The 56,357-nt window shown below is 55.9% G+C and carries 54 protein-coding genes and 1 pseudogene (2 of these 55 running past the window's edge); 20 read left to right on the top strand and 35 right to left on the bottom strand.

All coding sequences use genetic code 11. The features are described 5' to 3' along the window. Window positions 1-482, bottom strand: partial view of a B3/B4 domain-containing protein gene (locus BFV67_RS09925; protein ID WP_069598232.1) — the 5' portion only. 214 nt of this gene lie to the left of the window's left edge; only the first 482 of its 696 coding nucleotides appear in the window; the start codon lies at window positions 480-482; its stop codon lies beyond the left edge, outside the window. 43 nt (window positions 483-525) lie between these two features. On the opposite strand from BFV67_RS09925, the gene BFV67_RS09920 reads away from it, so the two are divergent. Together BFV67_RS09920 and BFV67_RS09915 are read left to right on the top strand one after the other, a co-directional pair. Further along, the gene (locus BFV67_RS09920) at window positions 526-1,128 is read left to right on the top strand and encodes a helix-turn-helix domain-containing protein (protein WP_023292519.1); all 603 of its coding nucleotides are present in this window, start codon (window positions 526-528) and stop codon (window positions 1,126-1,128) included. Between the two features lie 63 nt (window positions 1,129-1,191). Continuing rightward, a complete protein-coding gene (locus BFV67_RS09915; protein ID WP_008502363.1) occupies window positions 1,192-1,653 on the top strand; it encodes a GNAT family N-acetyltransferase in 462 nt (153 codons plus the stop codon). A gap of 240 nt (window positions 1,654-1,893) precedes the next feature. Here the strand turns inward: BFV67_RS09915 and BFV67_RS09910 are convergent, their stop codons facing one another. Continuing rightward, the gene (locus BFV67_RS09910) at window positions 1,894-2,466 is read right to left on the bottom strand and encodes a flavin reductase family protein (RefSeq protein ID WP_021241342.1); all 573 of its coding nucleotides are present in this window, start codon (window positions 2,464-2,466) and stop codon (window positions 1,894-1,896) included. 128 nt (window positions 2,467-2,594) lie between these two features. On the opposite strand from BFV67_RS09910, the gene BFV67_RS09905 reads away from it, so the two are divergent. Then, window positions 2,595-3,494: a LysR family transcriptional regulator gene (locus BFV67_RS09905; RefSeq protein WP_045910623.1), complete on the top strand. Its 900-nt coding sequence runs from the start codon at window positions 2,595-2,597 to the stop codon at window positions 3,492-3,494. A gap of 89 nt (window positions 3,495-3,583) precedes the next feature. Here BFV67_RS09905 and BFV67_RS09900 read toward each other — a convergent pair whose 3' ends face one another. Together BFV67_RS09900 and BFV67_RS09895 are read right to left on the bottom strand one after the other, a co-directional pair. Then, window positions 3,584-4,066 (bottom strand): glutathione peroxidase, encoded by a 483-nt coding sequence (locus tag BFV67_RS09900; protein ID WP_069598231.1) that lies wholly within the window; start codon window positions 4,064-4,066, stop codon window positions 3,584-3,586. Between the two features lies 1 nt (window position 4,067). After that, the gene (locus tag BFV67_RS09895; protein WP_039025629.1) at window positions 4,068-4,556 is read right to left on the bottom strand and encodes a DinB family protein; all 489 of its coding nucleotides are present in this window, start codon (window positions 4,554-4,556) and stop codon (window positions 4,068-4,070) included. Between the two features lie 172 nt (window positions 4,557-4,728). Here BFV67_RS09895 and BFV67_RS09890 point away from each other — a divergent pair, with 172 nt between their 5' ends. Beyond that, window positions 4,729-6,000, top strand: a complete 1,272-nt coding sequence (locus BFV67_RS09890; protein WP_069598230.1) for a serine hydrolase domain-containing protein — start codon at window positions 4,729-4,731, stop codon at window positions 5,998-6,000. On the opposite strand, the gene paaY is transcribed toward BFV67_RS09890, so the two are convergent. The 14 genes from paaY to BFV67_RS24395 all read right to left on the bottom strand — a co-directional run bounded on the left by paaY (window position 5,903) and on the right by BFV67_RS24395 (window position 17,246). Further along, on the bottom strand, window positions 5,903-6,505 hold the full coding sequence (gene paaY / locus BFV67_RS09885; protein ID WP_021241338.1) for a phenylacetic acid degradation protein PaaY: 603 nt from the start codon (window positions 6,503-6,505) through the stop codon (window positions 5,903-5,905). The two genes, BFV67_RS09890 and paaY, sit on opposite strands and share 98 nt — an antisense overlap. Before the next feature lie 9 nt (window positions 6,506-6,514). Further along, window positions 6,515-7,450 (bottom strand): phenylacetic acid degradation operon negative regulatory protein PaaX, encoded by a 936-nt coding sequence (paaX, locus tag BFV67_RS09880; protein ID WP_021241337.1) that lies wholly within the window; start codon window positions 7,448-7,450, stop codon window positions 6,515-6,517. A 102-nt stretch (window positions 7,451-7,552) separates the two neighbouring features. Beyond that, window positions 7,553-8,869, bottom strand: a complete 1,317-nt coding sequence (gene paaK, locus BFV67_RS09875; protein WP_045335932.1) for a phenylacetate--CoA ligase PaaK — start codon at window positions 8,867-8,869, stop codon at window positions 7,553-7,555. 27 nt (window positions 8,870-8,896) lie between these two features. Further along, a complete protein-coding gene (gene pcaF, locus BFV67_RS09870; RefSeq protein ID WP_069598229.1) occupies window positions 8,897-10,102 on the bottom strand; it encodes a 3-oxoadipyl-CoA thiolase in 1,206 nt (401 codons plus the stop codon). Beyond that, on the bottom strand, window positions 10,102-10,524 hold the full coding sequence (paaI, locus tag BFV67_RS09865) for a hydroxyphenylacetyl-CoA thioesterase PaaI (protein ID WP_008502373.1): 423 nt from the start codon (window positions 10,522-10,524) through the stop codon (window positions 10,102-10,104). Before paaI ends, pcaF begins: the two co-directional genes overlap by 1 nt. Continuing rightward, window positions 10,514-11,938, bottom strand: coding sequence for a 3-hydroxyacyl-CoA dehydrogenase PaaH (gene paaH / locus BFV67_RS09860; protein WP_069598228.1), 1,425 nt, complete (start codon window positions 11,936-11,938; stop codon window positions 10,514-10,516). Before paaH ends, paaI begins: the two co-directional genes overlap by 11 nt. Window position 11,939: 1 nt before the next feature. Next, on the bottom strand, window positions 11,940-12,728 hold the full coding sequence (paaG, locus tag BFV67_RS09855; RefSeq protein WP_110973552.1) for a 2-(1,2-epoxy-1,2-dihydrophenyl)acetyl-CoA isomerase PaaG: 789 nt from the start codon (window positions 12,726-12,728) through the stop codon (window positions 11,940-11,942). Next, complete coding sequence (paaF, locus tag BFV67_RS09850) at window positions 12,728-13,495, bottom strand: 2,3-dehydroadipyl-CoA hydratase PaaF (RefSeq protein ID WP_069598227.1); 768 nt, start codon at window positions 13,493-13,495, stop codon at window positions 12,728-12,730. Before paaF ends, paaG begins: the two co-directional genes overlap by 1 nt. After that, entirely contained in the window at window positions 13,492-14,562 is a 1,071-nt protein-coding gene (gene paaE, locus BFV67_RS09845) for a 1,2-phenylacetyl-CoA epoxidase subunit PaaE (RefSeq protein WP_069598226.1), read from the bottom strand. Before paaE ends, paaF begins: the two co-directional genes overlap by 4 nt. A gap of 7 nt (window positions 14,563-14,569) precedes the next feature. Further along, on the bottom strand, window positions 14,570-15,067 hold the full coding sequence (paaD, locus tag BFV67_RS09840) for a 1,2-phenylacetyl-CoA epoxidase subunit PaaD (protein ID WP_008502378.1): 498 nt from the start codon (window positions 15,065-15,067) through the stop codon (window positions 14,570-14,572). Between the two features lie 11 nt (window positions 15,068-15,078). Beyond that, window positions 15,079-15,825 (bottom strand): 1,2-phenylacetyl-CoA epoxidase subunit PaaC, encoded by a 747-nt coding sequence (paaC, locus tag BFV67_RS09835; protein ID WP_069598225.1) that lies wholly within the window; start codon window positions 15,823-15,825, stop codon window positions 15,079-15,081. 8 nt (window positions 15,826-15,833) lie between these two features. Then, window positions 15,834-16,121 (bottom strand): 1,2-phenylacetyl-CoA epoxidase subunit PaaB, encoded by a 288-nt coding sequence (gene paaB, locus BFV67_RS09830; RefSeq protein WP_008502380.1) that lies wholly within the window; start codon window positions 16,119-16,121, stop codon window positions 15,834-15,836. 11 nt (window positions 16,122-16,132) lie between these two features. Then, a complete protein-coding gene (gene paaA / locus BFV67_RS09825) occupies window positions 16,133-17,062 on the bottom strand; it encodes a 1,2-phenylacetyl-CoA epoxidase subunit PaaA (RefSeq protein WP_069598224.1) in 930 nt (309 codons plus the stop codon). A gap of 10 nt (window positions 17,063-17,072) precedes the next feature. Then, window positions 17,073-17,246, bottom strand: coding sequence for a hypothetical protein (locus tag BFV67_RS24395; protein ID WP_162274153.1), 174 nt, complete (start codon window positions 17,244-17,246; stop codon window positions 17,073-17,075). A 101-nt stretch (window positions 17,247-17,347) separates the two neighbouring features. On the opposite strand from BFV67_RS24395, the gene paaZ reads away from it, so the two are divergent. The 3 genes from paaZ (at window position 17,348) to BFV67_RS09810 (ending at window position 23,091) form a co-directional block, all read left to right on the top strand. Next, on the top strand, window positions 17,348-19,387 hold the full coding sequence (paaZ, locus tag BFV67_RS09820; RefSeq protein ID WP_069598223.1) for a phenylacetic acid degradation bifunctional protein PaaZ: 2,040 nt from the start codon (window positions 17,348-17,350) through the stop codon (window positions 19,385-19,387). A gap of 205 nt (window positions 19,388-19,592) precedes the next feature. Further along, window positions 19,593-21,866 carry a primary-amine oxidase gene (tynA, locus tag BFV67_RS09815; RefSeq protein ID WP_069598222.1) on the top strand — a complete coding sequence of 758 codons (2,274 nt, stop codon included), beginning with the start codon at window positions 19,593-19,595 and terminating at the stop codon, window positions 21,864-21,866. 118 nt (window positions 21,867-21,984) lie between these two features. Beyond that, the gene (locus BFV67_RS09810) at window positions 21,985-23,091 is read left to right on the top strand and encodes a GGDEF domain-containing protein (protein ID WP_023344047.1); all 1,107 of its coding nucleotides are present in this window, start codon (window positions 21,985-21,987) and stop codon (window positions 23,089-23,091) included. Between the two features lie 88 nt (window positions 23,092-23,179). Here BFV67_RS09810 and BFV67_RS09805 read toward each other — a convergent pair. After that, window positions 23,180-24,678 (bottom strand): annotated as a pseudogene (locus tag BFV67_RS09805) (aldehyde dehydrogenase family protein). A 241-nt stretch (window positions 24,679-24,919) separates the two neighbouring features. On the opposite strand from BFV67_RS09805, the gene feaR reads away from it, so the two are divergent. Continuing rightward, window positions 24,920-25,828 (top strand): transcriptional regulator FeaR, encoded by a 909-nt coding sequence (feaR, locus tag BFV67_RS09800; RefSeq protein ID WP_021241324.1) that lies wholly within the window; start codon window positions 24,920-24,922, stop codon window positions 25,826-25,828. On the opposite strand, the gene BFV67_RS09795 is transcribed toward feaR, so the two are convergent. The 5 genes from BFV67_RS09795 to BFV67_RS09775 form a co-directional block, all read right to left on the bottom strand. Then, a complete protein-coding gene (locus BFV67_RS09795; protein WP_008502387.1) occupies window positions 25,829-26,146 on the bottom strand; it encodes a YdbL family probable chaperone protein in 318 nt (105 codons plus the stop codon). A 7-nt stretch (window positions 26,147-26,153) separates the two neighbouring features. Continuing rightward, window positions 26,154-26,345, bottom strand: a complete 192-nt coding sequence (locus BFV67_RS09790; RefSeq protein ID WP_008502388.1) for a YnbE family lipoprotein — start codon at window positions 26,343-26,345, stop codon at window positions 26,154-26,156. Window positions 26,346-26,347: 2 nt separating this feature from the next. After that, window positions 26,348-28,981, bottom strand: a complete 2,634-nt coding sequence (locus BFV67_RS09785; RefSeq protein ID WP_069598221.1) for a YdbH family protein — start codon at window positions 28,979-28,981, stop codon at window positions 26,348-26,350. Window positions 28,982-29,195: 214 nt separating this feature from the next. Next, window positions 29,196-29,519 (bottom strand): hypothetical protein, encoded by a 324-nt coding sequence (locus BFV67_RS09780; protein WP_008502390.1) that lies wholly within the window; start codon window positions 29,517-29,519, stop codon window positions 29,196-29,198. Window positions 29,520-29,521: 2 nt separating this feature from the next. Further along, window positions 29,522-30,277 (bottom strand): DUF4225 domain-containing protein, encoded by a 756-nt coding sequence (locus tag BFV67_RS09775; protein ID WP_023327356.1) that lies wholly within the window; start codon window positions 30,275-30,277, stop codon window positions 29,522-29,524. A 364-nt stretch (window positions 30,278-30,641) separates the two neighbouring features. Here BFV67_RS09775 and BFV67_RS09770 point away from each other — a divergent pair, with 364 nt between their 5' ends. After that, a complete protein-coding gene (locus BFV67_RS09770) occupies window positions 30,642-31,631 on the top strand; it encodes a 2-hydroxyacid dehydrogenase (protein WP_008502392.1) in 990 nt (329 codons plus the stop codon). Window positions 31,632-31,651: 20 nt separating this feature from the next. On the opposite strand, the gene BFV67_RS09765 is transcribed toward BFV67_RS09770, so the two are convergent. After that, the gene (locus BFV67_RS09765; RefSeq protein WP_069598220.1) at window positions 31,652-32,857 is read right to left on the bottom strand and encodes an MFS transporter; all 1,206 of its coding nucleotides are present in this window, start codon (window positions 32,855-32,857) and stop codon (window positions 31,652-31,654) included. A gap of 457 nt (window positions 32,858-33,314) precedes the next feature. Here BFV67_RS09765 and BFV67_RS09760 point away from each other — a divergent pair, with 457 nt between their 5' ends. Together BFV67_RS09760 and uspF are read left to right on the top strand one after the other, a co-directional pair. Then, entirely contained in the window at window positions 33,315-33,986 is a 672-nt protein-coding gene (locus BFV67_RS09760) for an MgtC family protein (RefSeq protein ID WP_025911395.1), read from the top strand. Between the two features lie 245 nt (window positions 33,987-34,231). Continuing rightward, window positions 34,232-34,666 (top strand): universal stress protein UspF, encoded by a 435-nt coding sequence (gene uspF / locus BFV67_RS09755; RefSeq protein WP_069598219.1) that lies wholly within the window; start codon window positions 34,232-34,234, stop codon window positions 34,664-34,666. A gap of 117 nt (window positions 34,667-34,783) precedes the next feature. Here the strand turns inward: uspF and BFV67_RS09750 are convergent, their stop codons facing one another. Both BFV67_RS09750 and dcp read right to left on the bottom strand, forming a co-directional pair. Beyond that, window positions 34,784-37,366, bottom strand: a complete 2,583-nt coding sequence (locus tag BFV67_RS09750; RefSeq protein WP_069598949.1) for a bifunctional diguanylate cyclase/phosphodiesterase — start codon at window positions 37,364-37,366, stop codon at window positions 34,784-34,786. Between the two features lie 300 nt (window positions 37,367-37,666). Then, window positions 37,667-39,700, bottom strand: coding sequence for a peptidyl-dipeptidase Dcp (gene dcp / locus BFV67_RS09745; RefSeq protein WP_045353886.1), 2,034 nt, complete (start codon window positions 39,698-39,700; stop codon window positions 37,667-37,669). A 142-nt stretch (window positions 39,701-39,842) separates the two neighbouring features. Between dcp and ydfG the strand changes: the two genes are divergently transcribed. After that, on the top strand, window positions 39,843-40,589 hold the full coding sequence (gene ydfG, locus BFV67_RS09740; RefSeq protein WP_023292548.1) for a bifunctional NADP-dependent 3-hydroxy acid dehydrogenase/3-hydroxypropionate dehydrogenase YdfG: 747 nt from the start codon (window positions 39,843-39,845) through the stop codon (window positions 40,587-40,589). A gap of 91 nt (window positions 40,590-40,680) precedes the next feature. Continuing rightward, the gene (locus tag BFV67_RS09735; protein ID WP_008502405.1) at window positions 40,681-41,367 is read left to right on the top strand and encodes a GntR family transcriptional regulator; all 687 of its coding nucleotides are present in this window, start codon (window positions 40,681-40,683) and stop codon (window positions 41,365-41,367) included. A 35-nt stretch (window positions 41,368-41,402) separates the two neighbouring features. On the opposite strand, the gene BFV67_RS09730 is transcribed toward BFV67_RS09735, so the two are convergent. Further along, the gene (locus tag BFV67_RS09730; protein WP_044596338.1) at window positions 41,403-41,834 is read right to left on the bottom strand and encodes a universal stress protein; all 432 of its coding nucleotides are present in this window, start codon (window positions 41,832-41,834) and stop codon (window positions 41,403-41,405) included. Between the two features lie 287 nt (window positions 41,835-42,121). On the opposite strand from BFV67_RS09730, the gene ydfZ reads away from it, so the two are divergent. Continuing rightward, entirely contained in the window at window positions 42,122-42,325 is a 204-nt protein-coding gene (ydfZ, locus tag BFV67_RS09725) for a putative selenium delivery protein YdfZ (protein ID WP_014883679.1), read from the top strand. A gap of 43 nt (window positions 42,326-42,368) precedes the next feature. Here the strand turns inward: ydfZ and BFV67_RS09720 are convergent, their stop codons facing one another. From BFV67_RS09720 to BFV67_RS09700, 5 genes are all read right to left on the bottom strand, one after another. Then, on the bottom strand, window positions 42,369-43,832 hold the full coding sequence (locus tag BFV67_RS09720) for a mannitol dehydrogenase family protein (RefSeq protein ID WP_069598218.1): 1,464 nt from the start codon (window positions 43,830-43,832) through the stop codon (window positions 42,369-42,371). A 221-nt stretch (window positions 43,833-44,053) separates the two neighbouring features. Beyond that, window positions 44,054-45,421: an MFS transporter gene (locus BFV67_RS09715; protein WP_069598217.1), complete on the bottom strand. Its 1,368-nt coding sequence runs from the start codon at window positions 45,419-45,421 to the stop codon at window positions 44,054-44,056. A gap of 73 nt (window positions 45,422-45,494) precedes the next feature. Further along, a complete protein-coding gene (locus BFV67_RS09710) occupies window positions 45,495-46,514 on the bottom strand; it encodes a Zn-dependent oxidoreductase (protein ID WP_025911408.1) in 1,020 nt (339 codons plus the stop codon). Window positions 46,515-46,528: 14 nt separating this feature from the next. Next, complete coding sequence (gene rspA, locus BFV67_RS09705) at window positions 46,529-47,743, bottom strand: starvation-sensing protein RspA (protein ID WP_069598216.1); 1,215 nt, start codon at window positions 47,741-47,743, stop codon at window positions 46,529-46,531. A 110-nt stretch (window positions 47,744-47,853) separates the two neighbouring features. After that, a complete protein-coding gene (locus BFV67_RS09700) occupies window positions 47,854-48,180 on the bottom strand; it encodes a YnfA family protein (protein WP_059361347.1) in 327 nt (108 codons plus the stop codon). A 152-nt stretch (window positions 48,181-48,332) separates the two neighbouring features. Here BFV67_RS09700 and BFV67_RS09695 point away from each other — a divergent pair, with 152 nt between their 5' ends. Continuing rightward, window positions 48,333-48,671, top strand: coding sequence for a DUF1283 family protein (locus tag BFV67_RS09695; RefSeq protein ID WP_008502414.1), 339 nt, complete (start codon window positions 48,333-48,335; stop codon window positions 48,669-48,671). Next, complete coding sequence (gene speG / locus BFV67_RS09690) at window positions 48,671-49,231, top strand: spermidine N1-acetyltransferase (RefSeq protein ID WP_008502415.1); 561 nt, start codon at window positions 48,671-48,673, stop codon at window positions 49,229-49,231. Before BFV67_RS09695 ends, speG begins: the two co-directional genes overlap by 1 nt. A 143-nt stretch (window positions 49,232-49,374) precedes the next feature. Here speG and BFV67_RS09685 read toward each other — a convergent pair whose 3' ends face one another. Further along, the gene (locus BFV67_RS09685; RefSeq protein ID WP_045353873.1) at window positions 49,375-50,091 is read right to left on the bottom strand and encodes a YnfC family lipoprotein; all 717 of its coding nucleotides are present in this window, start codon (window positions 50,089-50,091) and stop codon (window positions 49,375-49,377) included. A gap of 98 nt (window positions 50,092-50,189) precedes the next feature. Between BFV67_RS09685 and BFV67_RS09680 the strand changes: the two genes are divergently transcribed. From BFV67_RS09680 to BFV67_RS09665, 4 genes are all read left to right on the top strand, one after another. Next, window positions 50,190-50,459, top strand: a complete 270-nt coding sequence (locus BFV67_RS09680) for a DUF1161 domain-containing protein (RefSeq protein ID WP_069598215.1) — start codon at window positions 50,190-50,192, stop codon at window positions 50,457-50,459. Window positions 50,460-50,590: 131 nt separating this feature from the next. Next, a complete protein-coding gene (ynfE, locus tag BFV67_RS09675; RefSeq protein WP_069598214.1) occupies window positions 50,591-53,032 on the top strand; it encodes a selenate/tellurate reductase subunit YnfE in 2,442 nt (813 codons plus the stop codon). Between the two features lie 93 nt (window positions 53,033-53,125). Continuing rightward, a complete protein-coding gene (gene dmsD, locus BFV67_RS09670; protein ID WP_032651687.1) occupies window positions 53,126-53,740 on the top strand; it encodes a Tat proofreading chaperone DmsD in 615 nt (204 codons plus the stop codon). Window positions 53,741-53,896: 156 nt separating this feature from the next. Further along, window positions 53,897-54,466, top strand: coding sequence for a hypothetical protein (locus BFV67_RS09665; RefSeq protein WP_069598213.1), 570 nt, complete (start codon window positions 53,897-53,899; stop codon window positions 54,464-54,466). Between the two features lie 364 nt (window positions 54,467-54,830). Here BFV67_RS09665 and BFV67_RS09660 read toward each other — a convergent pair whose 3' ends face one another. After that, on the bottom strand, window positions 54,831-56,357 hold the 3' portion of the coding sequence (locus tag BFV67_RS09660) for a SulP family inorganic anion transporter (protein ID WP_069598212.1). The gene runs 195 nt beyond the window's last position; only the last 1,527 of its 1,722 coding nucleotides appear in the window; the start codon falls outside the window, past its right edge; it ends in the stop codon at window positions 54,831-54,833.

Genomic DNA, 56,357 nt, shown 5'->3' with positions numbered 1-56,357 from the left:
TCATCACACCAAATAACCTCGCCTTGTGAAGGAGACTCAACGGTGGCCTCTCCCTCTTTGACGGTATCAAAAGGCTCTGTTCCTTTTGCCACAGTCAGACGCGGCGCCCCCTGATAGGCAGAGAGATTCTCTCCGCCAACCGGAACGGCATAGCGGAGACTAACGGCATTATAAAGATCAACGATAGGATCGAGCGCTGGCATCGTCCCGTCACGTAACACGCGCTTGCGTAACGCATCTGCTGAGCAAGGGGTGCGTTTAGGTTTAGCACCAAACTTTTGAAAAACGTCGGCCCATGCCGCCAGATGAGAGTCCGCCCAATCTGGTTCACCGGCCAGAACGGCTTCACAGGCTTCATGCAGCGCCGTTTCCCCAATGTCGGGATTAAGCACTGGCGCAGCTCTTACGCAAATGCTCAGTGCACGAAAACCGGGAGCAATACGATAAATTTCAGGGGTAATTGACGGAGATACTGTTAGCACGTGATAATCCTGTAATGACCAATTTATTCCATGATAATGACCAATGACCAAAAAAGTCAATTTAATGACCGATGCGAACGCTATCGTCAATACTGTGAATGAAGCCGTATCTCAGCGAATTAAACTCTATCGTAAGCATAAGAAGATATCCCTCGATGAACTCTCCCGTCGGGCAGGCGTCAGCAAGGGAGCGCTGGTTGAGATAGAGGGATGCCGGGCGAATCCCAGCATTGCCCTGTTATGCCGCCTGGCTGCCGCAATGGGGGTTTCGGTGGCTGATTTTGTGGATGTCAGTTCAAAACCGACCGTGCATCTCATTGCTGAAGATGAGATCCCAGAATTGTGGGAAGGTGAAAAAGGCGGGAGAGCAAGATTGCTCGCAGGGTCAGGTGGCCCTGATATGACCGAGCTCTGGATGTGGGAAATGCAGCCGGGGGAAAAGTTTGCGTCCCCCGGCCACACGGAAGGTACGCTTGAACTGTTTTATGTGCAGTCGGGCACGCTCACACTCGGCGTACAGGAACACGTGTATCGGGTAAATACTGGCTGTTCGGCAACCGCCAGAACGGACGTTCCTCATTTCTATGAAAACCAGGGGGAGAACCCGCTGGTATTTATCATGACAGTACATGAAAAAGCATCCTGAGCATTCCCCGGCATAGAGGACAGCCCTGTGCCTCATCACAAGTAGCCCAAAAGGAGGAGTTCGGTGAATAATCAGCATCTGCGTTTTACCAAAGACAAATTTATTGTCACAACCGATCCCAGCTTTTTTCAGCTGGAAGCCATTCACGATTACCTCTCGCAATCGTCCTGGGCTCCTGGTATTGATGCTGAAACGGTCAGGATATCAATCCAGAACAGCCTTTGTTTCGCGCTCCTGGATGGAACAAGACAAATCGGCTTCGCCCGTCTGGTCACAGACTATGCCACTTTTGGTTATTTGTGCGACGTCTACGTGCTGAACGATTATCAGAAAAGTGGTCTTGGCCGTTGGCTGATTGAATGCTGTCATGCCCATCCATTGTTGTCACGTCTGCGACGGATAATGCTGGTAACCGACAGCGCGCCATGGTTATACCAGAAGCTGGGGTATAACCCATTGAACCGACCAGATTTTGTCTGGCAAATCAATCGACCCGATATTTATCGTAACCCCGGGCAAAAATAAAAGTACTTTGCAGAGAGTAATGATAAATGTGAATCCGCAGGGCCTGTCACTCTGATGCAGAAGAATTTGCTCTTTTAGCCGAACGAATCTTACGACATCCGCTTCTGGCACTGAGCGGATATGCTAACTGAGCTAAAGGTCCGCTGTGAGTGAGAAGCAAACATCTTAAGTAGGTTGTTCTTTTATGCTACTACCTCTATGTAGCCATGTTATATGGCTACATTTATACAGAAGTAAGGATTAGTCTTTTCCCGGACCATAATTAAATTTTGTCCCTTTGCCAATGGCGTAAAACTGTCCGCCAGCAACGTAATGGACAGTACGTAATTCATCTGGTGCATCATCAAAAATCCAGTGCCCATTTTTGAAAACGCGATCATCACTCCATGCTCCGACAATTTCACCCATGAACAAGTTGTGCTGCTTTTCATTTTCTTCATTGGGTATGACCTTACATACTAACCAGCCAGCGCAACCTTCCACTAAAGGCAGATCAAACTCTTTCTGATAAAATAGTGGGATTTTACTATTTTTATCGGGTGTGTCGGAATAACTGTGACCTCCAGCATATAAAACCATTTCCATCTGATTCACTACTGGGATCTGTACAACGTAATATCCGCTTTTTTCTACAAGCCCGCGAGTAAATGCCTGTGGACCTATAAAAGCCATCACTTTGTTATTGCCTACTAATCCCACCCAGGCCGCTGCCATGACATTTTCAATGCCATCATTTTTAGCCGATATCATCGTCGTTGGCCCGACCTGTAATAAACGATAGGCTTTGTTTAACTCTACTGGTTGAATTGACATAATTTACTCTTTTGAGTTCTGATAAAAAGTAAGACAGGTTACTTATTTGATTGTTCGATTATATGGCTGGAATAGTTGCAAATTAATTGCTATTATCAAAATACATTATTGCAGATTTCACAATAATCATGGACAAACTTGACGCTCTAAAATTTTTTATCATCGCCTCTGAGACCTTGAACTTCCGCGAAGCAGCCATCAAGCTGTCGGTTTCACCATCAGTAGTAACCCGAACAGTCGCTGAGCTGGAGAAACAACTTGGTGAACCTTTATTCAAACGCAATACGCGTTCGATCTTTCTCACCAGTTTCGGCGAACTATTTTTACCCCAAGCGAAGCGACTGCTTGAAGATTCTGAAAAACTATTTCAGACAGGGAAAGATGATAATGACATGAAGGGTATTGTTCGTATCACATTACTTCGATTTCCAAATCATGAACAAATCTTGTATGAACTATTGACTGCACTACGTCCCTATCCTGAGTTATTTATCGACTGGCGTTTAGATATGATGAAACTTGATACTATTGAGCATCGTATCGATATAGGTATACGCGTAGGGCGAGAACCTAATCCAAACTTTATCATTAAAAATATCGGACAAGTTGAACATATTTTGGTTACATCCCCTGAACTTATTGAGCGCCTGGGAGCACCTACTGATTTAGAAGATCTTCGACAGCGTTATCCATTTAGTGGTTTAATTAATCCTGAAACGGGAAAATCATTTGAGTTTATGAGTGACGCAGTAAATACTTTTGTCCCTCGTCATATTGAGTTTTATACTACAGATCCATATGCCGAAATTCAGGCTGCATTGGCCGGGAGAACGGTTGTACAGTCCAGCGACTTTATCTGTAGGGAGTACTTAGCAAGCGGCCAACTTGTTCCCCCATTGCCAGAACTGCGACAGGAGAAATGGCAATTTTATTTATATCGGCCTTACCAGCTGATTACTCCCAAAAGGGTGACGGTCGTTTTCTCGTTATTAGAAAAAATATTACGCAAATATTTCGCATCAAAATAACATTCTCCTCGACGTCCGCATCTGGCACAGAGCGGACATCAGAATATCGTCTATCCCCAACAAACGGATGGCTCTGGCGACAAAAACACTCACCTTCCCAGTGCCGCAACAATTGCCCCCTCCATTTTCTCGGGCGTTGTCATCGGTGCAAAGCGCTTGAGGGGTTTACCGTCACGCCCGACCAGGAACTTGGTAAAGTTCCACTTGATCCGCCCACCCAGCACGCCGGGCAATTCGTCTTTCAGATAACGAAAAATCGCATGTGCTGCGGCACCGTTGACCTCGACTTTCTCGAACATGGGAAAGCTGACGCCGTAGTTAATGTAACAGGTCTTTGAGATGTCGTCGGCACCGCCAGGTTCCTGCTTACCGAACTGGTTGCAGGGGAAGCCAAGCACCACCAGCCCTTGATCGGCGTATTTTTTGTACAGTGCTTCAAGCCCCTCATACTGTGGCGTAAAGCCGCACTGGCTGGCCGTATTAACAACCAGAACCACCTTACCCGCATAGTCGGCCATAGAGATAAGTTGCCCATCCAGACGGGTGGCGCTAAGTTCATGAAAATGGGTCATATTAGTGATTATGATCTCTTAGAAAAACGGTTAGCACATCCTTTGGAGGGGTTACACCCGTTTCTGAAAGCATCCATCCCACAGCGCCGCGATGATAGGTACCGTGAAACAGTACATGGTTGAGCATATCCGCCGCTTTCATTTCGCCATATCCGCCATCGACAAAACGGAATTTGATGATTTCAGAAAGTCCGGGCACGTCCATTGAGCCTGCGTGCGTAATATACCAGTCAGTGCATTCAGTCATCTTTTTCAGAAGCTCGTCTGCAGACGGCGTTTCCGGCGTATTCAACGCGGTGTATTGATGCGTTTGACCAGTAATATTTGCCCTGAAAATCATATCCACGACATAAACATGGTTCATAAGTCTGAGCATCAGATGGTGCTTTTCAGCATTTGCGGTAGTATCGACCCTCTGTATTGCTTGTAAGGTTTCCGTATCTGCCCAGCGTTTGAATTTGAATAACGTGACAATCGTGCCTGTGTCCATCGCCCCTCCGGATTAACAAAAAATTATCATATCAACAACTTTGTCAGGCCGGTATCACTTCCACTTCCGGCAACACACAGACGGTAATTCTGCTACCCGAAAAATTCCCTCACGGCAGGCTATTTGTGATACATTCCTGGCGCGTTAATGACCACCACACTCGCTATCAGGTATGCAGAACATAACAACAAAAATTCACTGGCTTCTGCTTACTCTGCCACTCCTCAGCGGTTGTGGCACGCTCTCGCAAATGTCCTCCCCGGAAGGTACTCAGGAACTTCTCACTCATGATTCGCTGGATGGCGACGTTGACAGCGTGGTGCGTCACTACATGGCGCAAAAATCCGTTCCCGGGATGACGGTCGCGGTGATCCATAATCACGGCTCACCGCAGTTTTACACCTGGGGCGTAACCGATGCGGTCAATCGCTATCCGGTCAGGCCCGACACCCTGTTTGCGCTCGGCTCGATCAGCAAAGGGATCACGGCAGAAGTAGTGGCTTGTCTGGTGAATGAAGGGCAACTGAACTGGAACGATAGCCTGGCGACATTGCTTCCGCCGGGGACGGTGCTTAGCGCGGATGCACAAAAAATCACCCTGCTTGAACTGGTCACCCACACCTCCGGCCTGCCGCGTCAGAATATGGATGTTCCGATGCTTGGGAAATTCATCAGCTACTTAAGCACCGGCGATAATTTCTACGGTGAGCTGGATAGCGATAACGTGCTGCTCTACCTCGCCGACTGGCGAGCGCCAAAGAATAAAGTGCCGCAATACTCCAATACCGGCTACGCCCTGATCGGCTATATCCTGAAGCACAAAACCGGCGAAGATATCCAGAGTTTAGCCTCGCGCTATATTTTCCATCCGCTGCAAATGGCTAACAGCAGCTTTACGCCCCGGCAGCTAAAAGGGTACCCCCAGCGTGCGCTTGGCCACGCGGGCGATCAGCCGAAATTTATCCCGCGCGGGCAAATCACTCCGGACTGGCAATTTTCCAACAACATGGTGGCGGCAGCGAGCCTATACAGTAACGCCGAAGATCTGGCGACCTACGCCCGCTATCACGTCTCAACGACCCACAATCCCCTGCTGGACAGCGTCTTTGCCGAAGTGAGAAATACCGATATTCAACGTCCCGACGGGGTACAGGGTATTGCCTGGACCACCGACTTTATCGGTCTGGAAAAAATCACCTATCAGGTCGGCTATATCGGCGGCTACTCCAGCTTTATCGGCTATGACAAAGAAAAAGGCAATGCGGTGGTGGTGCTGCAAAATACCTTTAACTGGAGTAATTACATCGGCATTGCGCTATTGATGGATATGGCGAAAAAAGACGGCCTTACCCCTGGTTCGCCGACTTCGGCCTCAAATTCTCGTCAAACGTCAGCCGTTTCCGTTCAGGCTCAACCTCGCGCAGCGGCTCGACCTGGTGCATAGTGAGCTTGCAGCGCTCCACCAGCACCTGATACTCCCGCGTGCCCTGCTGCTTCCAGGCCAGCTCCTGCTCGCTTAGCTCACGAATCGCCCTGGCCGGGCTGCCGATGATCAAATGGTTGGCAGGCATCTCCGCTTTGGCCTTCACGAACGCCGCCGCGCCGACGATGCTGTTTTCACCAATGACCGCCCCGTCCATCACCACCGCGTTCATGCCCACCAGCGCATTGCGGCGGATCACGCAGCCGTGAAGAATGGCGCTGTGGCCGATATGTCCGTCCTCTTCCACCACCGTGTCCTGCTCCGGGAAGCCGTGCATCACGCAGTTATCCTGAATGTTCGCCCCGTCTTTCACCACGATACGGCCAAAATCACCGCGCAGGCTGGCATTGGGACCGACATAAACGCCTTTGCCCAGAATCACGTCGCCAATGAGCACCGCCGTTGGGTGAACATAGCTCTCGTCAGGCACGACCGGCGTCAGGCCGTCAATTTGATAAACAGGCATCTTCCCTCCTTATGCGCTTGTAAGACCACCAAAGCGTTGATAGTAGAGCGTGCCGGGCACGGGCAGTTCACCGACGGAGGTTTCGCCCTTCTCGCTGACAAACGCCAGCGCTCCCGGCGCGACACGCTGATAGATATTTATGCAGAGCTGTCGGGCGCTTTGCCCCGCCCAGTGCGCAGGCAGTAACTCTTCCGGCAGCAGCGGGTCCTTCAGCACCACGCGACGATAAAAGTGAATCAGCAGCAGCTGGATCTGGAAACAGCGTTCCGGCGTCAGCTCCTCCGGCGCGGCCTCTTTTAGCAGCGGCAGCAGCGGCCGGAACGAGTTGATAAACGACTCGTACATCGCGTTTTGCTCGGTTAACTGCCAGCACTCTTCTACGCGTGAACGCAGCGCGGCGCGCGAGAGCGCCAGCGGCGAGTGGGCTTCAAAGAAAATCACGTTTTCGGCCACGCCGGCATCGTGAAGCAGGGACTGCACGTCCGCCAGATGCTGCGACGGCGAGGCCATCAGGCTCGGCGCCAACGTGCCAAACCCCTGCCAGATCAGCTGCTTTTTAACGTCGGCCAGGGTGGTTTTATCCAGCCCCTCGGAGAGCAGCAGTAACCATTTGCCGTCCCAGGCGGGCAGTTCCGCACGATAGATCTTATTCTCCGCGCGACGCGTCAGGCGCAGCCCCTTATCGCTCAGGCGGTAAAAGCTGCGTCGCCCGATGCGCGAGACGTCCAGCCAGCCCTCTTTGTTGAGGCGAAACAGCGCGGTACGCACGAACCGTTCGCCAAACCCCATGCCTTCCAGTAAGGCTGCCAGGCTGCCGAGCCAAATCTCACCGCCGCGATGGGAAAGCGCGTCACCGTATAACGAGGAGATAAGCGAGGTCCCGCTGACGGGAACGGAGCTGACCGCGTGCTGGATAAAGGCGTCGAGTTTATTCATGTGATTCATTCTGTTGTTATTTTTGTCCTGGATGAATCATAGCATAGGATTCTGGGATAGCCCGTCACCCTAACCCCCTCCCTTTGGAAGAGGGCCGGGGTGAGAGGAAACTCAGCCGTTGGCCGCAACTTTACGCAGGTCAAACACCCGGCAGGCTTTCCCCTCCGAGCGCGGGATGCTGCCGCAGTTCACGATCGTCACGTCGGTGGAAATCCCCACCATCGATTTAATGCGGTGGCGCAGCTGGTGGCACACCTGGCAACGCTGCTCGTGCGTCAGCGTGAGGCTACTCTCTTTTAGCTCCACCTTCACGGAAAGTGAATCAAGATGCCCGCGACGGTTCACCTCCAGCTGGTAGTGTGGAGAAAGGTGCTCGAACTTCACAATCTCCTCCTCCAGCTGCGACGGGAAGACGTTAACGCCGCGAATGATCAGCATATCGTCACTGCGGCCGCTGATGCGGTCCATACGGCGCATGCTGCGCGCGGTTGCCGGGAGCAGGCGCGTCAGGTCGCGGGTGCGGTAGCGGATCACCGGCAGCGCCTCTTTGGTCAGCGTGGTGAACAGCAGTTCGCCCTGCTGGCCGTCATCCAGCGGCGTGCCGTCGTTCGGGTTAACGATCTCCGGGTAGAAATGATCTTCCCAGATGGTCGGACCGTCGACGGTTTCGATACACTCCATCGCTACGCCCGGCCCCATCACTTCGGAGAGGCCATAGATGTCCAGGGCCGTAATGCCTAAGCGTTTTTCAATTTCACGGCGCATGGCCTGCGTCCACGGCTCGGCGCCGAAGACGCCCACGCGCAGGGAACAGCCGCTGGCATCGCCGCCCATCTGGCGCTCCAGCTCCTCTATCAGGTTGAGACAGTAGGATGGCGTCACCATGATCATGTCCGGCTGGAAATCGCGGATCAGCTGCGCCTGTTTCTCCGTCTGGCCGCCGGACATCGGGATCACCGTCGCGCCTAAGCGCTCGGCCCCGTAGTGCGCCCCCAGCCCGCCGGTAAACAGGCCGTAGCCATACGCCACGTGAATTTTGTCCTTCGCGCTGCCGCCCGCCGCGCGCAGGGAACGCGCCACAAGGTTGGCCCAGTTGTCGATGTCGCCCTGAGTGTAGCCGACAACGGTCGGTTTGCCGGTGGTGCCGGATGACGCGTGAATGCGCACCACCTGCTCCATCGGCACGGCGAAGGTATCGAACGGGTAGTTATCCCGCAGGTCCTGCTTGGTGGTGCACGGGAACTTACGGATATCCGCCAGCTCGTTGAAATCGTCAGGATGAACGCCCGCGGCATCAAACTTGCGTTTGTACATCGGCACGTTGTTATAGGCGTGATGCAGCGTCCATTTCAGACGCGCGGTCTGCAGCGCCTGTAACTCGTCAAGGGAGGCCGTTTCAATCGGATCAAGCTTTGTTGTATTTATCATTGTAGGGTACTCACATTGTTTTTATGCTCAAACACGCTCAAGGATCATGGCAATGCCCTGACCCACACCGATGCACATCGTACACAGCGCGTAGCGCCCGCCGCGTCGGTGCAGTTCGTTACTCGCGGCCAGCGCCAGCCTGGCGCCGCTCATGCCCAGCGGGTGGCCCAGCGCAATCGCGCCACCGTTCGGGTTGACGTGCGCGGCATCATCCGGCAGGCCCAGCTGACGCAGCACGCCCAGCGCCTGCGCGGCGAAAGCTTCGTTAAGCTCGATGACGTCCATATCGTGAATACTGAGTCCGGCGCGCTCCAGCACCCTGCGGGTGGCCGGCACCGGGCCGAGCCCCATCAGACGTGGCTCCACGCCCGCCGTCGCCATCGCCACGATCCGCGTGCGCGGGACTACCCCCTGCGCCAGCGCCATCTTCTCGCTGGCGACGATCAGCGCCGCCGCGCCGTCGTTGACGCCGGAGGCATTGCCCGCCGTGACCACCCCGTTCCTGCGGAACGGCGTTTTTAGCCCGGCAAGCTGTTCGAGCGTGGTATCCGCGCGCGGATGTTCATCCACGCTGAACTCCGTGATCGCCCCTTTTTTGCCCGGCACCGGCACCGGGACGATCTCCTGCGCCAGAACGCCGTTCTGCTGCGCCTGCGCGGTACGCTGCTGGCTGCGCAGCGCGAAGGCGTCCTGATCGGCACGGCTGATATTTAACAATTCAGCTACATTCTCTGCCGTTTCCGGCATACTGTCAGTTCCGAATTGCTGATGCATGAGCGGATTCACAAATCGCCAGCCGATGGTGGTATCGAAGATCTCCGCCTGTCGCTGAAACGCCGCGGTGGCTTTGCCCATCACAAACGGCGCGCGGGACATCGACTCCACCCCGCCCGCAATCAGCAGGTCGCCGTCGCCCGCCTTAATGGCGCGCGCGGCAAAACCAATCGCGTCCAGCCCGGATCCGCACAGGCGGTTGATCGTCGTGCCGGAGACCGTCTGCGGCAGACCGGCCAGCAGCAACGACATGCGCGCCACGTTGCGGTTATCTTCCCCCGCCTGGTTGGCACAGCCGAAAATCACGTCGTCAATCCGCTCCAGATCGAGCTGCGGGTAGCGGGCCAGCAGCGCGCGCAGCGGCACGGCGCCGAGATCGTCAGTTCGAACAGCGGAAAGCGCGCCACCGTAGCGGCCCACCGGGGTTCGAACGCCATCACAAATAAATGCGTCACGCATCAGGCCTCTCCTGTCACGCTGCCGCCGATGCGGTGAGATTTTCCGCGAAAAAGGGCGACGGTTTTCTGTTGTTGGTTCTGAATTTCAATGTCATACACGCCGGTCAGTTTGCCCTGATGCTTCACCCGCGCTGTGGCGGTGAGCGTGTCCCCGGCGAAGCCCGGACGCAGAAAGTCAATCGAGCAGCCGGAGGCTACCGCCGCCAGCCCCTGGCTGTTGCAGGCGTAGGCAAAGGCGGTGTCCGCCAGCGAAAACAGCTGGCCGCCGTGGCAGGTTTTATGGCCGTTCAGCATCTGCGGGGTGATGGTCATGGTCACCACCGCGTAGCCCTCGTCCATCTCGACAATGTCCATCCCCATCGCCTGCGCGCAGGCGTCCCGTTCGTACATAGTGCGGGCGTTATGCCAGGCGTTATGACTCATAGCTACTCTCCAGAAGCGCGCGCTGGCGCAGCAGTGAACAGGGGCGATAGCGCTCTTCGCCGTAATGGCGCTGCAGGTTCTCCAGCAGCGTCAGCAGGCGCTGCCAGCCCAGGCGCTCGCCCCAGGCGATCGGCCCGCTCGGGTAGTTCACGCCCAGGCGCATGGCGGTATCGATGTCCTTCTCGCTGGCGACCCCTTTTTGCAGGGCATCCAGCGCCTCGTTGGCAATCATCGCCAGCGTCCGCCAGATCAGCAGGCCGGGATAATCGGCAATTTGCACCACCCGGAGCCCCTGCTGCTGCAGGTAGCGGATGGCTTTTTGCGTCGCGGTATGCGGGTTGCTGGCCGCGGCGGCAATGACCGCCACGTCGCGCTCAATGCGATCGACCACCACCACCGGGCCGTTGAGCCGCAGCGCCAGCGCCTGCGCGGTCTCCCCCTGCGTTTCAATCAGGTACACATCATCAATTTCCGTGACACCGTCACGTCTTTTTTCCACGCGCATCGGGCTATAGCTGTCGTTCACCGCCTTGACCCACTGCACGTCGGGTTTGTCACCCTGCCAGTCGTAAACGCCCTTCCCGCTCTTTTTGCCCAGCCTGCCTGCCAGCACCAGCTCCTGCTGAACCAGCGAAGGCAGAAAACGACGCTCCTGCCAGAAGGCGTTAAAGACCGAGCAGGTCACCGCAAAGTTCACGTCCTGACCAATCATGTCGGTCAGCTCCAGCGGCCCCATCGGGAAGCCGCCGCCTTCGCGCAGGGCGGCGTCAATCACCTCCGGCGGCGCGACCTGCTCTTCCAGCGCGCGCCAGGCCTCGGAATAGAAAGGACGCGCAACGCGGTTGACGATGAACCCCGGCGTGGACTGGCAGCGAACGGGCTGTTTGCCCCAGTTCAGCGCCAGCTCACACAGCGCGTCGGCCACTTCCGGGGAGGTCGCCAGCCCGCTGACCACCTCCACCAGCTTCATCACCGGCGCCGGGTTAAAGAAGTGCAGCCCTGCGACCCGCTCCGGGTGGTGGACGTCCGCCGCAATCGCCGTGACGGAGATGGAGGAAGTATTGCTGGTCAGTACCGTCTGCGGCGGGCAGATCTCAGCCAGCTGCGCAAACAGCGCCTTTTTCACCTCCAGCCGCTCTGAGGCCGCTTCAATCACCAGATCGGCCGCGGAGAGCGCCTCGATATCCGTGACGGGAACCAGCCGGGCAAGGATCTGGCTCCCGGCATCGGCGGAGAGTTTTCCGCGCGTTACCCGGGAGGCCAGACGATGGCGGATCCCGTCGATGGCCCGCGATATCGCGTCGCTGGAGATGTCGTAGATCAGCACCTGATGACCATGGCTGGCGGCGACTTCGGCAATCCCTGCGCCCATCGTGCCGCTGCCGATCACGGCGACAGTCCGTATATTCAGCATCTTATTTCCCCGTAAAGTTCGGCGCGCGCTTCGCCAGGAAGGCGCTGACGCCCTCGCGGTAGTCGTCGCTGCGCCCGGCCAGGCGCTGATAGTCGCGCTCGAGATCGAGCTGAGCGTCCAGGGTATTGGTTTCCGCGGCATTGATCGCCTGCTTGATCAGCCCCAGCCCGAAGGTCGGCTGCGACGCAAAATGCAAGGCCATCTGCTGTGCCGTGGTGGAAAGCTGCTCGTCATCCACCACCTGCCAGATCATCCCCCACGCCTGCGCCTGTTCAGCGCTGAGTTTGTCACCGAGCAAAGCCAGCCCCATGGCGCGGGCGCGTCCGGCCACGCGCGGCAGCAGCCAGGTGCCGCCGCAGTCCGGCACCAGGCCGAGCTTGCTGAAGGCCATCACGAAGCTGGCGGAACGGGCCGCAATCACCATGTCGCACCCGAGCGCCAGCGTGGCGCCCGCGCCCGCCGCTACGCCGTTAACGGCACAGATGACCGGTTTCGGCAGCTTTGCCAGGCGGCGCACCAGCGGGTTGTAGAAGGTTTCCACGGACATGCCCAGATCCGGCGCAGGGCCGTTGGGGTCGACGTTGCGGTCGTTCAGGTCCTGACCGGCACAGAAGCCGCGTCCAGCCCCGGTGATCAGCAGGCAGCGGATAGTGTCATCGCGCTCGGCCTGTTTCAGGCATTCGGCCAATTGCTGGTGCATCACGTCGTTAAAGCTGTTCAGACGCTCCGGACGGTTCAGCGTAAGGGTCATCACGCCCTGTTCTACATGACTGAGAATAAATTCCACAATTAGCGTCCTTTAAAGTCGGGAGTGCGTTTTTGTAAGAAGGCGTCGATGCCTTCCCGGCGGTCTTCGGTGGCAGAAAGCAGCGTAAACAGCTGGCGCTCCTGGGCCAGACCGGCCTGGAGCGGCACCTCCTGGGACTGGCGCAGCGCCTGTTTGGCCGCCTGCAGCGCCAGCGGCGAGTGGCGCGCCATCAGGGCCGCCTGCTTCAGGGCATACTCCAGCGTCAGCGCCGCCGGGAAAACGTCGCTCACCAGCCCGGCGCTCAGCGCCTGCTCTGCGGTAATGCTCTCGCCGGTCAGCACCATTTTGCTGGCCAGGGATTTACCGACGCAGCGGATAAGACGCTGGGTGCCGCCCGCGCCGGGCATGATGCCGAGCGTGATTTCCGGCAGGCCGAAACGGGCGTTGTCACCGGCAATCACCACGTCGCACAGCAGCGCCAGCTCGCAGCCCGCCCCCAGCGCGAAGCCATTTACGGCGGCGATCAGCGGTTTAGGAAACGCGTTGATTCGCGCCCACAGCTGCGGGCGAATATCGTTCAGAGTGGCAGGCAGGTCTTTCTCCGCCATTTCGTTGAGATCGGCCCCGGCGGCAAAGCAGCGCTCGCTGCCGTAAATCACGCAGACGGCGATGTCGGCATCCACAGCGGCGGCCTCAAGCTGTTCCGCAAGCTGGGTCAACAGCGCGTTGTTGAGGGCGTTGCGCGCCGCCGGACGGTTCAGCGTCAGCTGCAGCACGCGGCCATGACGGGTAGCAATCAGTTCGCTCATGCCATCCCCTTCGCGTCAAAGTCGACGATCACATCGGCGGTTAACGGCAGCGACTGACAGCTCAGTACGTACCCGGCGGCCAGCTCGTCCGGCTCCAGGCTGTAGTTGGTCGCCATGTCCACCTTCCCGCGCAGCACTTTGCATTTACAGGTGGCGCAAACGCCGCCCTTGCAGGCATACGGCAGATCCGCTCCCTGACGCAGGGCGGCATCCAGAATGCTTTCGTCGTCCGCCGCCAGGGTGATTTCACGGTCGCGCCCGTCCTGGCGAACGGTCACTTTCTGTCCTTCTGCCTGCACGTGCGCCGCGCGCTTAACGGTGATTCCGGAGGTGCTAAAGCGCTCAAGGTGAATGGATTTGTCCGGCATCCCCAGCGCCTTCAGCGTGGCTTCCGCGTCATCCATCATGGCAGACGGGCCGCAGATAAACGCCTCGTCATACTGGCGGAAGTTGATCAGGGTTTTCGCCAGCGCCTGCAGCTTTTCCCCGTCGATGCGGCCATAGAGCAGGTCGCTGTCCAGCCGCTCCTGGCTGAAGATAGAGAGCAGCTGCAGCCGCTGCGGGTATTTGTCCTTCAGGTCCGCCAGCGCCTGGCGGAACATCATGCTCTGGCTGCTGCGGTTGCCGTAGATCAGGGTGAAATGGCTGTTCGGTTCGGTCGCAAGCGTCGCGGAGATAATCGCCAGCATCGGGGTGATCCCGGAGCCTGCCGCAATCGCCAGGTAGTGGCCTTCGCGTTCGGCCAGGGGCTGGTAGCCAAACTGCCCCTGAGGAACCATCACCTCCAGCGCCATGCCCGCTTTGATCTCATCCCGGGCATAGCGGGAGAAGCGCCCGCCCTCAATCGCTTTGACCGCCACGCTGATTTCGCCCGGGGCGGTACTTCGGCAGATGGAGTAGCAGCGGCGCAGCTCGTCCCCGCCAAGCGTCGTTTTTAACGTCAGGTGCTGGCCGGGACGGAAGCGGTAGGCCTCCTGCAGGGCCTGCGGCACCGCAAAGGTAATGGTCACCGCGTCGCGGGTTTCGGGTTCCACTTTTGCCACTGTTAATGAATGAAACGTTGTCATGGCAGCCTCAAATACATTTGAAATAGTCGAAGGGCTCACGGCATGAATTGCAGCGGTAGAGCGCTTTGCAGGCCGTCGAGCCAAATTCACTGATAAGCGCGGTGTCGGTGCTGGCGCAGCGCGGGCAGCTCACCTCCACCGGGGCGTGCGCGTGACAGCTATGCCCCACGGGCGGACTGATGCCGTACGCCCGCAGGCGCTCGCGCGCGTCGGGGGTCATCCAGTCGGTGGTCCAGGCGGGTTCAAGCTGGAGCACAATGTGCACCGGGGTAAAGCCGTGCGCGGTCATCGCCTCGCGGATCGCCCCCAGCAGGTGTTCCGTCGCCGGGCAGCCCGAGTAGGTGGGCGTGAAGCCGATAACCCAGCCTTCACCCTGCGCCTTCACGCTGCGCACCATGCCTAAATCGGTGATGGTTAACACCGGCACTTCCGGATCGGGGATCTGGCTTAACAGCGCCCAGATCTGCGGAATTTGCGCAGGCGCGATGTCGACGAGGCGTTGCATAGCGTTCTCCTTTACCACTGCTGACCGGGATACGCGCGCTGGAGATACTGCATTTCCGCCAGCATCGGGCCCAGATGTTCGGTGTGCAGCCCCTGCTTGCCCCCGGTGCGGTACGCCACCTCGGCGGGCACCTGCAGGCAGGCTTCATTCAGACCGGCATACACTTCGCTTTCCCACGGCTGGCGCAGGAGGCGCGGGTCAACCGCCACGCCGGACTCAATCAGCTCAAGCTCGACGTCATCGGCGTCAAACAGCTCGGCCGTAAACCGCCACAGGCTGTCGATGGCCTGCTGCATTTTTTGCGCAGACGTTTCTGTCCCGTCGCCAAGACGCACCAGCCAGCCGCGGCTGAAGCGCAGGTGGTAGCGCGCCTCTTTAATCGCCTTGGCGGCAATGGCGGCAAGCTGGCCGTCGCGGCTTTGGGTCAGGCGTTCGTACAGCGCCACGTTCCAGGCATCCATCAGGTACTGGCGGGCAATCGTGTCGGCGAAGCTGCCGTTCGGCTGCTCCACCAGCAGGACGTTGCGGAACTGCCGCTCATCGCGGCCAAACGCCAGCATGTCTTCATCGCCCTGGCCTTCCCGCTCCGCGGCATAGGTCAGGAAATTGCGCGCCTGTCCCAGCAGATCGAGGCCGATATTGGCGAGCGCGAGGTCGATCTCCAGCTCCGGCGCGTGGCCGCACCAGGCACCGAGACGCTGGGAGAGCACCAGACCGTTGTCGCCCAGACGCAGGGCATAGGCAGTCACTGAATTCATTCTTTGCCTCACATATGCTCGATGCCGTCAGGAATGGTGTAGAACGTCGGGTGGCGGTAAACCTTGCTTTCCGCCGGGTCGAAGAACTCGCCGCGCTCTTCCGGCTGGGAGGCGACAATCTCGCTCGCCTTCACCACCCAGATAGAACAGCCTTCGCTGCGGCGGGTGTAGGCATCACGCGCATTTTCCAGCGCCATGCGATCGTCGGCGGCATGCAGACTGCCCACGTGACGGTGGGATAACCCTTGTTTGCTGCGTACGAACACTTCGTACAGCGGCCAGTAGACATTGCTCATCGTGATTCCTCTTAAGCCACTTTGCGGGCGTGTTGTTTTTCCGCGTGCGCCAGTGCGGCTTCCCGCACCCACGCCCCCTCTTCCCAGGCTTTACGTTTGGCGGCCAGGCGTTCGTGGTTGCAGATGCCGCGCCCGTTAATGACCTCGTCAAACTCGTGCCAGTCGATCTCGCCGAAGCGATAATGACCGCTCTCTTCATCAAAATGCAGGTCGGGATCGGGCACCGTCATGCCCAGCATCTCCACCTGCGGCACCGTGTTGTCGACAAAGCGCTGGCGCAACTCGTCGTTGCCAAAGCGTTTGATTTTCCACGCCAGACTGCGGGCGCTGTTCGGCGAATTGTCGTCGTTCGGCCCGAACATCATCAGCGCCGGCCACCAGAAGCGGTTGATGGCGTCCTGCAGCATCTGGCGCTGAGCCTCGCTGCCCTGCGCCAGCGCCATGCAGGCTTCAAAGCCCTGACGCTGGTGGAAGCTCTCTTCTTTACAGATTTTCACCATCGCGCGGGCATACGGACCGTAGGAGGTGCGGCACAGCGCCACCTGGTTGACGATGGCCGCGCCGTCCACCAGCCAGCCGATCACGCCGATATCGGCCCAGCTCAGGGTCGGATAGTTGAAGATGGAGGAGTATTTCATCTTGCCGTCGAGCATCTTCTGGTAGATGTCTTCCCGCGCGCAGCCCAGCGTTTCCGCCGCGCTGTAGAGGTAAAGCCCGTGTCCGGCTTCGTCCTGCACCTTCGCCAGCAGGATCGCCTTACGGCGCAGCGTCGGGGCGCGGGCGATCCAGTTCCCTTCCGGCAGCATGCCGACAATTTCGGAGTGCGCATGCTGGCCAATCTGGCGGATCAACGTCTTACGGTAGGCGTCAGGCATCCAGTCCTGAGGCTCAATCGCCGTCTCCTGCGCTATGCGCTGCTCAAACCGTTGTTCTTGCGTCACGTCATCACCTTTATGATTCGTTAGTTTGCAAATTAAAGCGTAATGATGAATCACTTTGTTTTTTAAAAGTTACACAAAGGTTAAATATAACCCCAAGAATTGTTTGCTTGTTTTGTGATGCTGCTCGCAAGGCTTTTGCTGAAAGCCTTGATAAGCGGGCCTTGGTATTCTGTGATTCATCCATCCAGATCACATCGTTAACAATTCATTAAAAACTCGGCTTGATTTTTATGATTCACGATCAAACTATTAATGGGTAAATCACGTAACATTTGGAGATAAGCGATGCAGCAGTTAGCCAGCTTCTTGTCCGGCACCTGGCAGTCTGGCCGGGGCCGCGAACGCACTATTCATCACGCCATCAGTGGCGAAGCGCTGTGGAGCGTGACCAGCGAAGGGCTGGACATGGCGGCCGCCCGTCGCTATGCGATTGAGCGCGGCGGCGAAGCGCTTCACGCGATGACCTTTATCGAACGCGCAGCCATGCTGAAGGCGGTGGCAAAGCACCTGCTTAGCGAGAAAGAGACGTTTTATGCCCTGTCCGCCCAGACCGGGGCGACGAAAGCAGACAGCTGGGTCGATATCGAAGGCGGCATCGGCACCCTCTTCACTTACGCCAGCCTGGGCAGCCGCGAGCTGCCGGATGACACCGTGTGGCCGGAAGACGAGCCGATCCCGCTGTCGAAAGAAGGCGGCTTTGCCGCGCGTCACGTTCTGACCTCGAAGTCCGGCGTGGCGGTGCACATCAACGCTTTTAACTTCCCCTGCTGGGGAATGCTGGAAAAACTGGCCCCGACCTGGCTTGCCGGGATGCCCGCCATTATCAAACCCGCTACCGCCACCGCACAGGTGACGCAGGCGATGGTGAAATCCATCGTGGAAAGCGGACTGGTGCCGGACGGCGCCATCAGCCTGATCTGCGGCGGCGCGGGCGATCTGCTGGACCAGCTCGACAGCCAGGACGTGGTCACCTTTACGGGCTCCGCCAGCACCGGGCAAAGCCTGCGCGTGCACCCGAATATTGTGGCGAATGCCATTCCGTTCACGATGGAAGCCGACTCCCTGAACTGCTGCGTGCTGGGGGAAGACGTCACGCCGGAGCAGCCGGAATTTGCCCTGTTCATTCGGGAAGTGGTGCGCGAGATGACCGCCAAAGCCGGGCAGAAATGTACGGCCATTCGCCGCATTATCGTCCCGCAGAGCCAGATTGACGCCGTGAGCCAGGCGCTGGTTGCCCGCCTGGAAAAGGTGGTGGTGGGCGACCCGGCGCAGGAAGGGGTAAAGATGGGCGCGCTGGTCAACGCCGAACAGCGCGCGGACGTGCAGGAGAAAGTGGATCGGCTGATCGCCGCAGGCTGCCAGGTCCGCCTGGGCGGCAAAGCGGATTTGCAGGCCGCGGGCGCGTTCTTCCCGCCGACCCTGCTGTTCTGCCCGCAGCCGGATGAAACCCCTGCCGTCCACGCAACGGAGGCTTTCGGGCCGGTCGCGACCCTGATGCCGTATCGCAACGCACAGCACGCAATGCAGCTTGCCCGCGCGGGCGGCGGCAGCCTGGCAGGCACGCTGGTCACCGCAGACCTGGACATTGCCCGCCAGTTTATTCTCGGCGCGGCGCGCGCCCATGGGCGTATTCAGATCCTCAACGAGGAAGCCTCGAAAGAATCCACCGGCCACGGTTCCCCGCTGCCACAGCTAGTGCACGGCGGTCCCGGACGTGCGGGCGGCGGCGAAGAGCTTGGCGGCCTGCGCGCGGTGAAGCACTACCTGCAACGCACCGCCATTCAGGGCAGTCCGACCATGCTGGCCGCCATTGGCAAGCAGTGGGTGCGTGGCGCAACGGTGCAGGAAGATCGCGTGCATCCGTTCCGCAAATACTTTGAGGAGCTGCAGCCGGGCGACAGCCTGCTGACGCCGCGCCGCACCCTGACGGAAGCGGACATTGTGAATTTTGCCTGCCTGAGCGGCGACCACTTTTACGCCCATATGGACAAGATCGGCGCGGCAGAGTCGATCTTTGGCGAGCGCGTGGTGCACGGCTACTTCCTGATTTCCGCCGCGGCAGGGCTGTTCGTTGATGCGGGCGTTGGGCCTGTCATTGCCAACTACGGCATGGAAAACCTGCGCTTTATCGAGCCGGTTAAACCGGGCGATACCATTCAGGTGCGTCTGACCTGCAAGCGTAAAACGCTGAAGAAACAGCGTACCGCCGAGGAAAAACCAACCGGCGTGGTGGAATGGGCGGTTGAGATCTTCAACCAGCACCAGCAGGCCGTGGCGCTCTACTCCATCCTGACGCTGGTGGCGCGCCAGCAGGGGGATTTCTGACACCTTCCCTTCACCGCCTTTCCTGCCGGGTGGCGCGATGCTTACCCGGCCTACGACGACCAGCCGGGGTGTGACATCGCCCCGCTCTTTTTTTAACCTGGCAAGACTGGCAAATAATCTGGCAGATGCAGGCAAACGCTTTTCTCAGGCGCCTGTCAGGATAAGGCTGTCACAACACAATAAACACAACAAGATGAGGTCTACGATGGGAAGCAATTCTTCTTTTTCTGCCCGTAGAACGGCGCTGGCTATGGCCGTTGCGCTGTGTTGCGCCTGGCAATCCCCTGTTTTCGCCCACGGCAGCGAGGCGCATATGGTCCCGATGGACAAAACGCTGCAGGACTTTGGCGCGGACGTGCAGTGGGATGATTACGCACAGATGTTCACCATTGCGAAAGACGGCGCCTTTGTGAAGGTCAAACCGGGCGCTAAAACCGCCATCGTCAACGGGAAAACCCTCAAGCTCGAGGTGCCGGTGGTGATGAAAGGCAAGAAAGCCTTTATCTCTGACAGCTTCATCAATGATGTTTTCCAGTCCGGTCTTGACCAGACTTTCCAGGTTGAAAAACGCCCTCACCCGCTGAACGCGCTGACGGCGGACGAAATTAAGCAAGCCGTTGAGATTGTCAAAGCCTCGACGGATTTTAAACCGAATACCCGCTTTACCCAGATTGCCCTTGCTGAGCCAGAGAAAGCCAAAGTGTGGGATTTTGTGCTTAACGGTACGGCTGTGGATGCCCCGCGTCAGGCGAAGATTGTGATGCTCGATGGGAAGCACGTTATCGAAAGCCTGGTGGATCTGAAGGATAAAAAAATCCTGCGCTGGGAGCCGGTGAAAGACGCGCACGGCATGGTGCTGCTGGATGATTTCACCGCGGTGCAGCAGATCGTTAACGAGAGCACGGAGTTTGCCGAGGTGCTTAAAAAACACGGCATCACCGACCCGAAAAAAGTGATTACCACGCCGCTGACCGTCGGCTATTTCGACGGTAAAGACGGCCTGAAGCAGGAAGATCGCCTGCTGAAGGTGGTGAGCTATCTCGACGTCGGCGACGGCAACTACTGGGCGCACCCGATTGAGAACCTGGTGGCCGTGGTCGATCTTGAGCAGAAAAAAATCCAGAAGATTGAGGAAGGCGCCGTTGTTCCGGTCCCGATGACGCCGCGCCCCTACGATGGCCGCGACCGTATAGAGACGCCGAAAAAACCGCTCGACATCATTGAGCCGGAAGGCAAGAACTACACCATTACCGGCGATATGGTGCACTGGCAGAACTGGGACTTCCACCTGAGCCTGGACTCCCGCGTCGGCCCGATGATTTCAACCGTCACGTATAACGACAACGGCAAAAAACGCCAGATTATGTATCAGGGGTCGCTCGGCGGCATGATCGTCCCTTACGGCGATCCGGACGTGGGCTGGTACTTCAAGGCCTATCTTGATTCCGGCGACTACGGCATGGGCACCCTGACCTCGCCGCTGGTGCGCGGGAAAGACGTGCCGTCCAACGCGGTGATGCTCAACGAAACTATCCCGGACTACACCGGCGCGCCGATGGAGATCCCGCGCGCGATTGCGATTTTCGAACGCTACGCGGGGCCGGAATATAAGCATCAGGAGATGGGCCAGCCTAACGTCAGCACCGAGCGCCGCGAACTGGTGGTGCGCTGGGTGAGTACCGTGGGCAACTACGATTACATCTTCGACTGGGTGTTCCATGAAAATGGCACCATCGGCATTGACGCCGGCGCGACGGGTATCGAGGCGGTGAAAGGCGTTCAGGCGAAAACCATGCACGACGCCACCGCCAAAGATGACACTAAATACGGCACGCTGATCGACCACAACATCGTGGGCACCACGCACCAGCACATCTACAACTTCCGTCTTGATATGGACGTGGACGGCATCAACAACAAGCTGGTGGCGATGGATCCGGAAGTGAAGCCGAACACCGCCGGGGGCCCGCGCACCAGCACCATGCAGATTAATCAGTACGATATTGATACCGAGCAGCAGGCGGCGCAGAAGTTCGACCCGGGCACGATTCGACTGCTGAGCAACACCAGCAAAGAGAACCGCATGGGCAACCCGGTATCGTACCAGATCATCCCTTACGCGGGCGGCACGCACCCGGTGGCAACCGGCGCGAAATTTGCCCCGGACGAGTGGATCTACCATCGCCTGAGCTTTATGGACAAACAGCTGTGGGTGACCCGCTACCACCCTGATGAGCTTTACCCGGAAGGGAAATTCCCGAACCGCTCTATCCACGACACGGGACTTGGGCAGTACAGCAAGGATAACGAGTCGCTGAACGATCAGGATGACGTGGTCTGGATGACCACCGGCACCACCCACGTGGCGCGCGCGGAGGAGTGGCCGATTATGCCGACGGAATGGGTGCATACCCTGCTTAAACCGTGGAATTTCTTCGACGAGACGCCAACGCTCGGGAAGAAAAAAGACGAAAAATAACCATCCGCCGGGCAATTGCCCGGTTTTTTTTGCCCTGGCGTTTGAGGATCGTCCTGGCTTGCTTATAGTTACTGATATCTCACCTGCATGATTTATCCCCCGGACGGGAAAGGGCTTTATGGAAAAAAGAAAAAAACCGACGCTGGAACGGGCAACCTGGCCAACGCGCCAGGCCATGGTCATGCATGGACTGGCGATGAACTTGCCGTGGCTGGCCTTCGTCAATATCAGCTTCGCGGTGATGATTCTGCTGCGACACGTTCTGCTTAAGGCCAGCGATCCTCTTTATCCCCACTCGCCGCAGCTGACGAGAATCGTCGATGCCTCCATGCTCGGTATTATCATCCTCTCGGCTGCGCTGATCCTTATGGCCTGGCGGCGCATCGCCGGCATCAGCGTGGTGTTGTTTATCTGCAGCGCCATCTGGTCGGTCTCCTGCTTCTGGTTTATCACCCAGCTGCTGCTGCCGCACGTCTGGCCGCTGTGCGTTATTCTGTTACTCGCCGGTTTGACGGCGCTCTATTTTTACCCTGAAGGGCTGCTCGCCTTTGTGCTCCCGCTCTGGATCACCCTGCCGATAGCAAGCTGGATACGAAACGATGGTCTCAACCTTCACTTCGTTGTTATCTGGAGCGTCTTTACGCTGATTCTGATCTGCGGGCGTTTTATTCTGCTGAGCTGGTTTGACGAAGCCTGGCGACGTAACCAGCAGAATCAGCTGCTGATTTCGCGGCTGGATGCGCTGGCGCATCAGGACCCGTTAACCAAAACCGCCAATCGACGGAAAATGGAGGTGGTGCTGGAGAACGCGGTTGAGCAGAAGAAGCCCTTCTCGTTGATTATGCTGGATATCGACTACTTCAAGCGCTACAACGACACCTACGGGCACCAGGCGGGTGACGACTGTCTGACGCGCGTGGCGCGCGTGCTTAAGCAGTCGGTGCGCACACCTGAGGATGTGGTGTCACGCTACGGCGGCGAAGAGTTTCTGGTGATTCTGTTTAATTGCCCGGAGAACATCGCTGAAAAGGTCGCCCTGCGTATCCAGGACGGCCTTCGCGCAGAGGCCATACCGCACGGCGCCTCGACGGTCAGCGACCATGTCACCGTGAGCATGGGGATTGCGGGGATGGCGGGGGGACTCGCGGGCACCGAGATTATCGCCCGCGCCGATGCGGCGCTGTATCGGGCGAAAGAGGCCGGGCGGGATCGGTGGTCGCTGTAGATAAAAGCCGGGTGGCGCTGCGCTTACCCAGCCTACGGTTCGAGTCGTTGTAGGCCGGGTAAGGCGTAGCCGCCACCCGGCTTGCTTTTTAATACCGCACGCACACCGACTTGGTTTCACACCAGCCGTCCAGCCAGTCCGGACCAAAGTCACGCCCTGTTCCGGACTGCTTCATCCCGCCGAACGGCAGGTTGGCGTCGATCAGCGTATGGCTGTTCACCCACACGGTGCCCGCCTGCAGCCTGTCGGTGTACTCCAGCGCCTTGCTGATATTCTGCGTCCAGACGCTGGCCGTCAGGCCATATTCGGTGTCGTTTGCCAGCTGGAGCGCCTCTTCCCCGTCGGCGACGCGTACCAGGTTGACCACCGGACCGAATACTTCTTCGCGGGTGAGCCGCAGCGAGGCATCCGGGTTCACCACCAGCGTCGGCGACACGTAATAGCCTTTGCCCTCCGGACCACGGTTACCGACGATCAGCTCCGCGTTGCGCGACGTCGCCTCATCAAGGAAGGACTGCACCTTGTCGCAGTGCGCACGCGACACCAGCGGGTTGATAAAGGCCTCCGGCGACATGCCCGGCCCGATGCTAAGGGATTTCACCGCCTGTTCGAACCCGCCGACCAGCGTGTCAAACAGCGGGGCCTCTATGTAGATACGCGAGCTGGCCGCGCACACCTGCCCCTGGTTCAGGAAGCTGCCGGTCATCAGGCCTTCGATTACCCATGCCGGGTCCGCATCCTTGAGCACAATTGCCGGGTTTTTCCCGCCCAGCTCCAGGGTCACCCCGGTGAGCGTGTCCGCCGCCGCGCGGGCAATTTGCTTACCCGTTGCCGTTGAGCCGGTAAAGCTCACCTTCGCAATATGCGGGTGCGAGGTCAGCGCTGCGCCACACACCGCGCCGCTGCCGGTCACCACGTTGAACACCCCGTCCGGGATGCCCGCTTCACTGGCGAGTTCCGCCACGCGCAGCAGGGTCAGCGGCGTGGTTTCCGACGGCTTAATGACGATAGAGCAGCCCGCGGCCAGCGCTGGCATCACTTTCCACATGCCGATCATCAGCGGGAAGTTCCAGGGCACGATCCCGGCCACCACGCCAATCGGCTCTTTACGCGTCCACGCCTGATAGCGTGCCCCTGCGGTAGCGGGATGGAGAGATCGAGGGTTTTGCCCGCAATTTTGGTGGTCAGCCCGGCGGTATAGCGCATCCAGTTCAGGGTGCAGCCGACTTCAAAGGCACGGGAGATGTTGATGGACTTGCCCTGCTCCAGCGTTTCAAGCTGAGCCAGCTCCTCGCCGTGCTGTTCGACGAGATCGGCGAAATGGAGCAGGATCCGCTCGCGCTCCGCCGGGAGCTTTCCGGCCCAGGTACGGGCCACAAAGGCGCGCCAGCCGGACATGACGGCACGATCAACGTCGTCGACGCTGGCATCGGCAGTTGAGGCAATCACCTCGCCCGTGGCCGGGTTGTAGACATTAAGCCGCTTTTCACTGTCCGACGCGGCCTGACGCCCTTCAATCCACAGGCCATGCTGTCGGTCTAAAAATTGTTGCACGGCAGGCTGAATAGCCACCAGTGATTCAGACATAGGATACTCCTTCGTTATTCTTCGCAGGGTGTTCATCCAGTCTAAGAGGGGTTTTGCATTCTCGCTTTTGTCTCTGTGACATTCGCTTTGCCACCTGTGACAGGCGCCGCAAATCGCGATAATTGCCGCTTATATCGCTGTTACCGGTGAGTGTTCTTTCCTATAGTCAGCCTCATAGCTCTGACAAAATGCAACACAAATGCAACAATGCGAAAACGTTGACGGTGCAGTGAGAGAAACGATGGCGTGTGCAAGCGAGCAGGAACAGTATCAGCAGTGGCTGGCGCAAATTAACCAGGTTTGCGGGCGTTTTAACGCGCAGCCCACCGGGGGCAGATTCTACGGCGAGCTGGAGACCAGCTATGCGCGCAGCCTGAAGCTCAGCACCGTCACCGCCGGTGGTGTCAACCTGTTCCGCTCCCGTGAGGAGATCAAACAGAGTAACGATGCCTGGTTCTATACCGTGTTTCAGCTCGAAGGCAGCGCGGAGATTGAGCAGGATGACCGTCGCGCGGTACTCAGAACCGGGGATATCACGCTGATTGACGCCTCACGCCCCTGCTCGATCAACTGGCAGGAAAAATCCCGCCAGATTTCGCTCCTGGTTCCCCGTCAGATTATTGAGCAGCAGTGCCGTTTTCAGGAGATAAGCTGCGCCACCGCCCTTTCCCGCACGCTGCCCACGGTGCAGCTAAGCCATCGCCTGTTGATGGAGAGCATGAGCAATGCCAGCCTGAGTGACCGGGAGAGTGAAGCGGCGCTCGAAGCGATGATTTGCCTGCTGCGCCCCGCTTTCCAGCAGCGCGAAATCATTCAGCCGCGTAAGGAGCGCCAGTTCCAGCATGTGGTGGCGCTGATTGACGACCATATTCAGTCTGAATCGCTGCGCCCGGAATGGATTGCCGCCGAAAGCGGTATGTCCGTGCGCAGCCTTTACCGTATGTTTGCCGAGAAGGGGCTGGTGGTTGCGCAGTACATTAAAAACCGCCGCCTGGATCGCTGCGCGGAGGTGCTGCGCGCAGCCGGTGATGACGAAAAGCTGGCGGGCATTGGCTACAGCTGGGGGTTCACCGACCATAGCCATTTTTCAACGGCGTTTAAGCAGCGCTTTGGCGTTTCGCCGGGTGAATACCGCAAGCGCTACCGCTAGCTATTTTTTCAGCCATTTTCCGTTAATGCCCTTCACATACTCGCCCGGCTGGGCGCGAGCAACCAGTTTTTGCCCTGCCATTTTGGCCACTTCATCGACCGGCAAATTATTGCTGTCAGCCAGCTTCTGGTAGCTTTCCGTGCGCGCCGCGTTGATGCGATTGACCAGCGCCAGCGTTTCGGCATCCTGTTGAATCGGGGCCAGATAACCGCTGAGGGTTTCCCCCACGCGCCCCTGGGCCCGGGCATCGTTGAGGGTGAGCGTAGCGGCCTGTACGTTCATCCCCAGCGCCAGCAAAATCAGAGCTACTCGTTTCATGGCATCCTCAGAACAGATCGCTGCGCGATTTCAGCAGGGTTTCAACGTCTTTATCGACCTTAATGTGGATCTCATGTTCGATTTTGACATTCATGTTGATGGTAATCGGCTCCTTTGGCGCAGCGACTTCAATGCGCGGCGTACAGCCGGACAGTAGCGCGGCAACGGCAACGGTGAGCGCACCAGCCATCTTTTTCATTGTTATTCCTCACTTTCCTTGCCAGTCGAACTGCGGAGACCGGGTATCGCCGCGTGTTGCTCAAACCAGGTTTGCAGGTTGTCTCCAAAACGCAGGCTGCGCCAGAGGGTAAAGACATTCTCGTCATGGGTATAGTTCAGGTTGACGGAGCTGCTTTTGCCATCGACCCGGCTGGTCCCCTTGATGGTCGCCTGCATGGTTAATTCACCCAGATTATCTAAATTGAGTCTCGTCCACGAACGCGAAATTTCCATGTAGCGGAGCCAGTTAATCGCGGCGCCCGCGACCATATTGTCTTTCACGATGGCGTCGGCCGTATCTTTGTCGATGCGCAGCGTCATTGGCCCCGGGTTGGTCAGCCAGCCATCCTTAATGATCCATTTTTCGTTGTCCAGCCAGAACGGCAGCGCCCCGCTGACCGGCCCCGACATGGCGAACTGTTTCGGATTGACGGCGCTAATCAGCTCGCTCGAGGAGATATTGTCCACCCGCAGCAGGGCCGGATCGTGCTGCGGCATTCGCAGCTGCTGCATGGTGATCTTCCCGCCGAGGGTTTCCACCTTCACGTTGGTGAGCAGCAGCGGATTGTCCTCCGTCCAGGGATAATCGCCCTGTAAATCCGCGGTAATGTTGCGCGCGGTCACCAGGTTAACCACTTCACCGATGCGCAACGTGACCGGACCGCGCGTGCCCAGAGACCAGGTGCCCTCGCTGAAGCGGAACGGCAGCACAAAATCGACGCCGTTAATCTGGTTGTCGGGCATCCAGGCGCTGCCGGATTTCAGCACCCCATGCCCGCCCGCTTCAAAGCCCTGATCGGCCGCCGCCGAGAAGGCGACCTGCGCATAAAGCTCCCCACCGCGCAGCGTCATTTTCCAGTCCGGCGGAATAAGCGGCTGGAATACGGTGAGGGACTGTTTCGGCCACCAGGCCTGCCCGCGAAGGCGCACACCATCCCAGCGTCCGTTCACCTGTACCGGGCCGATGTTGTCCGCATGGAGGTCACCCTTAAACTGAAAAATCGTCGGGTCGGTGCCGTCGACGCTGAAGGTCAGGACCGAGGGCGGCAACACGCTGCCGCCGGAGAAACGGGTTTGCCCTGCGTTGAGCGACAACGCCCCACTGAAGGTTGGTTTTTCGGCATCGCGCAGCCAGCGTACAGGCCGATCAAGCACCAGACGCGGCGTGCTGACCTCCATCGTGCCGTACTGAAGCTTGTCAAAGCCGGTGGAGAGCGCCGTCAGCTCAATAAGGTTGTCGCGCCACTCGCCTTTCCCGGCGACATCCCAGCGGGCATGCATCGGCGTAAAGCCACCTTTGCCCCAGTAGCGCCACTGCCACAGGCCGTTATCGGGTAAAAAGTCGTTGGCCTGACCGTCCAGGTGGAGTTCAAAATCGCCCATCTCGTTTTCATGGGCGCGCAGAATCGCCTGTAAACGACCGTCCACCCCCTTCCGGGTGAGCTTCACGCCCGCCAGCGGCCAGCGGATTTCATCGATATCGAGCGAGTCAATGATGCGCCCGCGCGAGCGAAGCAGCGCGCCCGGCTCAAAGGCGAGCTGCGGTTCATACAGGCTGCCGGTCAGTTTTGCCGGTAATTTGGCGTAAAGAATGAGATCGTTTTGCTTCGCCTCGCCGCTCAGGTGCAGGGGCATGTCGCTGTTTTCCATGCTGAGCCTGCCGGGCCCAATATTCAGTACCGCGTTGCCTTTACCCGCATCGCCTTGCGTCAAGACGTTCAGTCGTCCGGTCAGGGTGGCTTTCTCCAGCCCCTGCTGCCAGTTGTCGGCGCGAAGGGACACCCGTCCGCTCAGCGGCATACCCGAGAGATCCCAGTTCCAGCGCCCGTCGCTGATGTTGAGCTGTTGCGCCGTGATCTTCCACGGCAGGTCGAGAAGCGGATCGGGGTTGTCTCTCGCCATCACCACCAGCTGTCCCTGATTGTCTTCCCAGTCGAGATCGGCATCGACCAGAGACGTTAACTGTGGCACGTTAAAGGTCGCCACCGCGTGGCCTTTCACCGGCACGCCGTCCGGCACCAGCGGCAGGGTAAACTCGCCCACCAGCTTAATCGGCTGCGGCTGATCCGGGAGCTGAACATCGAACTGGCTGACCGAGAGCGTCTGACCGCGAAGCGTGCCTTTAATGCTGACCTGCTCACCTTTATAGGCGATCTCCTGGCTGGACGGGGTTAGCGACGCCTGCAGCTCGCCCTGCCACTGCTGCCAGGGCGACAGCGTCAGACGGTGAATCGTGAGCCAAGTATTGGGTAACACTGCCTGCCATTGTGCCAGCGTTTTGGGGGCGACCGTTGAGGGCGCCGACTGGGGAATTTTGCTCAGGCAGACGGTGTTAAGATCCAGCGCGCCGATATCCAGCTTCCAGCGGCTGGGGTGTGACAGCGTCACGTTATCGATGCGGGCAATTTCGCAGTCTTCCACCAGATAGCGAAGATCGGGGATCACCAGCGCGCGGCGAGTCAGTTTCGGACTCTCTTCGAACGCGATGCGCGTCCCGACGGGAAGCCAGATCCCGGCGAGCGTCGGTACCCACTGAGCGAGCGTCATCAGCAGCGTCAGCGGCAACAATATGAACAGCAGTAAAAGCGCAAGAGCGGCTTTGTATTTACCCTTCATGGGCAGTTAATATCCTGATTTAGCGAAAGAATTAAGCCGGCAGTGCCGATCATTGTCGCATGTTTAGCGGTTGAGTTGAAGTTGACGCCAAGTTAAGAATAGATGCTGTAATAGTAAGCGGTAATTTTTTTGCTATGCGTAACCTAAAGAATATAGTTTCGGTTCAATTGGTTACGCATAAGTTCAAGAATAATCGCAGAGCAGATTTGCGACATTAATACCTATTCCGTGGCATTGCCAGCAGGTAAAGCATGGCGAATATCAATGACCCCCAATACACCGAGTCGTACCGCCAGGGATCAAAATCAATATGTAAAAAACCGCTAACAAACTCATAGCCGTTGGCAAAAACGTTAATTTGAATGGCTGCGATGGCTATCACAAATAGCGTATAGGCAATGAACAGAGGATATTTATGAAGCCTGTTGACCTTGAGTTTCCCGAGGTACAACAAGAAAAAAACGACAATAGATACAATAAAATAGCATACGGCAGGTAGAATCGGTGGGGTTAATGACAACTCGAATTGTTCCGACATAATTAATTCTCTTTAGCTATCTGGTACATCTGCCAACCTGTGACGCTTCCACTGGTTAAATCCAGAGCCATCGCTGTTTTAGAAGCCTCTTGCCATCCTCTGATATAATCAGATTCAATGTTGCGAAACAGACTCCAGGATTTTTCTCGGGGAGCCAGTACTCTCCTGCCCGCGCCATAGGCTGATAAAGAGATATCAACTACTCCATAGACAATATCAGCTTCATTATTCCCATAGCCGAGTTTCGCTGCTACGTAACGATAAGCATCTCTTAGCGTGCCAGACCGATCTTCACGATAAAGAAGATAGTATCCATTTTCATACATGTTGTTTAGCCCATGAGTAATCATAGGTGCACCATACGCAGCACAGGCCAGACCCAGCGAACCGACGCATAAACTAGCGCCCCCATACACTTGCGCCCCACCGGCAACGAAACCGATCTGTTTAAGCGCTAAAGTCGTCGTTGTTGTTCGGTTTTTTTCAACAACAATAAATAACTTAGCTTTATTGAAGGTGAGTAAATCATCCTGTTCCTTAAGATGATGTATCTGTTCATCAAGTAATTGAATCCCGCCTGACCAGGTCAAGCAATGCGACTCGATCTCCCTTCTCAGGTGAGCAACAAGTTGTTGAGTTTCAAAAAACATACCAGCGGTACCATAAAGCAAATGCTTTGTGGCAATTCGCTGCGCAAGATTTTCAATCTCTAAGACTTTCTCTTCGAAATGACTTTTATCCCGATTATGGTTGTACATTCGGTCTCCCTGTCATTTTAAAATGATAGTAATAATACTACCTTCGATGTTAGGACATTCAAAGAGCTACGTCATTTTAACAGCTAAAGGTAGTCACATTTTCAAGCATTGGGAAACCACTTACCCAAACATACGCACTTGTTGTGACTTTAGTCTCCCCCATAGCCCCCTTAGAGTAAAACAAGCAGACATGTCGCTGGTGTCAGTCCCGCTTAAGAAATCGGTGGATATGAATATCATGGAGTTAGGGTGCACATATGCTCTAGAATAATTGATAGAACTTATTGAATTCAATAATATTTTAGAAATTGTAAGATAATTTTAATCATGCTAACGTGAATGCAAAATCACTGGAGAAAGTCTTATGAAACTCGCGGTATACAGCACAAAGCAGTACGACAAAAAGTATCTGCAACATGTTAACGAGGCTTACGGGTTTGAGCTTGAATTTTTCGACTTTCTGCTGTCCGAAAAAACCGCCAAAACGGCGCACGGCTGTGAAGGCGTCTGCATTTTCGTAAACGATGACGGCAGTCGCCCGGTGCTGGAAGAGTTGAAAAAACAGGGGGTGAAGTACATCGCCCTGCGCTGTGCGGGCTTCAACAATGTGGACCTCGACGCGGCAAAAGAGCTGGGTCTGAAGGTGGTGCGCGTTCCGGCGTACTCCCCGGAAGCGGTGGCTGAACATGCGATTGGCATGATGATGTCCCTCAACCGTCGTATTCACCGCGCTTATCAGCGCACCCGTGACGCCAACTTCTCGCTGGAAGGGCTGACCGGCTTTACCATGTACGGCAAAACCGCTGGCGTAATCGGCACCGGTAAAATTGGCGTGGCTGCCCTGCGCATTCTGAAAGGCTTTGGCATGCGTCTGCTGGCATTCGATCCGTACCCAAGCGCCGCAGCGCTGGATCTGGGCGTGGAGTACGTCGACCTGCCGACCCTGTTCTCGCAGTCCGACGTGATTTCCCTGCACTGTCCGCTGACGCCGGAAAACTATCACCTGCTTAACCAGGCGGCGTTTGACCAGATGAAGGATGGCGTGATGATCATCAACACCAGCCGCGGCGGGCTGGTTGATTCTCAGGCTGCTATCGAAGCCCTGAAGACCCAGAAGATTGGCGCGCTGGGGATGGACGTGTATGAGAACGAACGCGATCTGTTCTTTGAAGACAAGTCTAATGACGTCATCCAGGACGACGTGTTCCGTCGCCTCTCTGCCTGCCATAACGTGCTGTTTACCGGTCACCAGGCGTTTCTGACGGCCGAAGCGCTGATCAGCATTTCTGAAACCACGCTGGGGAACCTGCAGCAGCTGGAAAAGGGCGAAGCGTGCCCTAACGAGCTGGCTTAAGTGCTACGCCGGGTGGGCGGCTAAGCCTCACCCGGCGCGTTTGTTTCCCAGCTCCGGTGCGCAACGCGCCACCAGAGCAGGACGGCAGCCAGCGCAATCGCGCTCAGGACACTGAATGCCGTCGCAAACGAGTAATGACCGGCGATCGTCCCGGTTAATGCCGGACTCATGGATGCCCCTACTCCCTGCATCAACATCACCACGCTCTGCCCGGCATTGACGTGCCCGCTTCCGCGCAGCAGCACCACAATAAACGACGGTACGACGACACCCAGGATCCCGGCGGCCAGGCCGTCGAGAATTTGTACCGGGATCATCATTAACGGCGCATCCGTCGACGCCGCCAGCGCCGCGCGCACCGGCATCACCAGTAGCGCCAGCATAATTAAGCGCCAGTAGCCGTAGCGGTCTATTCGGTTGGCGACCCAGATGGCGACGGGGATCATCACGGCCTGGGAGATGATAACGGTGCCCGCCGCGTACAAACCGGGGTTGATCGAGGCGGGCGCGGCGGCCACCCTCATGCTCAGCATCGGCAGCAGCGCGGCGTTCGCCAGGTGAAAGAGCAGCAGCGTCAGTCCGGTCACCAACAGCGCCCGGTTTTTTATCAGCACGGCAAATCCGGGAACCGGCAGGCTCGCGGAAGAGGACAGCCCACGCGCCGCGTCGTTGTCGATATCCCCGTTGCGAATGGCAAGCAGCGCGCAGAGCGTTAACAGCGTGGTACAGGTCATCAGCAGGAAAATTCCGCCGACGCCCCAGTACCAGGCAATGCCCCCTGCAATCAGTGCGGTAACAAAGTTGCCGCCGTGATTGAACGCCTCATTTTTGCCCATCTGCGCGCTGAATCCGCTCTGGCCGGTCAGCCCCAGGGTAATTCCGGCGATCAGCGGACCGACAAACGCCGCGCAGATACCGGAGACAATTTGCGAAACGGCGACAACAGCGCTCTGCTGGCTAAACCAGAGCAAGAGCGTGCTAAGAGTGATGAGCAGGCACACCAGCGCCAGCACGGTCCGCTTGCTGCGCGAGGTGTCGGTGATGAATCCCGCCGGCAGCGTGGCCAGTAGTCCCGCCAGCCCACCGGCCGTCATCAGAATGCCGATATCATCGGGAGCCCAGTGGCGTTCGGTCAGAAAAATACCGAGAAAAGGACCGAGGCCATCGCGGACATCCGCAATGAAAAAACTTGTCAGGCACAATGCCCGCAGCGAACGAAGAGACATACTTCCTGCCTTTGTCTGTTATCGCCTGTAAAAAAGAAAATGTAGTATACCGGGTATTTTTGAAAATCAGATGACGTCTTAAAAAACATGCTTTCCGAACTTAAACAATTCATAACGGACGATGTTTTTTCACTTTACTCATAATCGGCCCTGACTATACTGGCAATAAATTTTCACAGGAGTCCTTCGTTGGAAAGTTATTTTATCGTCGATACGAAGGTAAGCTGACGCGATTTTCTCGCTGCTTACCTTAAGGGTGGGCAGCAATCCTCTTGACGTGATTGCATCCCAATACATTAAGAACGACCAAATTTTTGGGGCATCGCGATGTTCATGTTTCATCATTCACTCTTTCCGCCGCCCTCGCGCTGACATGCTTTGCGTTTTAACGGCGTCATATTGTGCTTTGTGAAGCGCTGACGCTTATCGTGTAACCATGTTAACAGGCGACAGGCTGATGTTCCCTTATATCTCTCATCTGCTCGCAGCGATGCTGCTGGGCGCAATTATTGGCGCGGAAAGACAGTGGCGCCAGCGTATGGCCGGGCTTCGTACCAATGCTCTGGTTGCAACGGGTGCGGCCGTGTTTATTTTAAGTTCCCTCTCGACGTCACCCGATAGCCCGGGGCGTATTGCAGCGCAGATTGTCTCCGGAATAGGCTTTCTTGGCGCTGGCGTTATTATGCGTGAGGGAATGAATATTCGCGGTCTTAATACCGCCGCGACGCTGTGGTGTTCGGCCGGAATTGGCGTGCTATGTGGATTAGGTCAATTCTGGAATGCCGGTATGGCCAGCGTGATTATTCTGTGCGCCAACATCCTGCTTCGCGAAGCTGCGCAGCGGATTAATCAACTGCCCGCGCTCCATGAAGGCGAAAAATGCTATGTCCTGAAAATCACCTGTGATGACGAGCATGAAGATGCGGTGCGGCAGAGTGTGGTCAACATGGCGAAAGAGTTGACGTTGAGTCTGAAAGCCATTTATTGCGATACGGCGCAAGCAGAAGGAAAAACTGAAATACGGGCCGAGGTAATGACCCGTGAGGAATACCGGAAATTACTCGAGCTAATTATGGGTAATATCGGCGGGAATAAAATTATGGCTTCCGTAAGCTGCCACGCAATATGAACACGATACCGGGCATTGCGCCCGGTTGAGGCTTTGCCGTTTTGCAGAAAACGGACCGTGACGCGAAGAGATTCATCCCCGGATGTCCCTGTTCGTTGTCACGCCACGTTGGCAAGATCACGGACAGGTTCGACTGTACGCCTATCACATAACCGAAATTTGTACCCGTTATGACACCCTGCTCTCTGTTTTGCTGAAATTAACGATCTACCTTGAGTTGTGTGAAAAACACTCAGGAGGGACACATGTACAACTCAATTTTGGTTCCCATTGACATTTCCGAGGATAGCCTGACGCACATGGTTATCCCGTTCGTTCAGGCACACACCGCACTTAACACGGCCAAGGTTCACTTTCTTACTGTCATTCCATCGCTTCCCTATTATTCATCGTTAGGTTTGGCCTACTCCGTGGAAATGCCGAAGATGAAAGAATTCCAGCACGCTGCTTTAGCGAAACTGGATGAGATTGTTAAGCAATTCAAAATTCCTGCAGATAAGATACAGACTCACGCCGTGACGGGATCGCCTAAGGATCAAATCCTTAAGCTCGCTGACACAATCGGCGCCGACCTGATTATCATTGCCTCCAACAAACCTGACATATCGACGTATCTGTTGGGTTCGAACGCTGCGGCTGTGGTGCGGCATGCGAAATGCCCTGTGCTGGTCGTTAGATAGAACGCGCTTGCGCCTCTGTATACGGTCAGATAGCAGATGACAAAAAACCGGGCGAGAAGCCCGGTTTTTCATTTTCGCTTCCCGGCGTAAAGCGTGTGAAGCTGATGGAAGCACACTTTAAAGATCTATTCTGTTTGCGTTTAAATTTAATTCCGTAATGGAAGCCGGTTTTCCAAGCAAGTAGCCCTGAACTTCATCACATCTATTTTTTTTAAGAAAAGAGAGCTGTTCGGTGGTCTCCACCCCTTCTGCAGTGACCGCCATTGAATAGGCCTTACCCAGATCGATAATTTTTTCTACGACTGATTGGTTCTGTGGAGAATCGGCCAGGGTAAAAATAAAACTCTTGTCGAGCTTGAGTCCATCAAACTGAAACTTCCGGAGATAGCTCAGAGAGGCATAGCCGGTACCGAAATCGTCAATCAAAATACGGACGCCCATTTTTTTGAGAGCCTTCATGGTCTGCAAGGTCTTTTCAGGATCGGAAAGCGTGACATTTTCCGTCACTTCTATTTCCAGTCGGTCAGGTTCTAGCCCTGTTTCGTGCAGGATCTCTTTTATCCTTTCAGCAAGATCGCTTGCCTGGAATTCGATAGCGGAAATATTTACGGATACCGATAGCCCCGGCAATTTATCTTTTGTCTCCGCACACGCTTTGCGTATGACCCAGTTGCTGAGGTTAATAATCAGACCTGTTTCTTCAGCCAGCGGGATGAACTGATCGGGCATCATCGTCCCTCGGTGCGGGTGCTGCCAACGTACCAGCGCTTCGACGGCCTCTATCTTAGAATATCGGAGGTTATAACGCGGCTGGTACACCAGATAGAGTTGCTCTTCGCGAATCGCGGTTTTCAGTTCGAGTTCCAGTTTTCTCCGTTCAGTTAACTTTTCCGACATATCCGGGCGATAATAGACCCATCTGTTTCTGCCGGATTGCTTAGCCTGGTAAAGCGCAATATCGGCATAGCGTAAAAGATCGTTTGCGCTGCTGCTATCCAGGGGAGCCAGCGCAATCCCCATGCTTACGCCTATTGCGACATCATTACCCTCAATGGAGAAAGGACGGTTGAGTTCCTGTACGATGCGGTGACACACCTCATCAATCTGGTCTTTTTGGCTGGTATTGCCGAGAAGAAGCATAAATTCATCCCCTCCCTGCCGTGCGACAAAATCACCTCGACGAACGCAATTTTTAAGACGTAGAGCGACCTCGCCAAGCAGCGCATCCCCCGTGGAGTGCCCAAAAATATCATTGACGGGTTTAAACTTGTCTAAATCGAGGCAAATCATGGCAAAGGGATAATGGTTAAGGTCTTCTTTAGCCAACTGGCCTGCCAGAAATTCCTTAATATGATAGCGGTTCGGCAGACCGGTTAATTCATCATGACGTGACAGGAACTCCACCCGTTTAGTTGCTTCAACTTCCAGAGAAACGTCGGTTGCCGCGCCTCGCAAGACCACCGTTCCATCAGGCTGAGCAGAAAGCTTTGCCAGAAGCGTGCAATAGGCCGTAGATTGTTGCGCATGAATATAAGGACAGCTCTTAAATTCAAAGCGTTCAGTTAATTCCCTGAACCTCACACAGTCTTGTAATAATCCGGTTGTAGAAGGAAAGAGCTCATCCAGCCTGCGGCCTATCCATTTGCTATTTTCATATCCCGTTACTGTAGAAAAACGACCTGAAAGCCAGGTTATCTTTAACGATAAATCTGTTTCCCAGAACCAGTCGCTGGTTGTTTCACTGACGTCCCGGAATCGTTTTTCACTGGTGATAAGATTCAACCGCGCCTGCTCGAGGAGAAAGGTATTTTCGTCAAGCATTCTCGCCTTCTGCATAATATGGCGCATGAGAATAACCGTCATCGATACCGTCAGAATAACTGAAAGAATGAGTAATGGTAAAAAATAAATAATCAACGCCTGGCCGGGGTTTTCACCGTCCCAGATAATTTGCACATCACCATTCTGGGTGCTTAAGGTAAATTCTGTTTGATTGTTTATTTGAGAAGTGACTGCATCAGGTGACGTACGAACATTTTTAATACCGGCATCCTGCCCAATCGCGAGGAGTTTTTTAGCCGTTAACTTGTCTACAAACACCATTATCGACGGTTTCCCCGGCAAGGGTTGCACGCTCGCGTCATCGCCCGTTGTTATCCATTCAGCAGAAACAATGGCTGGAATGGAATCGATAAGCGTGAGTATAGAAACCGGCAATCCATTGTTAACGCTCACCTCACGGAGTAATCGCTCCTTGGTTGATTTATCTAACCAGCGCCCGAGATCCTGAAGCTTCAGTTTCCCGTCAAGCACGCTGTATCGCGTGGTTCCTTCCGGGGAGAGAATAAACACCCCTTCGTAGCCAAAGTTGTCATACAGGGACTTACCCAGGTTCTGCTTATCCCATGCCCAGTGAACGTCAGTGTTCAAATGAAGATGTTTGTAGGCATCTCCCCATTCAGCATTATCTTTCAAGTGACTTCGCATGCTTTCCTGGCGGGAATCCAGGGCTTTCCTTAACAAAAATTCATCGTGCTTATCGCTGATTTTATTAACATTATTCTTTATTAATAGCAGGGAAATTATTGCCGCAATGAAAATACTTATCAACAATGTCACTATATAGGTAAAGGTTTTATTTATCAGCCCCTTAGAAGGCTCGGCATCCGTAAAACCGGGATTGTTCAGAGGTAGGGTCATCATTCGCCTTCTTAACTGCTAATACGTCAATTTTATGCCACCTTTATTTATCGACAAAGAATAATAAAAATTTATAGTTAAAACCCTTAAGCTTAAAGAACATTTGATTTTTACAATCCAGATCAAATTATTAGCTCTCTTACAGCCTGAATTCGGTTAAATACTTCTCCCGGAGGGAGTGACCTTTAACCTCGCCGGTTTTATTTATAAAGAACATAATCTTAGTTTTTATGCTGTAACGGTTACAGGCGTATAAAAAACCGGGCGTAAAGCCCGGTTTTTATTCATACGGCATTGACTCTATTCGCTCAATCCGCGGTTATCCAGCATCGGCTCAATCTTCGGATCGTGCCCGCGCCAGTTGCGATACAGTTCGGCTAAATCTGTGCTGTTCCCGCGCGACAAAATGGCCTCGCGGAATTTTTGCCCGTTTTCACGCGTCAACCCGCCCTGCTCGACAAACCACTGGTAGCCATCGTCCGCCAGCATCTGCGTCCACAGGTAGGCGTAATACCCCGCCGCGTAGCCGCCGCCGAAGATATGGGCAAAATAGCTGCTGCGGTAGCGCGGCGGCACGGCAGGCAGATCCAGCCCCTCTTTTTTCAACGCTGCCGCTTCAAAATCCTCCACGCTCAAAACGGCCTCGCTGATGCCGTGCCAGTTCATGTCCAGCAGCGCGGCACCCAGCAGTTCGGTCATGTCATAACCCTTGTTGAAATGGGTCGCGTTTAGCATGCTTTCCCGCAGCGCGTCCGGCATCGGTTCGCCGGTTTCGTAATGGCGCGCATAGTGGGTAAACACCTGAGGATGGCTGGCCCAGTGCTCGTTGATTTGCGACGGGAACTCAACAAAATCACGCGGCGTATTGGTGCCGGAAAGCGTGGCGAAACGCTGGCTGGCAAAGAGACCGTGCAGCGTATGGCCAAACTCGTGGAACAGGGTTATTACGTCATCCCAGGAGAGAAGCGCGATACCGCCATTCGCCGGTTTCTGGTAGTTACAGACGTTGTAGATCACCGGACGGGCAGCAAACTCGAAGGATTGCTCGACGAAATTCCCCATCCATGCCCCGCCCTGCTTGGAATCACGGGCAAAGAAGTCACCGTAAAACAGCGCCATGCCTTCGCCGGTGTGGTCGAAAATTTCCCATACGCGGACGTCCGGGTGATACACCGGGATATCGAAGCGCTCGACGAAGCGAATGCCAAACAGCTGGCTGGCAGCCCAGAATACGCCATCCTGCAGCACGGTATTGAGCGCAAAGTAGGGCCTGATCTGCGACTCATCGAGGGCATATTTTGCCTGGCGCACGCGCTCCGCATAAAAGGCCCAGTCCCAGGCCTCCACGTTGAAACCGCCCTGCTCGTCGTCGATGACTTTCTGAATATCGGCCTGTTCGCGTTCCGCGCGGGCGCGGGCGGCAGGCACAATGCCGCGCATAAATTCCAGCGCGGCGGCCGGGGTTTTCGCCATCTGGTCAGCGATGCTCCAGCTGGCGTAATCCTCAAAGCCCAGCAGACGGGCCTGCCGCGCGCGCAGCGCCGTCAGACGAAGAATCAGCGCGCGGGTGTCGTTTTCGTCCCCTTTCTGGGTACGCGTCCAGCCTGCGTTGAAGAGGTTTTCGCGGGTCTGACGATTGCGCAGCGCGGAAAGCGCGGGCTGCTGGGTGGTGTTCAAAAGCGGGATCAGCCAGCGATCGTTTAGCCCTCGCTCCGCGGCAGCCTGCGCCGCGTCAGCGATCTCCGTTGCGCTGAGCCCGTCAAGCTGGTGCGCATAATCCACCACCAGCCCACCGGTCTTATCGGCAGCCAGCAGACGCTGGTTAAACTGGCTGGTCAGGGAGGCCGCCTCGGTATTCAGCGCCTTCAGCTCGGCCTTTTCTGTCTCATTCAGACGCGCACCGGCCAGAATAAACCGCTGATACAGCTCCTCGACCAGACGACGGCATTCGGCGTCCAGCGCGGCACGGTCCTGCCAGACGCTCTCCACGCGGGCAAACAGCGCGTCATTCAGCCAGATATCGTTTGCCAGCGCGGCAAGCTCGGTGGAGAACTGTTCTTCCAGCTCCTGTAAAAACGGATTGGTGTGCGCGGAAGTCATGGCGAAGAACACGCTGCTGACACGCGAGAGCATGGCGCCGCTCTTCTCCAGCGCCAGCACGGTGTTCGTGAAGTCAGGCGCAGCGGCCTGAGCGACAATCGCGTCAATGTCCGCCCGCTTCTGGCGAAGGGCTTCATCGAAGGCCGGACGATAGTGGCTGTCGTTGATCTGATCAAAATGGGGGGCCTGGTAAGGCAGCAGGCTGATGTCAAAAAAGGGATTCGTGGCCGTCATCTTTCACTCCTGAGTACGGGTATCCTCCCAGAGTAGGCCAGGCCGCCATCCCCTGCAACGCTGTCATACAAATGTTGCCTTAACGCACCCTCTGCGGCCGTGCTATGTTAGTAAAACACAAAAAGCGTTGAGGAACAGTGAGATGATTATTTTAGTTACCGGGGCAACGGCAGGTTTTGGTGAAAGCATCACGCGTCGCTTCGTCGCCAACGGGCACAAGGTTATTGCAACGGGCCGCCGTCAGGAACGTCTGCAGGAGCTGAAGGACGAATTAGGCGACAGCATCCTGACCGCGCAGCTGGACGTGCGTAACCGCGCGGCGATTGAAGAGATGATTGCCAACCTGCCCGCCGAGTGGCGCGCCATCGACGTGCTGGTCAACAATGCCGGTCTGGCGCTGGGCATGGAGCCGGCCCACAAAGCCAGCGTGGAAGACTGGGAAAACATGATCGACACCAACAACAAAGGGCTGGTCTATATGACCCGCGCGGTGCTGCCGGGCATGGTTGAGCGCAATCGCGGCCACATTATCAATATCGGCTCCACCGCCGGAAGCTGGCCTTATGCAGGCGGCAACGTCTACGGGGCGACGAAAGCGTTTGTGCGCCAGTTCAGCCTTAACCTGCGTACCGATCTGCACGGCACCGCCATTCGCGTCACCGACATCGAGCCGGGCCTGGTGGGTGGCACCGAGTTTTCCAACGTGCGTTTCAAAGGCGATGACGCGAAAGCAGACAAAACCTATGAAAACGCGAACGCCCTGACGCCGGAAGATGTCACCGAAACGGTCTGGTGGGTCGCGACGCTGCCAAAACACGTCAACATCAATACCGTAGAAATGATGCCGGTCAGCCAGAGTTTTGCCGGGCTTAGCGTGCATCGTGGCTAACGCTGCCCTTCCCGGCCTGCGGGCCGGGTCTGTTTCGGGTTATAAAAGAATGGTAGTATGTTCAGGCTAACTCTCTGAGAAATGACAACTCATGGCCGCTGAATCGCAACTCAATCCCACCCAGCCCGTAAACCAGCAAATCTATCGCATTTTGCGACGTGATATTGTCCATTGCCTGATCCCACCGGGAACGCCGCTTTCTGAAAAAGAGGTGTCCGTGCGTTTTGACGTTTCCCGTCAGCCGGTGCGTGAAGCGTTTATTAAGCTTGCGGAAAACGGTCTGATTCAGATCCGCCCGCAGCGCGGCAGCTACGTGAACAAAATTTCACTCTCTCAGGTGCGCAACGGCTGTTTTGTTCGCCAGGCCATTGAATGCGCGGTGGCGCGCCGTGCCGCAACGCTTATCAACGACAAGCAATGTTACCTGCTGGAGCAAAACCTGCATCAGCAGCGGATTGCGATTGACCGTAAGCAGTTGAATGATTTCTTCCAGCTTGATGATGAATTCCACCAGAAACTGGCGCAGATTGCAGATTGCCAGCTGGCCTGGGACACCATCGAAAACATCAAGGCCACCATCGACCGCGTGCGTTATATGAGTCTCGATCACGTCTCTCCGCCGGAAATGCTGCTCCGACAGCATCATGATATTTTCAGCGCGCTGGAAAAACGCGACCCGGACGGCGTGGAAAAAGCGATGACGCTGCATCTGCAGGAAATTAGCGAATCCGTGCAGCTGATTCGTCAGGAAAATAGCGAGTGGTTTAGCGAAGAATAATATTTCGCCGCGCCCTTTCGGGTGCGGCGATGGGTTTAGCGAACGACTAACACCGGAATGGTGGCGTAGCGCAGGATAGATTCCGCATTTGATCCCAGCAGATGGGTGGTGATGCCCGGGTTTTTCGACCCGATGACGATCGCGTCATATTCCCCCTCTTTGCTCAGCCTGATAATTTCATCGCGGACGTTGCCAAAGCGAACCAGACAGTCAATTTTCTCCGGCGAGATATCGAACAGTCGTTTTAACGCGTTCATTTTCTTCCCGGATTCCTCAGTCATATATTCTTCGAACTTTTTAATATCGGCGTTAAAACCGCGCAGCAGGGATCGGCTGCTGGTCGGCAGAATATTGACCAGGGTAATCGACGCGCCCTCGGCCTTCGCGAGGTTAGCCGCGTGGCGAACCGCTTTGTCACTCAAATCCATTTCAAATACATCAACAGGCATCAAAATCTTCTTATACATAAGCCTGGCTCCTTATTCCGATGAAAGGGTTATTTCCTGTATCCAGAATGGCATCGGGAATATAAACCAACCCTCAACGCTTCCCTAATGAAACTATCAGTTAATGAAAATAACGGTCTGCTTTGTCAATTGCTGTCGTGAACCGTCAGCGCCCGACGCAATAAAGAAAAAAGTGTGAGTTTGATCAAAAACAAAAACATCTGATGCAGACAGGCGTATTTATATGCCCCGTGAACGGCAACCCTGAAATAACGCCGTAACGAACAGGTTAGAGAGGAGAAAATACCATGATGACATACGACCGTAACCGCAATGCAATCACCACCGGCAGCCGCGTCATGATTAGCGGCACAGGCAAAACTGGCGTGATTAAAGCGATCCACAGCGACGGGCTGGATGCCGCGCAGGTGCGCCGCAGCAAAACGGTTGAAGTGGAAGGATGCGAAGGTAAGTTCGAACCGATTGAGCTGATTCGCCTGGGTATGCACTAAACGGTGCGCAGACATGCCGCCGCGAACGGCGGCATGTGCTGAATTACCGTTGAGACACGTACTGCGCCACGGTCGCTTTCGCGCCCTTTTGCAGCAGCGTCTGGTATGCCTTCATCACCGCATCAACAAAGACGGCTTCACGCGGTAGCTCCTTGCCAAAGATGGCTTCAATGCCGAGCAGCGCCCTGACCCGGTTTTCCCCTTCCGCACTGCTCTTCACCGCCGCCTGAATCACTGCCAGCTGCGGATCGCTCACGTCAATCGCGTTACCCTGCTCATCCACGCCCCCGACATAGCGCATCCACCCTGCCACGCCCAGCGCCAGCAGCGGGAAAGGCTTCTGATGCACCAGGTGCCAGCGCACGGAATCCAGCATGCGCTGCGGAAGCTTCTGGCTGCCGTCCATCGCAATTTGCCAGGTCCGATGGCGCAGGGCCGGGTTGCTGTAGCGGGCAATCAGGAGATCGGCATAGCGTCCTAAATCGACGCCTTTGACCTTCAGCGTAGGCGCCTGCTCGTTAAGCATCAGGGCGTGCGCGGCGACGCGGTAGTTTTCATCTTCCATACAGTCGTTAATATGCTGATAGCCCGCCAGATAGCCCAGGTACGCCAGGAATGAGTGGCTGCCGTTAAGCATGCGCAGCTTCATCTCTTCAAACGGGATAACATCTGACACCAGCTCGGCTCCGGCTTTTTCCCACGCTGGACGGCCGGCCACAAAGTTATCTTCGATCACCCACTGACGGAACGGTTCACAGGCCACCGCCGCCGGATCGCGCACGCCGGTAAGCTGTTCAATTTTATCCAGCGTGTCGGGGGTGACCGCAGGCACGATGCGATCCACCATCGTTGACGGGAAAGTAACGTGGGATTCGATCCAGTCCGCCAGTTCACCGTCTACCGCACGGGCGTACGCGCAGGTGACATTGCGCATCACGTGACCGTTCTCCGGCATGTTGTCGCAGGACATCACGCTAAACGCTGGCAAACCCGCCGCCTTACGCCGCGCGAGCGCTTCCACGACCACACCCGGCGCAGATATCGGCTGGTGCGGGTTTTGCAGGTCTGCGACGATAAAAGGGTGATCGAGCATCAGTTGCCCGGTCGCCGGGGAATGGCAGTACCCTTTCTCGGTGATGGTCAGCGAGACAATCGCCACCTGCGGTTCGCACATCGCGGCCAGCACCGTCTCGAGCCCGTCAACCTGCGCATGCAGCGCCTTTTTTACCACGCCAACCACGCGGGAGGTCCACGCATCGGCAGACATTTCCGCCACGGTATAGAGATTATCCTGCGCGTTCAGATCGGCAATCTGCTGTTCGCCGCCAATCAGGTTAACCTCACAGTATCCCCAGTCGCTACCGTGTTCCGCGGCGAGGATGTCGGCGTACACTGCCTGATGCGCACGGTGAAACGCGCCAAACCCTAAATGAACGATGCGTGCTTTAAGGCTGTCGCGATCGTACTGTGGCAGAGTCGCGTTGGCCTGTAATAAGGTATTTTCCATGATTAAGACTCGTTAATTAGAAAGCTGTGGATCGCTGCCGCCCATGCTGAAGCGGCAGCGCCTGCTGACTACACCAACTAGAATGGCAGCTGGAGTAAAAAAGCGAACTGCCATCAACCATACTGATACTGCCGTTTGAGTTTTTGATTTATATTAACTTTTGTTCATGTGGTGTGACACAAAATCAAAGTTGTGTGACAGGTAACGCAAGATATAAACCATCAGCGTCGAGAGGAGACGGCACCGTAACCGACCGTCTCTTTCGGCGCAGACTCGGCTGCGTCTTGCGCCGCGCTTAAATCACGGTCGCGCACTTCCGGCATCAGGATCGCCGAGATCAGTCCAATCACGGAATAGGCCACCAGCATGGCGACAATCGGCCACCAGGAGCCGGTCATATTGCAGAAAATCCCTGCCAGTACCGGACCAAAGCCCACCGCTACGAGACCGCCCGCCTCTTTGGAGATCGCCATACGGGTAAAGCGATTTCGCGAGCCAAACATCTCCGCCATGGTGATATTTTCCAGCGCAAACAGCCCCAGCACGGCGAAGTTATGGATAACGATGATGCAGAGCATGATCGTCCCCGGCGCATAGCTCTTATCGACGATGATCGACAGCATCGGATAGGCCAGAATAATGGCGGAGATATTGAGGATAATGTACGGCAGACGGCGCCCCACTTTATCGGAAAGCCAGCCCAGCAGCGGAATGGAGAAAAACCCGAGAATGGAGCTGATCATCAGCGCATCGGTCGGGATGGCCTTATCGAACAGCAGCGTCTGGACCAGATAACCCGCGAGGAAGGTCTGGATCAAACCTGAGTTCCCCGCCTGGCCGAAACGCAGGCCGGTCGCCAGCCAGAAGGATTTGCTTTTCACCATGGAACCCAGTGAGGTGTCCGGCTGCGCAGCTTGCACATCGTTCACTTTCTCAAAGACCGGGCTCTCCTTGAGGTTCATACGCAGCCAGATGGCGAAGATCATCACCACGACGCTGGCGAGGAAAGGCACGCGCCAGCCCCAGGCGAGCAGCTGTTCACGATCGAGGGCAAAAAACATGATGGCCCAGATCGCCGTTGCGCTCAGCGTCCCGCAGTTAGTCCCCATCGCCACCAGCGAGGAGATGATGCCGCGTTTACCTTTCGGCGCGTACTCCGCCAGCATGGTTCCGGCCCCGGAGATCTCGGCCCCGGCACCGAGGCCCTGAATAATGCGCAGCGTCACCAGCAGCACGGGGGCAAAAATCCCGATCTGCGCGTAGGTCGGCAGGACGCCAATCAGCGTGGTGCAGATCCCCATCATGGTGATAGTAATGAACAGCACCTTCTTACGACCAATGCTGTCGCCCATTCTGCCGAAGATAAAGGCGCCGACGATGCGCGCAATATAGCCTGCGCCGTAGGTGCCCATCGCGAGGATCAGCGCCATCGCGGCGGACTGTTCCGGGAAGAAGATCTCATGGAAGACCAGAGCGGCACCCAGCGAGTAAAGCTGGAAATCCATAAATTCCAGGGCAGTGCCCAGCCAGCCGGAAACGGCGGCTTTCACCAGATCGGATGTGGTTCTTTGAGGTTGTACTTGCGTCATAATGGCTATCTCTGAAAGGTAAGATGCGTACCACATAGCGCCTGTCTGCGCAGGCGCTTAACCGCGTAAATGATTATTGGCCGAACGTGAGCAAAACTTTGCAGCACTGCCGCTGGTCTTTCTCAAACAGTTCAATAGCGTCTTTAACGTGGTGATAGTCAAAGGTATGGGTGATCAGTTTTTCCGGGTCGATCAGCCCCCTCTTCAGCCAGTCGATAACGACCGGGAATTTGTTGGCGTTCAGGCGCGAGGAGAAGATCGCCAGCTCTTTGCCGGTGATGCCCTGCTGAACAATCTGGCTCGGCTCGCTGGAGAACCCCATCAGCACGATGCGCGCCGCCGGCGAGGCCAGGGTTATCGCTTCCTGCAAAATGGAGGGATGGCAGGCGGCATCAATGATTAACGTCGGTTTGATGCCTTTTTCCTCCAGCGCGGCCTGCAGCGACTGCTCACCGTTATTAAAGACCCAATCCGCGCCGCTGCGCCGGGCCATCGCCAGACGCTCGTCTATGCGATCAACCACGATAACCTGCTTCACCTGATAGACGCCTTTCAGGGCCTGAACCGTAACCAGCCCCATCGGCCCGGCGCCATATATCAGCGCGACGTCCTGTTCAGTCGGTTTCGCCTGCCCCGTTACGTTGGCGGCAATGGTGAAGGGCTCAACCATGACGGCGTGCTTATCAGGAATGTCATCCGGAATGGGCCAGGCGTTTTGTGCGGGCACGACCGCATATTCGCTAAAGCCGCCGTCACGGTGAACGCCCAGCACCACCAGCGAGGTGCAGACGTTCGGTTTTCCCACGGAGCACGGGTAGCAGTGCCCGCAGCTGATTACCGGATCCACCGAAACGCGCTGGCCCAGGCGCGCGCTGTCAACGCCCTCGCCCACGGCGTCAATCACGCCAAAAAACTCATGGCCGATGACGCGCGGATACTTCGCAAACGGGTTATGGCCGCGGTAGATGTGGCTATCCGACCCGCAGATCCCGGCCAGCTTGATACTGACGCGGACGTCACCTGCGCCAGGTACCGGGAGTTGACGCTCTTCAATTACCAGTTCGTTCGGCTGTTGAATCACTACGCTTTTCATCGTTTGCTCCTCGCTTACCAGTTCCACAGCGTGCCGTCTTCAAGACGGGCCACCGGCAGATAGGCCGGATCGTACGGGTATTTCGCCGCCAGCTTCTCATCAAATTCGATGCCCAGCCCCGGCTTGTCGCCCGGATGCATAAAGCCGTTATCAAAGCGCCAGCTGTGCGGGAAGACCTCCAGCATCTGTTCGGAGTAGCCCATATATTCCTGCACGCCGAAGTTCGGCACCCACAGGTCGAAATGCAGCGCCGCGGCATGGCACACGGGCGACAGATCCGATGGACCGTGCGAGCCGGTCCGCACCTGATAGAGCGACGCGAAGTCCGCGATGCGGCGCATCCCGGTGATGCCGCCCGCGTGGGTAATGGTGGTGCGGATATAGTCGATCAGCTGCTCTTCGATGAGCTGCTTGCAGTCCCAGATGCTGTTAAACACTTCTCCTACCGCAATGGGCGTAACGGTGTGCTGGCGGATCAGGCGGAAGCAAGCCTGGTTTTCCGCAGGGGTGGGATCCTCCATCCAGAACATGCGGTATGCTTCAATGCTCTTGCCGAAGCGCGCCGCTTCGATGGGCGTCAGGCGGTGGTGCATGTCGTGCAGGAGGTGCTCATTGAAGCCGAATTTATTACGCACCGCGTCGAACAGCTTCGGCGTGAAGTCGAGGTATTTTTCGGTGGACCAGAGCTGCTCTTCCGGCCAGTCGCCTTTGGTCGCAGGCTCGTAGGCCAGCCCCTTCCCTTTGGCCATGCCGTAGGTGGTTTTCATGCCCGGCACGCCGCACTGCACGCGGATCGCCTTAAAGCCCATCTCTTTGTGACGGGCGTAATCTTCCAGCACGTCGTCAATGGTGTGGCCGGTGGTGTGACAGTAGACCATCACCCCTTCGCGTGAGGCGCCACCCAGCAGCTGGTAGAGCGGCATGTTGGCCGCTTTGGCTTTGATATCCCACAGCGCCATATCCACGGCGGAGATGGCCGACATGGTAACCGGACCGCGACGCCAGTAAGCACCTTTGTAGAAGAACTGCCAGATGTCTTCGATGCGGTGCGCATCGCGGCCAATGAGCTGGGGGCAAAGGTGATCCTTCAGGTATGAGGCCACGGAGAGCTCACGTCCGTTTAGCGTGGCGTCACCGAGACCGACAATCCCCTCATCGGTGGTGATTTTAAGGGTGACAAAGTTCCTCCCCGGGCAGGTAACAAACACGTCAGCCGCGACAATCTTCATAATTCCTTTCCTTACATCGTTCGTTGTGATGCCGGAAATTTACGCAACTACACTACTACCATACAAGTATAATGATCGTAAAATAAGCTAACGATCACAAAACCGGGGGCTCATGCGCGGCCCCATCCCGCCACAATAATCAGCATACCGCACAGGGCAATCAGCGCGCCGGCCCAGTCATAGACGCTGAGCTTGACACCGTCCACCACGCGCAGCCACAGCAGCGCCGTGCAGACATAGACGCCGCCGTAAGCCGCATAAACGCGCCCGCTGGCCGCCGGATGCAGCGTTAACAGCCAGACAAAAAGAGCAAGTGCAACGCTTGCCGGAATGAGCAGCAATACGGTTCCACCCTTTTTGAGCCAGAGCCAGGGCAGGAAGCAGCCGATGATTTCACACAGCGCAGTCGCAAAAAAAAGCAGCGTCGTTTTAAGCATATTTCACGTCAGGTGAGGATTTATTTAACCATCATACCTGATGATGCCCTTTACTTTTCCATACTTGCTCCGCGGGTATGCCGTCATTTCGCTTTAGTGTAGAATCTGTACGGGGTAACTTGATTATCTGCACCCATTTAAAAGGAAACGCTATGACCACATTAAGCAAACGCCTTTGTCTGACAGCCCTGCTGGCGCTGTCATCGTTCGCCTTTGCCGCCTCTGCGACAGCGGAAACCAGCAAGCTCATTATTGAGTCTGGTGACAGCGCGCAAAGCCGCCAGAACGCCGCGATGGACAAAGAACAATGGAATGACACCCGTAGCCTTCGCCAGAAGGTCAACAAACGTGCCGAAAAAGAGTGGGACAAAGAAGATGTCGCTTTTGACGCGCGCGATAAGTGTCAGCAAAGTGCAAACGTCAATGCCTACTGGGAGCCTAACACCCTGCGCTGCCTGGATCGCCGCACTGGCCGCACGGTAGCCCCATAATGTCGGCGCCCTGCGACGTTAAACTCCGTCCGCTGGAGCGTGAAGACCTGCGCTTTGTCCACCAGCTCGACAACAATGCCAGCGTAATGCGCTACTGGTTCGAAGAGCCTTATGAGGCCTTTGTCGAGCTGTCCGATCTCTACGATAAGCACATTCACGATCAGAGTGAACGTCGTTTTGTGGTGGAGTGTGAAGGTGAAAAAGCCGGGCTGGTGGAGCTGGTTGAGATCAACCACGTTCACCGTCGGGCGGAGTTCCAGATCATCATCTCCCCTGAGCATCAGGGAAAAGGCCTTGCGTCACGCGCGGCCAGGCTGGCAATGGATTACGGATTCAACGTTCTGAATCTCTACAAGCTTTACCTGATTGTGGACAAAGAGAACGAAAAAGCGATCCATATCTATCGCAAGCTGGGCTTTATGGTGGAAGGCGAGCTGATTCACGAGTTCTTTATCAACGGTGAATACCGCAACACCATCCGCATGTGCATTTTCCAGCATCAGCACCTGGCCGGACATAAACCGTCAGGCGCCAGCCTGCTGAAACCTACCGCGCAGTAAGATTGATGACAAACCGTGTCATAAACCGTTGAGCTGTCTTTCTTGCCGGGTGGCGCTGTGCTTACCCGGCCTACAGGGTGCTTCATTGTAGGCCCGTGCAAGCGTAGCGCCGCCGGGCGAAACGCACAAAATGCACTTTACGCTCAGTAATATTCAATCGTGTTCTTGATGGTGTACTTGTGCTCAACGGCGGGTTTGACGCTGTCGTCCGTGATGGTCAGATCGCAGCTCACCGGGTTATTGTGGCGATCGTAGTCGCAGCTCTGCGTCACGTTGCCCAGCGGCTTGTCATTCAACATGCTGACTGCCGAGTAATCCATTCTTTTGCGCAGGTCTTTCGACGGCGTCGACTGGACGGACAGATGCTGATCCCCTGAGACGGTGGTTTTGCCCAGCGGGTAACCATCCGCGTCGTAGCGATACTTCACTTCCATCTCTTTACCGTGCGCCGCCACCACAAATCCGTTGTCGTCGGTATCCCACGTTACCCCGGCTGACGGCAGTTCGGCCAGCTGGCATTTGCCCTGCAGCTTCACTTTGCGCTGCTGGGTTTCCGCATCAAGATAGTAATTGGCATCCAGCACCAGCGCCACGCTGGTGTTGGCCTCCAGGTCGTGTAGCTCCAGCGTATCGAAACACCCTTCCGTCGAGACGGTGCCGGTGACCCGTTTAGATACTTCGCCCTTCTCGTTGAACAGCGTCTGGGTAAAGTCTTTGACCGGGCCGCGCAGCGGATCAAAATCAAATTCGTTTGAAAAACTCGCCATCTCGGGCGTAAACGACAGCGGCGCGGAGCTGTTGTCGCACCCCACCAATGCTGCTGCCAGGAGCGTTATCGCTGCATATTTCTTCACATTCATTTCCGTACAGGGAGATTATTCCCAATCATATTAGCAAATACAGATGTTTACACGAAGCCTGCTAAAATTAATCTCTACACAGAGAAAAGGAGCTACAGATGAAACGGTTACCCTGGATTACCGCCCTGCTGTTAATGAGTGCCTCAACGGCCGCGCTGGCGGCACCGGATTCCTGCGAGCGCGTGAAAAGCGACATTCAGCAGAAGATCGTCAACAACGGCGTGCCTGAGTCAGGTTTTACGCTGAACATTGTGCCGAACGGCCAGGCCGATCAGGCGGGCACGCAGGTCGTAGGCCACTGCGCTAACGACACCTTTAAAATTCTGTACACCCGCACAGGCAGCGGTGCCGCAGCTGAACCTCAGTAATTGAGCGTCAATTCCCTTTGATTTGATAAGGATTAAGATCTACTACCCCCAAATAAGTAACACTCACCCCATCATTAGCCCGGATATCATTTCGGGAGAAATAATACGCAATAATAATGATGGGGTGAGCCATGTCCGATGCTGAACATTACGACGGCGGAATTAGCCGTCGAACTCTCGTAAAATCTACGGCGATAGGTTCTCTGGCGCTTGCCGCTGGTGGGATCTCGCTTCCCTTTGGCCTTAAAAGCGCTGCCGCTGCGGTAAAGCACGCCGTCCAGCCTCCTGAAGATACCGTGGTGTGGGGCGCCTGCTCGGTCAACTGCGGCAGCCGCTGTGCGCTGCGTCTGCACGTCCGCGACAACGAAGTGTACTGGGTCGAAACGGATAACACCGGCGAGGATGTGTATGGCGATCACCAGGTGCGCGCCTGCCTGCGCGGACGTTCTATTCGTCGCCGCATCAATCACCCTGACCGTCTGAACTACCCGATGAAGCGCGTGGGCAAACGCGGCGAAGGCAAGTTCGAGCGCATCACGTGGGATGAAGCGCTCGAAACGATAGCCGCCAGCCTGAAAGACGTGGTGGCCAACTACGGCAACGAAGCGGTGTATATCAACTACTCTTCCGGGATTGTCGGCGGCAATATCACCCGCTCCTCCCCTTACGCTTCGCTGGTGGCGCGCCTGATGAACTGCTACGGCGGCTTCCTGAGCCACTACGGCACCTACAGCACGGCGCAAATTGCCTGCGCGATGCCCTACACCTACGGCAGCAACGACGGCAACAGCACCTCGGACATCGAAAACACCAAACTGGTGGTCATGTTCGGCAATAACCCGGCGGAAACGCGCATGAGCGGCGGCGGGATTACGTACTATCTGGAACAGGCTCGCGAGCGGTCCAACGCGCGCATGATTGTTATCGACCCGCGCTACACCGACACGGCAGCCGGACGCGAAGATGAATGGATCCCGATCCGTCCGGGAACCGATGCCGCGCTGGTGGCGGGTATTGCCTGGGTATTAATCGACGAAAACCTGGTCGACCAGCCATTTCTCGACAAATACTGCGTTGGCTACGACGAAAAAACGCTGCCGGAAGGCGCGCCTGCTAACGGTCACTACAAAGCGTATATTCTCGGCCAGGGCGATGACCACACGGCGAAAACGCCGGAGTGGGCCTCCCGCATCACCGGTATTCCCGCCGATCGCATCGTTAAGCTTGCCCGCGAAATCGGCTCCGCTAAACCGGCTTATATCTGCCAGGGCTGGGGACCTCAGCGTCAGGCGAACGGCGAGCTGACCTCCCGCGCTATCGCGATGCTGCCGATCCTCACCGGAAACGTCGGGATCAACGGCGGGAACAGCGGCGCGCGTGAGTCCACCTACACCATCACCATCGAACGTATGCCGCTGCCGGATAACCCGGTCAAAACGCAAATTTCCTGCTTCAGCTGGACGGACGCCATCGCCCGTGGGCCGGAGATGACCGCCCTGCGCGACGGCGTGCGCGGCAAGGATAAGCTGGACGTGCCGATTAAGTTCATCTGGAACTACGCGGGCAACACCCTCATCAACCAGCACTCCGATATCAATAAAACCCACGATATCCTGCAGGATGAAAGCAAGTGCGAAATGATTGTCGTCATTGATAACTTCATGACATCGTCAGCGAAGTATGCCGATATCGTGTTGCCGGACCTGATGACCGTCGAGCAGGAAGACATCATTCCAAACGATTATGCGGGCAACATGGGCTACCTGATATTCCTTCAGCCCGTGACCGCGCCGAAGTTTGAACGCAAGCCCATCTACTGGATCATGAGCGAAGTGGCGAAACGCCTCGGGCCGGATATCCACCAGAAATTCACCGAAGGACGGACGCAGGAACAGTGGCTGCAGTATCTGTATGCCAAAATGCTCGAAAAAGATCCCAAACTGCCGTCCTATGACGAGCTGAAAAAAAGGGGCATTTACAAGCGCAAAGATCCGAACGGCCATTTTGTGGCCTATAAAAAATTCCGTGAAAACCCGGAAGCCAATCCGCTGAAAACCCCATCGGGTAAGATTGAAATTTACTCCAGCAAGCTGGCGGAGATTGCGGCCACCTGGGAGCTGGAAAAAGATGAGACCATCAGCCCGCTGCCCGTCTACGCATCAACCTTCGACGGCTGGGACGCGCCCGAGCGCGCGCGGTTCCCGCTGCAGCTGTTTGGCTTCCACTTTAAGGCCCGTACCCACTCGAGCTACGGTAACGTGGACGTGCTGAAAGCCGCCTGCCGCCAGGAGGTCTGGCTTAATCCTGTCGATGCTGAAAAACGCGGCATTAAAAACGGCGATACGGTGCGCGTCTTTAACGACCGCGGCGAGGTACGAATTGAAGCGAAAGTGACGCCGCGCATCATGCCCGGCGTCAGCGCCATGGGCCAGGGGGCCTGGCACGACGCCAATATGAGTGGCGATCGTGTCGACCACGGCTCATGCATCAACACCCTGACCACGCACCGCCCGTCACCGCTGGCCAAAGGCAACCCGCAGCACACCAATCTGGTACAGATCGAGAAGGTGTAACGGGTGAATGGCGTGACCGTGGTTTATTCTATGGTTTGTATTATCGGTTAACTCAGTCGCGCGGACACCCTCCGCGCGAGCAAGGAAGATGTAATGAAAGATGTCTCACATCGTGAATCGTTCGCGTTCAGCGCCCGGGTGCTGGGTGCGCTGTTTTATTTCGCGCCAGACAGCGAGCAGGCCGCGCCGCTGGTGCAGGCTCTCACCGCCGGCGAATGGGTTCAGGACTGGCCCCTGCCGCCAGGAACGCTGCAGCCAGTCGCTGACACCTTTGCCGCGTCTGCCGATGAGCCGCTGAGGGACGCCTGGCAACGGCTGTTTATTGGCCCTTACGCCCTGCCCGCGCCACCGTGGGGCTCCGTCTGGCTTGACCGCGAATCCGTGCTGTTCGGCGACTCGACCCTCGCGCTGCGCCAGTGGATGCGGGAGAACGCTATCGCATTTGAAATGCAGCAGAATGAACCGGAAGATCACTTCGGGACTTTGCTGCTGCTGGCGGCATGGCTGGCCGAGAACGGCCGCGATGCGGAGTGCGCTCAACTTCTGGCGTGGCACCTGCTGCCGTGGAGCACCCGCTTCCTGTCCGTGTTTGTCGACAACGCCGGACATCCGTTTTATACCGCGCTCGGTAAGCTTGCGCAGCTGACACTCGCGGACTGGCGATCCGGGCTCCTTATTCCGGTTGCGGAAAAGACGCTGTATCGCTAAGGGGTGTGGCTTGCTCGCGGGTAGCGAGCAAGCTACGGTCAAAAGAGGAAGCTTAAAAAATTTAACTCGAAACAGGAGGCATATTGAATTTAATAATATAAAATAGCTTTTCCTGGTAAGGTCAACACTTTCGTTTGATACATACAAAACAAAACCATGACTAAAAATTATTCTTTCGAAGATAAACGCAAGAAATTACTTGTTACAGCCGTGATATTCAGCGTTTTAGGTGGATGGCTCTGGTATATGTCATGGGCATCTGGCATCTCCCATAATACTATATTAAAAAAATCCGTCCCTGAATGGATGACATATATTTCACTTGGCGTTTTGATTGGAACAATTTTTGTTATGCGCGCTTTTTACCTGCGCACTTTTAACAAAACATTAGAATATATTGCCAGTGCTTTTTTTAGCGGCTTTTGCCTTGGGTTTGTATTGAGCTTAAATTGTTATGATATTTATGTCTATCTCTTCCCGGACAAAATAATTGGCTATGAATCTGAATATGAGGTTGTCTTTCCGGGGCCTTCGAGAGGTAAGCATGGCCATTGTGAAGCGGGTCTCTGGTTAAAAGATCAGAACACCAACAGATGGATTCAGCTTTGTACAAACAAAGAATATCTGCACAGCCACCGTAAGCAGGGAATGACTGGGGTGTGGGTAACGGCCCGTGTGAATAATATTGGAAGTTACATTGTGAATTATGAGTTTATTTATTTGTAGGCACGACCCTATCTATTTTTGTTCTGGCGAAAATGAATGGTACTCAAGGTCCGCTCCTTGCTTATAGCCGTCAGCATGATACGTCGCACCAGAGATTGCGCATTCACAGCGGAGAAACCGGCTATGGGCAGGGTCATCTCAAAATCAAATCAGGGTAAATTTCATTCATACCCCCACATTTAGTGGTGGATACGTGACGACTGTTCCTCTATTCTGCTTTTTCAGCGAGCAAGTCGGAGTCATTTTTAGTGGATAATCCCATATTTCAGAAAACCATCATTATCTTTATTCTCATCCTGTGGGTAATTGTGAGTGTTCCCTGCCTGCCAGTAGCATGTGCTACAAGCCTTTCACCACTATTTGGTTATGTATCACCGACTGATTCCCCCTCACTCGCACTCTCTTTGCTCTGAATGAACCGAAGTGCCAGGTAGAGGTCTGGCGCCAGAATCATGTCATCATCATTCATTGTTGGCCGACTGTCTTTAAACCAGCGTGTTAACTCCGTTTTCCTGCCCGCAAGAATTAATTTAATCTGTCGACCTTTCAGATCGCGCTTTAACTCATTAATGGTTGCCAGGACACTGATGTCTGAATAGGTGAAGCAGGCAACGGCATCAATGACCACCCATTTAGGTTGTATGGCTGCACCATCAACCAGGTTCAATACCCGACGTTTAAAATAAGCCACATTAAAATAGGTCAACGGTGAGTTAAATCGATACATCAGCACGCCCGGGACCATTTTTATATCGGTGGTATTCCCTAACGAGTGAATCATTCCCTCTTCGTCAGTGCCCAGCAGGTGCTCAGAGGGGCGAAACACCGTACGAAGGAATTGTAATAACCCAAGCAACACCGCAAGGCCAATCCCCTGGATAACGCCGATAATTAACACACAGCCAAACGTGAAGAAGGCCAGGCGAAAGGCCTGTTTATTTCTGCGCCTCAGGTTCCATAGCCCACGTAAATCGATTAATGACCACGATGCATACATTAGAACAATCCCTAACGCAGATACCGGAATGAATTGTAATGGCTGAGTGAAAAATACTACGACGATACCGATGATCAAGGCGGCGACCACGGAAACCAGCTGACTTTTCCCCCCAACCGAATCATTCACCGCGGTCCGTGAATCGGCGCCACTGATAGCAAACCCCAGAGATAATCCCGACATAATGTTCGCAATACCCAGCGCCCGGAACTCTGCATCCGCATTAATTTCGTAGCCATTTTTTGCGGCAAAACTGCGGGCGGTCAGCATCAGACTGACAAAACTGACCAACGCCAGGTTCAGCGCCGGGATCACCAAATCACGCATCGGCCCCGGCTGGAACGCCCCCCAGTGAACGACCGGTAAACCAGGCTGGAAGCCATCTCCCCCAATCGTGGCAATCCCATACTGTTGTGCAGAGGTCACCCATACCAGTGCCGTTGTTATTACAATGGCGATTAAAGGTGCTGGCCACTGGCTGCGATACGTTTTGATCACCATTAAAATAATTAACGTAAAAAGGGATATACCTACGGTTAATAAATGGCTATCTGAAAGTCGACCTGGCAAGGCGATTATTTTTTCAATAACCTGCGCTTCATCAAGCTTAATCCCCAACACCTTGCCTAATTGCCCGACAATAATCGTCACGGCTACGCCATTAAGTAAACCGGTAAGAATGGGATGAGAAAGCAGATCGGCGAGCGCGCCCAGCCGAAATTTACTGGCAAGCAAACACCACCCGCCCATCATCAATGTCATGATGATCGTCAGCTGCCAGTGCAGTTCGGGGTTTCCTGCAGAAAGCGGAAATACGACGGCCGCGATCACCGCGCAGGTTGTGGCATCTGGGCCCACAATAAGCTGGCGTGAAGAGCCAAACAGTGCGTAAGC

The organism is Enterobacter roggenkampii, from assembly GCF_001729805.1.
In the GTDB taxonomy this organism is placed as follows: Bacteria; Pseudomonadota; Gammaproteobacteria; order Enterobacterales; family Enterobacteriaceae; genus Enterobacter; species Enterobacter roggenkampii.
This window is presented reverse-complemented; position numbering and strand designations above follow the sequence as displayed.

What these genes read in the sequence shown, in the direction of transcription:
- ydfZ (WP_014883679.1), top strand. Translation starts at nt 42,122, where the DNA reads ATGATGACATACGACCGTAACCGCAATGCAATCACCACCGGCAGCCGC.
- BFV67_RS24395 (WP_162274153.1), bottom strand. Translation starts at nt 17,246, where the DNA reads ATGGATGAATCACAGAATACCAAGGCCCGCTTATCAAGGCTTTCAGCA.
- pcaF (WP_069598229.1), bottom strand. Translation starts at nt 10,102, where the DNA reads ATGCGTGACGCATTTATTTGTGATGGCGTTCGAACCCCGGTGGGCCGC.
- BFV67_RS09685 (WP_045353873.1), bottom strand. Translation starts at nt 50,091, where the DNA reads ATGAATGTGAAGAAATATGCAGCGATAACGCTCCTGGCAGCAGCATTG.
- speG (WP_008502415.1), top strand. Translation starts at nt 48,671, where the DNA reads ATGTCGGCGCCCTGCGACGTTAAACTCCGTCCGCTGGAGCGTGAAGAC.
- dcp (WP_045353886.1), bottom strand. Translation starts at nt 39,700, where the DNA reads ATGACGGCCACGAATCCCTTTTTTGACATCAGCCTGCTGCCTTACCAG.
- BFV67_RS09895 (WP_039025629.1), bottom strand. Translation starts at nt 4,556, where the DNA reads ATGGACACAGGCACGATTGTCACGTTATTCAAATTCAAACGCTGGGCA.
- BFV67_RS09920 (WP_023292519.1), top strand. Translation starts at nt 526, where the DNA reads ATGACCAAAAAAGTCAATTTAATGACCGATGCGAACGCTATCGTCAAT.
- BFV67_RS09750 (WP_069598949.1), bottom strand. Translation starts at nt 37,366, where the DNA reads ATGACCCTACCTCTGAACAATCCCGGTTTTACGGATGCCGAGCCTTCT.
- BFV67_RS09680 (WP_069598215.1), top strand. Translation starts at nt 50,190, where the DNA reads ATGAAACGGTTACCCTGGATTACCGCCCTGCTGTTAATGAGTGCCTCA.
- BFV67_RS09695 (WP_008502414.1), top strand. Translation starts at nt 48,333, where the DNA reads ATGACCACATTAAGCAAACGCCTTTGTCTGACAGCCCTGCTGGCGCTG.
- uspF (WP_069598219.1), top strand. Translation starts at nt 34,232, where the DNA reads ATGTACAACTCAATTTTGGTTCCCATTGACATTTCCGAGGATAGCCTG.
- paaE (WP_069598226.1), bottom strand. Translation starts at nt 14,562, where the DNA reads ATGACAACGTTTCATTCATTAACAGTGGCAAAAGTGGAACCCGAAACC.
- BFV67_RS09910 (WP_021241342.1), bottom strand. Translation starts at nt 2,466, where the DNA reads ATGTCAATTCAACCAGTAGAGTTAAACAAAGCCTATCGTTTATTACAG.
- BFV67_RS09785 (WP_069598221.1), bottom strand. Translation starts at nt 28,981, where the DNA reads ATGAAGGGTAAATACAAAGCCGCTCTTGCGCTTTTACTGCTGTTCATA.
- paaD (WP_008502378.1), bottom strand. Translation starts at nt 15,067, where the DNA reads ATGCAACGCCTCGTCGACATCGCGCCTGCGCAAATTCCGCAGATCTGG.
- BFV67_RS09890 (WP_069598230.1), top strand. Translation starts at nt 4,729, where the DNA reads ATGCAGAACATAACAACAAAAATTCACTGGCTTCTGCTTACTCTGCCA.
- paaC (WP_069598225.1), bottom strand. Translation starts at nt 15,825, where the DNA reads ATGAATTCAGTGACTGCCTATGCCCTGCGTCTGGGCGACAACGGTCTG.
- BFV67_RS09795 (WP_008502387.1), bottom strand. Translation starts at nt 26,146, where the DNA reads ATGAAACGAGTAGCTCTGATTTTGCTGGCGCTGGGGATGAACGTACAG.
- feaR (WP_021241324.1), top strand. Translation starts at nt 24,920, where the DNA reads ATGGCGTGTGCAAGCGAGCAGGAACAGTATCAGCAGTGGCTGGCGCAA.
- BFV67_RS09780 (WP_008502390.1), bottom strand. Translation starts at nt 29,519, where the DNA reads ATGTCGGAACAATTCGAGTTGTCATTAACCCCACCGATTCTACCTGCC.
- ynfE (WP_069598214.1), top strand. Translation starts at nt 50,591, where the DNA reads ATGTCCGATGCTGAACATTACGACGGCGGAATTAGCCGTCGAACTCTC.
- paaH (WP_069598228.1), bottom strand. Translation starts at nt 11,938, where the DNA reads ATGCTGAATATACGGACTGTCGCCGTGATCGGCAGCGGCACGATGGGC.
- BFV67_RS09715 (WP_069598217.1), bottom strand. Translation starts at nt 45,421, where the DNA reads ATGACGCAAGTACAACCTCAAAGAACCACATCCGATCTGGTGAAAGCC.
- BFV67_RS09775 (WP_023327356.1), bottom strand. Translation starts at nt 30,277, where the DNA reads ATGTACAACCATAATCGGGATAAAAGTCATTTCGAAGAGAAAGTCTTA.
- BFV67_RS09720 (WP_069598218.1), bottom strand. Translation starts at nt 43,832, where the DNA reads ATGGAAAATACCTTATTACAGGCCAACGCGACTCTGCCACAGTACGAT.
- BFV67_RS09710 (WP_025911408.1), bottom strand. Translation starts at nt 46,514, where the DNA reads ATGAAAAGCGTAGTGATTCAACAGCCGAACGAACTGGTAATTGAAGAG.
- BFV67_RS09730 (WP_044596338.1), bottom strand. Translation starts at nt 41,834, where the DNA reads ATGTATAAGAAGATTTTGATGCCTGTTGATGTATTTGAAATGGATTTG.
- BFV67_RS09735 (WP_008502405.1), top strand. Translation starts at nt 40,681, where the DNA reads ATGGCCGCTGAATCGCAACTCAATCCCACCCAGCCCGTAAACCAGCAA.
- BFV67_RS09810 (WP_023344047.1), top strand. Translation starts at nt 21,985, where the DNA reads ATGGAAAAAAGAAAAAAACCGACGCTGGAACGGGCAACCTGGCCAACG.
- BFV67_RS09905 (WP_045910623.1), top strand. Translation starts at nt 2,595, where the DNA reads ATGGACAAACTTGACGCTCTAAAATTTTTTATCATCGCCTCTGAGACC.
- paaK (WP_045335932.1), bottom strand. Translation starts at nt 8,869, where the DNA reads ATGATAAATACAACAAAGCTTGATCCGATTGAAACGGCCTCCCTTGAC.
- BFV67_RS09760 (WP_025911395.1), top strand. Translation starts at nt 33,315, where the DNA reads ATGTTCCCTTATATCTCTCATCTGCTCGCAGCGATGCTGCTGGGCGCA.
- BFV67_RS09765 (WP_069598220.1), bottom strand. Translation starts at nt 32,857, where the DNA reads ATGTCTCTTCGTTCGCTGCGGGCATTGTGCCTGACAAGTTTTTTCATT.
- paaB (WP_008502380.1), bottom strand. Translation starts at nt 16,121, where the DNA reads ATGAGCAATGTCTACTGGCCGCTGTACGAAGTGTTCGTACGCAGCAAA.
- dmsD (WP_032651687.1), top strand. Translation starts at nt 53,126, where the DNA reads ATGAAAGATGTCTCACATCGTGAATCGTTCGCGTTCAGCGCCCGGGTG.
- paaF (WP_069598227.1), bottom strand. Translation starts at nt 13,495, where the DNA reads ATGAGCGAACTGATTGCTACCCGTCATGGCCGCGTGCTGCAGCTGACG.
- BFV67_RS09790 (WP_008502388.1), bottom strand. Translation starts at nt 26,345, where the DNA reads ATGAAAAAGATGGCTGGTGCGCTCACCGTTGCCGTTGCCGCGCTACTG.
- rspA (WP_069598216.1), bottom strand. Translation starts at nt 47,743, where the DNA reads ATGAAGATTGTCGCGGCTGACGTGTTTGTTACCTGCCCGGGGAGGAAC.
- BFV67_RS09665 (WP_069598213.1), top strand. Translation starts at nt 53,897, where the DNA reads ATGACTAAAAATTATTCTTTCGAAGATAAACGCAAGAAATTACTTGTT.
- paaY (WP_021241338.1), bottom strand. Translation starts at nt 6,505, where the DNA reads ATGCCTGTTTATCAAATTGACGGCCTGACGCCGGTCGTGCCTGACGAG.
- ydfG (WP_023292548.1), top strand. Translation starts at nt 39,843, where the DNA reads ATGATTATTTTAGTTACCGGGGCAACGGCAGGTTTTGGTGAAAGCATC.
- BFV67_RS09770 (WP_008502392.1), top strand. Translation starts at nt 30,642, where the DNA reads ATGAAACTCGCGGTATACAGCACAAAGCAGTACGACAAAAAGTATCTG.
- BFV67_RS09900 (WP_069598231.1), bottom strand. Translation starts at nt 4,066, where the DNA reads ATGACCCATTTTCATGAACTTAGCGCCACCCGTCTGGATGGGCAACTT.
- tynA (WP_069598222.1), top strand. Translation starts at nt 19,593, where the DNA reads ATGGGAAGCAATTCTTCTTTTTCTGCCCGTAGAACGGCGCTGGCTATG.
- paaI (WP_008502373.1), bottom strand. Translation starts at nt 10,524, where the DNA reads ATGAGTCATAACGCCTGGCATAACGCCCGCACTATGTACGAACGGGAC.
- BFV67_RS09700 (WP_059361347.1), bottom strand. Translation starts at nt 48,180, where the DNA reads ATGCTTAAAACGACGCTGCTTTTTTTTGCGACTGCGCTGTGTGAAATC.
- paaX (WP_021241337.1), bottom strand. Translation starts at nt 7,450, where the DNA reads ATGAATCACATGAATAAACTCGACGCCTTTATCCAGCACGCGGTCAGC.
- paaZ (WP_069598223.1), top strand. Translation starts at nt 17,348, where the DNA reads ATGCAGCAGTTAGCCAGCTTCTTGTCCGGCACCTGGCAGTCTGGCCGG.